The 56296-nt window shown below is 44.4% G+C and carries 62 protein-coding genes, 1 pseudogene and 1 riboswitch; of the genes and pseudogenes, 48 read left to right on the forward strand and 15 right to left on the reverse strand.

Annotated elements, in window-relative coordinates; all coding sequences use genetic code 11:
- Positions 1-23: 23 nt before the first annotated feature.
- Entirely contained in the window at positions 24-242 is a 219-nt protein-coding gene (locus tag BLT53_RS24610) for a hypothetical protein (protein ID WP_139168357.1), read from the reverse strand.
- A 192-nt stretch (positions 243-434) separates the two neighbouring features.
- On the opposite strand from BLT53_RS24610, the gene BLT53_RS01995 reads away from it, so the two are divergent.
- From BLT53_RS01995 to BLT53_RS02050, 12 genes are all read left to right on the forward strand, one after another.
- Positions 435-2249 carry a sigma 54-interacting transcriptional regulator gene (locus BLT53_RS01995; RefSeq protein ID WP_244520333.1) on the forward strand — a complete coding sequence of 605 codons (1815 nt, stop codon included), beginning with the start codon at positions 435-437 and terminating at the stop codon, positions 2247-2249.
- A 156-nt stretch (positions 2250-2405) separates the two neighbouring features.
- Positions 2406-3608, forward strand: a complete 1203-nt coding sequence (locus BLT53_RS02000) for an iron-containing alcohol dehydrogenase (protein WP_090232383.1) — start codon at positions 2406-2408, stop codon at positions 3606-3608.
- 24 nt (positions 3609-3632) lie between these two features.
- Entirely contained in the window at positions 3633-5093 is a 1461-nt protein-coding gene (locus tag BLT53_RS02005) for a CoA-acylating methylmalonate-semialdehyde dehydrogenase (protein WP_090232385.1), read from the forward strand.
- A gap of 93 nt (positions 5094-5186) precedes the next feature.
- Positions 5187-6635 (forward strand): GntP family permease, encoded by a 1449-nt coding sequence (locus tag BLT53_RS02010; RefSeq protein WP_090232387.1) that lies wholly within the window; start codon positions 5187-5189, stop codon positions 6633-6635.
- Positions 6636-6752: 117 nt separating this feature from the next.
- Positions 6753-7280 (forward strand): DinB family protein, encoded by a 528-nt coding sequence (locus BLT53_RS02015; protein ID WP_090232388.1) that lies wholly within the window; start codon positions 6753-6755, stop codon positions 7278-7280.
- A 312-nt stretch (positions 7281-7592) separates the two neighbouring features.
- Positions 7593-8735: a hypothetical protein gene (locus BLT53_RS02020; RefSeq protein WP_139168358.1), complete on the forward strand. Its 1143-nt coding sequence runs from the start codon at positions 7593-7595 to the stop codon at positions 8733-8735.
- Between the two features lie 23 nt (positions 8736-8758).
- Positions 8759-9547: a hypothetical protein gene (locus BLT53_RS02025; protein WP_090232392.1), complete on the forward strand. Its 789-nt coding sequence runs from the start codon at positions 8759-8761 to the stop codon at positions 9545-9547.
- Between the two features lie 287 nt (positions 9548-9834).
- Positions 9835-10296 carry a DUF5085 family protein gene (locus BLT53_RS02030; RefSeq protein ID WP_090232393.1) on the forward strand — a complete coding sequence of 154 codons (462 nt, stop codon included), beginning with the start codon at positions 9835-9837 and terminating at the stop codon, positions 10294-10296.
- The gene (locus BLT53_RS02035) at positions 10293-10736 is read left to right on the forward strand and encodes a DUF5085 family protein (RefSeq protein ID WP_090232395.1); all 444 of its coding nucleotides are present in this window, start codon (positions 10293-10295) and stop codon (positions 10734-10736) included. The genes BLT53_RS02030 and BLT53_RS02035 overlap by 4 nt, the downstream gene beginning before the upstream one ends.
- A gap of 101 nt (positions 10737-10837) precedes the next feature.
- On the forward strand, positions 10838-11257 hold the full coding sequence (locus tag BLT53_RS02040) for a VOC family protein (RefSeq protein WP_090232396.1): 420 nt from the start codon (positions 10838-10840) through the stop codon (positions 11255-11257).
- 14 nt (positions 11258-11271) lie between these two features.
- Positions 11272-11673, forward strand: coding sequence for a DUF1801 domain-containing protein (locus tag BLT53_RS02045; protein ID WP_090232398.1), 402 nt, complete (start codon positions 11272-11274; stop codon positions 11671-11673).
- A 128-nt stretch (positions 11674-11801) separates the two neighbouring features.
- Positions 11802-12491 carry an N-acetylmuramoyl-L-alanine amidase family protein gene (locus BLT53_RS02050; protein WP_090232399.1) on the forward strand — a complete coding sequence of 230 codons (690 nt, stop codon included), beginning with the start codon at positions 11802-11804 and terminating at the stop codon, positions 12489-12491.
- A 44-nt stretch (positions 12492-12535) separates the two neighbouring features.
- Here the strand turns inward: BLT53_RS02050 and BLT53_RS02055 are convergent, their stop codons facing one another.
- Positions 12536-13738 (reverse strand): aminotransferase-like domain-containing protein, encoded by a 1203-nt coding sequence (locus BLT53_RS02055; protein ID WP_090236637.1) that lies wholly within the window; start codon positions 13736-13738, stop codon positions 12536-12538.
- A gap of 199 nt (positions 13739-13937) precedes the next feature.
- On the opposite strand from BLT53_RS02055, the gene BLT53_RS02060 reads away from it, so the two are divergent.
- Positions 13938-14705 (forward strand): alpha/beta hydrolase, encoded by a 768-nt coding sequence (locus tag BLT53_RS02060; protein WP_090232401.1) that lies wholly within the window; start codon positions 13938-13940, stop codon positions 14703-14705.
- Here BLT53_RS02060 and BLT53_RS02065 read toward each other — a convergent pair.
- The gene (locus BLT53_RS02065) at positions 14683-16161 is read right to left on the reverse strand and encodes a flavin monoamine oxidase family protein (protein ID WP_090232404.1); all 1479 of its coding nucleotides are present in this window, start codon (positions 16159-16161) and stop codon (positions 14683-14685) included. The genes BLT53_RS02060 and BLT53_RS02065 overlap by 23 nt on opposite strands.
- A gap of 160 nt (positions 16162-16321) precedes the next feature.
- Between BLT53_RS02065 and BLT53_RS02070 the strand changes: the two genes are divergently transcribed.
- From BLT53_RS02070 to BLT53_RS02100, 8 genes are all read left to right on the forward strand, one after another.
- A complete protein-coding gene (locus tag BLT53_RS02070; protein ID WP_170834196.1) occupies positions 16322-17080 on the forward strand; it encodes a type II toxin-antitoxin system SpoIISA family toxin in 759 nt (252 codons plus the stop codon).
- On the forward strand, positions 17065-17253 hold the full coding sequence (locus BLT53_RS02075; RefSeq protein WP_090232407.1) for a hypothetical protein: 189 nt from the start codon (positions 17065-17067) through the stop codon (positions 17251-17253). Before BLT53_RS02070 ends, BLT53_RS02075 begins: the two co-directional genes overlap by 16 nt.
- Positions 17254-17348: 95 nt before the next feature.
- A complete protein-coding gene (locus BLT53_RS24900; RefSeq protein ID WP_170834197.1) occupies positions 17349-17498 on the forward strand; it encodes a hypothetical protein in 150 nt (49 codons plus the stop codon).
- Positions 17499-17615: 117 nt separating this feature from the next.
- On the forward strand, positions 17616-17819 hold the full coding sequence (locus BLT53_RS02080; protein WP_244520334.1) for a helix-hairpin-helix domain-containing protein: 204 nt from the start codon (positions 17616-17618) through the stop codon (positions 17817-17819).
- A 110-nt stretch (positions 17820-17929) separates the two neighbouring features.
- Positions 17930-18232, forward strand: a complete 303-nt coding sequence (locus tag BLT53_RS02085; RefSeq protein ID WP_090232409.1) for a hypothetical protein — start codon at positions 17930-17932, stop codon at positions 18230-18232.
- Positions 18233-18519: 287 nt separating this feature from the next.
- A complete protein-coding gene (locus tag BLT53_RS02090; RefSeq protein WP_090232410.1) occupies positions 18520-19668 on the forward strand; it encodes an iron-containing alcohol dehydrogenase in 1149 nt (382 codons plus the stop codon).
- 20 nt (positions 19669-19688) lie between these two features.
- Positions 19689-21320, forward strand: a complete 1632-nt coding sequence (locus BLT53_RS02095) for a GAF domain-containing sensor histidine kinase (protein ID WP_342027867.1) — start codon at positions 19689-19691, stop codon at positions 21318-21320.
- Positions 21321-21350: 30 nt separating this feature from the next.
- A complete protein-coding gene (locus tag BLT53_RS02100) occupies positions 21351-22802 on the forward strand; it encodes a sigma-54-dependent transcriptional regulator (RefSeq protein ID WP_090232414.1) in 1452 nt (483 codons plus the stop codon).
- A 40-nt stretch (positions 22803-22842) separates the two neighbouring features.
- On the opposite strand, the gene adhP is transcribed toward BLT53_RS02100, so the two are convergent.
- Positions 22843-23853, reverse strand: coding sequence for an alcohol dehydrogenase AdhP (gene adhP / locus BLT53_RS02105; protein WP_090232415.1), 1011 nt, complete (start codon positions 23851-23853; stop codon positions 22843-22845).
- 291 nt (positions 23854-24144) lie between these two features.
- Between adhP and BLT53_RS25315 the strand changes: the two genes are divergently transcribed.
- The 7 genes from BLT53_RS25315 to BLT53_RS02140 all read left to right on the forward strand — a co-directional run bounded on the left by BLT53_RS25315 (position 24145) and on the right by BLT53_RS02140 (position 28306).
- Positions 24145-24702, forward strand: a complete 558-nt coding sequence (locus BLT53_RS25315) for a peptidoglycan-binding domain-containing protein (protein ID WP_090232417.1) — start codon at positions 24145-24147, stop codon at positions 24700-24702.
- 123 nt (positions 24703-24825) lie between these two features.
- Entirely contained in the window at positions 24826-25296 is a 471-nt protein-coding gene (locus BLT53_RS02115; RefSeq protein WP_090232418.1) for a DinB family protein, read from the forward strand.
- A gap of 126 nt (positions 25297-25422) precedes the next feature.
- On the forward strand, positions 25423-25848 hold the full coding sequence (locus tag BLT53_RS02120) for a DMT family transporter (RefSeq protein WP_090232420.1): 426 nt from the start codon (positions 25423-25425) through the stop codon (positions 25846-25848).
- 27 nt (positions 25849-25875) lie between these two features.
- The gene (locus BLT53_RS02125; protein ID WP_090236644.1) at positions 25876-26574 is read left to right on the forward strand and encodes a Crp/Fnr family transcriptional regulator; all 699 of its coding nucleotides are present in this window, start codon (positions 25876-25878) and stop codon (positions 26572-26574) included.
- 15 nt (positions 26575-26589) lie between these two features.
- On the forward strand, positions 26590-27057 hold the full coding sequence (locus tag BLT53_RS02130; protein ID WP_090232422.1) for a DMT family transporter: 468 nt from the start codon (positions 26590-26592) through the stop codon (positions 27055-27057).
- The gene (locus BLT53_RS02135) at positions 27054-27761 is read left to right on the forward strand and encodes a YjjG family noncanonical pyrimidine nucleotidase (RefSeq protein WP_090232423.1); all 708 of its coding nucleotides are present in this window, start codon (positions 27054-27056) and stop codon (positions 27759-27761) included. The genes BLT53_RS02130 and BLT53_RS02135 overlap by 4 nt, the downstream gene beginning before the upstream one ends.
- Positions 27762-27862: 101 nt before the next feature.
- On the forward strand, positions 27863-28306 hold the full coding sequence (locus BLT53_RS02140; protein ID WP_090232425.1) for a DUF6376 family protein: 444 nt from the start codon (positions 27863-27865) through the stop codon (positions 28304-28306).
- Between the two features lie 55 nt (positions 28307-28361).
- On the opposite strand, the gene BLT53_RS02145 is transcribed toward BLT53_RS02140, so the two are convergent.
- Positions 28362-28589 carry a YozQ family protein gene (locus BLT53_RS02145; RefSeq protein ID WP_090232426.1) on the reverse strand — a complete coding sequence of 76 codons (228 nt, stop codon included), beginning with the start codon at positions 28587-28589 and terminating at the stop codon, positions 28362-28364.
- A gap of 164 nt (positions 28590-28753) precedes the next feature.
- Here BLT53_RS02145 and BLT53_RS02150 point away from each other — a divergent pair, with 164 nt between their 5' ends.
- A complete protein-coding gene (locus BLT53_RS02150) occupies positions 28754-29596 on the forward strand; it encodes a manganese catalase (protein WP_090232428.1) in 843 nt (280 codons plus the stop codon).
- Positions 29597-29704: 108 nt separating this feature from the next.
- Positions 29705-30140 (forward strand): annotated as a pseudogene (locus BLT53_RS25690) (NUDIX hydrolase).
- Positions 30141-30202: 62 nt separating this feature from the next.
- Here BLT53_RS25690 and BLT53_RS02160 read toward each other — a convergent pair.
- Together BLT53_RS02160 and BLT53_RS02165 are read right to left on the reverse strand one after the other, a co-directional pair.
- On the reverse strand, positions 30203-30958 hold the full coding sequence (locus BLT53_RS02160; protein ID WP_090232429.1) for a YqjF family protein: 756 nt from the start codon (positions 30956-30958) through the stop codon (positions 30203-30205).
- Between the two features lie 160 nt (positions 30959-31118).
- Positions 31119-32459, reverse strand: a complete 1341-nt coding sequence (locus tag BLT53_RS02165; protein WP_090232431.1) for an MFS transporter — start codon at positions 32457-32459, stop codon at positions 31119-31121.
- 207 nt (positions 32460-32666) lie between these two features.
- Here BLT53_RS02165 and BLT53_RS02170 point away from each other — a divergent pair, with 207 nt between their 5' ends.
- The 3 genes from BLT53_RS02170 to BLT53_RS02180 are packed head-to-tail and all read left to right on the forward strand — an operon-like array spanning position 32667 to position 36104.
- The gene (locus BLT53_RS02170; protein ID WP_090232433.1) at positions 32667-33374 is read left to right on the forward strand and encodes a FadR/GntR family transcriptional regulator; all 708 of its coding nucleotides are present in this window, start codon (positions 32667-32669) and stop codon (positions 33372-33374) included.
- A gap of 29 nt (positions 33375-33403) precedes the next feature.
- The gene (locus BLT53_RS02175) at positions 33404-34810 is read left to right on the forward strand and encodes an FAD-binding oxidoreductase (protein ID WP_090236645.1); all 1407 of its coding nucleotides are present in this window, start codon (positions 33404-33406) and stop codon (positions 34808-34810) included.
- Positions 34803-36104, forward strand: a complete 1302-nt coding sequence (locus tag BLT53_RS02180) for a (Fe-S)-binding protein (RefSeq protein WP_090232434.1) — start codon at positions 34803-34805, stop codon at positions 36102-36104. The genes BLT53_RS02175 and BLT53_RS02180 overlap by 8 nt, the downstream gene beginning before the upstream one ends.
- Positions 36105-36139: 35 nt before the next feature.
- On the opposite strand, the gene BLT53_RS02185 is transcribed toward BLT53_RS02180, so the two are convergent.
- Positions 36140-36973 (reverse strand): MetQ/NlpA family ABC transporter substrate-binding protein, encoded by an 834-nt coding sequence (locus BLT53_RS02185; RefSeq protein ID WP_090232436.1) that lies wholly within the window; start codon positions 36971-36973, stop codon positions 36140-36142.
- Positions 36974-37089: 116 nt separating this feature from the next.
- A riboswitch (SAM riboswitch) is annotated at positions 37090-37204 on the reverse strand.
- 320 nt (positions 37205-37524) lie between these two features.
- On the opposite strand from BLT53_RS02185, the gene BLT53_RS02190 reads away from it, so the two are divergent.
- The 7 genes from BLT53_RS02190 (at position 37525) to BLT53_RS02220 (ending at position 45213) form a co-directional block, all read left to right on the forward strand.
- Positions 37525-37989 (forward strand): DinB family protein, encoded by a 465-nt coding sequence (locus BLT53_RS02190; RefSeq protein ID WP_170834199.1) that lies wholly within the window; start codon positions 37525-37527, stop codon positions 37987-37989.
- A 139-nt stretch (positions 37990-38128) separates the two neighbouring features.
- Positions 38129-39766: a PhoX family protein gene (locus BLT53_RS02195; RefSeq protein ID WP_090232439.1), complete on the forward strand. Its 1638-nt coding sequence runs from the start codon at positions 38129-38131 to the stop codon at positions 39764-39766.
- A gap of 12 nt (positions 39767-39778) precedes the next feature.
- Complete coding sequence (locus BLT53_RS02200) at positions 39779-39961, forward strand: twin-arginine translocase TatA/TatE family subunit (protein ID WP_090232441.1); 183 nt, start codon at positions 39779-39781, stop codon at positions 39959-39961.
- Positions 39962-40021: 60 nt separating this feature from the next.
- On the forward strand, positions 40022-40768 hold the full coding sequence (gene tatC, locus BLT53_RS02205; protein ID WP_090232442.1) for a twin-arginine translocase subunit TatC: 747 nt from the start codon (positions 40022-40024) through the stop codon (positions 40766-40768).
- A 320-nt stretch (positions 40769-41088) separates the two neighbouring features.
- Positions 41089-42837, forward strand: a complete 1749-nt coding sequence (locus BLT53_RS02210; protein ID WP_090232444.1) for an alkaline phosphatase D family protein — start codon at positions 41089-41091, stop codon at positions 42835-42837.
- 121 nt (positions 42838-42958) lie between these two features.
- Positions 42959-44002, forward strand: coding sequence for an ArsR/SmtB family transcription factor (locus BLT53_RS02215; protein WP_090232446.1), 1044 nt, complete (start codon positions 42959-42961; stop codon positions 44000-44002).
- Complete coding sequence (locus BLT53_RS02220; RefSeq protein WP_090232447.1) at positions 43999-45213, forward strand: MFS transporter; 1215 nt, start codon at positions 43999-44001, stop codon at positions 45211-45213. The genes BLT53_RS02215 and BLT53_RS02220 overlap by 4 nt, the downstream gene beginning before the upstream one ends.
- Before the next feature lie 17 nt (positions 45214-45230).
- Here the strand turns inward: BLT53_RS02220 and BLT53_RS02225 are convergent, their stop codons facing one another.
- Positions 45231-46097, reverse strand: coding sequence for an MBL fold metallo-hydrolase (locus BLT53_RS02225; protein WP_170834200.1), 867 nt, complete (start codon positions 46095-46097; stop codon positions 45231-45233).
- Positions 46098-46259: 162 nt separating this feature from the next.
- On the opposite strand from BLT53_RS02225, the gene BLT53_RS02230 reads away from it, so the two are divergent.
- From BLT53_RS02230 to BLT53_RS02240, 3 genes are read left to right on the forward strand one after another with little or no spacing between them, the layout of a single operon-like run.
- Positions 46260-46913, forward strand: a complete 654-nt coding sequence (locus tag BLT53_RS02230) for a futalosine hydrolase (RefSeq protein ID WP_090232452.1) — start codon at positions 46260-46262, stop codon at positions 46911-46913.
- A gap of 10 nt (positions 46914-46923) precedes the next feature.
- On the forward strand, positions 46924-47772 hold the full coding sequence (locus BLT53_RS02235) for a 1,4-dihydroxy-6-naphtoate synthase (protein ID WP_090236646.1): 849 nt from the start codon (positions 46924-46926) through the stop codon (positions 47770-47772).
- A gap of 20 nt (positions 47773-47792) precedes the next feature.
- Positions 47793-48356, forward strand: coding sequence for an isochorismatase family protein (locus tag BLT53_RS02240; RefSeq protein ID WP_090232453.1), 564 nt, complete (start codon positions 47793-47795; stop codon positions 48354-48356).
- 300 nt (positions 48357-48656) lie between these two features.
- On the opposite strand, the gene BLT53_RS02245 is transcribed toward BLT53_RS02240, so the two are convergent.
- Positions 48657-49217 carry a hypothetical protein gene (locus BLT53_RS02245; RefSeq protein WP_090232454.1) on the reverse strand — a complete coding sequence of 187 codons (561 nt, stop codon included), beginning with the start codon at positions 49215-49217 and terminating at the stop codon, positions 48657-48659.
- A gap of 103 nt (positions 49218-49320) precedes the next feature.
- Positions 49321-50493 carry an MFS transporter gene (locus BLT53_RS02250; protein WP_090232455.1) on the reverse strand — a complete coding sequence of 391 codons (1173 nt, stop codon included), beginning with the start codon at positions 50491-50493 and terminating at the stop codon, positions 49321-49323.
- 140 nt (positions 50494-50633) lie between these two features.
- On the opposite strand from BLT53_RS02250, the gene BLT53_RS02255 reads away from it, so the two are divergent.
- Positions 50634-51392, forward strand: coding sequence for a TrmB family transcriptional regulator (locus BLT53_RS02255; protein WP_090232456.1), 759 nt, complete (start codon positions 50634-50636; stop codon positions 51390-51392).
- A gap of 129 nt (positions 51393-51521) precedes the next feature.
- Positions 51522-52277, forward strand: a complete 756-nt coding sequence (locus BLT53_RS02260) for a gamma-glutamyl-gamma-aminobutyrate hydrolase family protein (protein WP_090232457.1) — start codon at positions 51522-51524, stop codon at positions 52275-52277.
- Between the two features lie 45 nt (positions 52278-52322).
- Here BLT53_RS02260 and BLT53_RS02265 read toward each other — a convergent pair whose 3' ends face one another.
- The 4 genes from BLT53_RS02265 to BLT53_RS02280 all read right to left on the reverse strand — a co-directional run bounded on the left by BLT53_RS02265 (position 52323) and on the right by BLT53_RS02280 (position 54093).
- On the reverse strand, positions 52323-52595 hold the full coding sequence (locus BLT53_RS02265; protein WP_090232459.1) for a DUF2188 domain-containing protein: 273 nt from the start codon (positions 52593-52595) through the stop codon (positions 52323-52325).
- Between the two features lie 75 nt (positions 52596-52670).
- Positions 52671-52943 carry an OsmC family protein gene (locus tag BLT53_RS02270; RefSeq protein ID WP_090232460.1) on the reverse strand — a complete coding sequence of 91 codons (273 nt, stop codon included), beginning with the start codon at positions 52941-52943 and terminating at the stop codon, positions 52671-52673.
- A complete protein-coding gene (locus BLT53_RS02275; protein ID WP_090232462.1) occupies positions 52944-53144 on the reverse strand; it encodes a hypothetical protein in 201 nt (66 codons plus the stop codon).
- Positions 53145-53190: 46 nt separating this feature from the next.
- Positions 53191-54093 (reverse strand): diacylglycerol/lipid kinase family protein, encoded by a 903-nt coding sequence (locus BLT53_RS02280; RefSeq protein WP_090232463.1) that lies wholly within the window; start codon positions 54091-54093, stop codon positions 53191-53193.
- A gap of 284 nt (positions 54094-54377) precedes the next feature.
- On the opposite strand from BLT53_RS02280, the gene BLT53_RS02285 reads away from it, so the two are divergent.
- The 3 genes from BLT53_RS02285 to BLT53_RS02295 all read left to right on the forward strand — a co-directional run bounded on the left by BLT53_RS02285 (position 54378) and on the right by BLT53_RS02295 (position 56236).
- Positions 54378-54587 carry a hypothetical protein gene (locus BLT53_RS02285; RefSeq protein WP_090232465.1) on the forward strand — a complete coding sequence of 70 codons (210 nt, stop codon included), beginning with the start codon at positions 54378-54380 and terminating at the stop codon, positions 54585-54587.
- 193 nt (positions 54588-54780) lie between these two features.
- Positions 54781-55302, forward strand: a complete 522-nt coding sequence (locus BLT53_RS02290) for a competence protein ComK (RefSeq protein ID WP_090232466.1) — start codon at positions 54781-54783, stop codon at positions 55300-55302.
- Between the two features lie 136 nt (positions 55303-55438).
- Positions 55439-56236 carry a polysaccharide deacetylase family protein gene (locus tag BLT53_RS02295; protein ID WP_090232468.1) on the forward strand — a complete coding sequence of 266 codons (798 nt, stop codon included), beginning with the start codon at positions 55439-55441 and terminating at the stop codon, positions 56234-56236.
- Positions 56237-56296 lie beyond the last annotated feature (60 nt).

The raw sequence follows: 56296 nt of genomic DNA on the forward strand, positions 1-56296 counted from the left end.
TTTTTATTGGATTAATCTTCACGTTAATATTTGCGAATAAAGGCTTGGATAGCACGTTTTCCTTTGCTTTTGTTAGTGGCTTTTTGCTGCTTCTCTTTCTCTCCTGTATATATTTTATAATTAAAATCCTTTTGAACATCAAAAGTCTGACTCTGAACCAATGGGCAAGAAGAATGCTGAGGTTTCTCTTGCTTGCTTCTTCTTTCAGCATGGTGTGTTGTGGACTGAACCTGGTGCTGCATCGGCCGGATCCTTTTGACGTTTCTCGCTTGGGAGGGCCAATTGGTACGGCACTCACCATAACCTTTTGGGATTTAATGTTTTTGAAAAAAGCAGAAAAATAGAGGCAGAGCATCCATTCGGTGCTCTGCCTTTTTTCATACACCTTGCGCCAATCCTTTATAATAGTAACAGATAGAAAGGCGGTGACCTCTATGAACGACAGCATCAAAACGCTGGAGATGAATTTTGGCAGTGTGAAAAATACGGAGCCTGTATATAAATGGATGACAAAGAATCCGCTCTCTCTGAAGAAAACCTCTATGTTAAAAGAGGCGGTTCAAATCATGGATGATCATAAGATTGATGGATTGCCCGTTCTTGAGCAGCAGAAGTTAATCGGACTAATGACGAAAACCAGAATAGTTCGCTCTCTTCTTGAAGGATCAACAGGTGAAACAGCTGTGGAAAAGGTGATGAAAAGGGAAATCATTACGATTAGTCCTGAGGATACGATCTCGAAAGCCTGGCACATTAAGGTAGGACGGCTCCCTGTGGTGGACGATACCGGAGCGCTCATTGGAATCCTGACGAAAACTGATATTCTGCATTCTTATTTTTATCACCTGAGTCAGCTCCAGGAGACGGTTCATACGGCTGAAACGATGAACACCATTTTAGAAACCGCTTACGAAGGGATTGCGGTGATTGATAAGCACGGCATCGTTCTTGAGTTTAACGAGGCGTACTGCCGCTTTGTTGGAAAACAGCGTGATGAAGTTATGGGTAAACATGTGACAGATGTAATCGAAAATACAAGGCTGCATATCGTAGCAAAAACCGGCATTGAAGAAAGAGGATTTATTCAGCGGATACAGGGACAGGACATGGTCGTTCACCGGATTCCCATTGTGAAGGAAAATGAAGTCGTGGGCGCCATCGGGATGCTGATCTTCCATGGAGTGAGCGAGCTGTACAACATTCTGGGAAGAATGCAGGAGTTATCAAGAAAGGTAACGGAACAGACCTTGCCCGATACAGCAATAGATGCCGACGAGACTTCCTATACCGATATTATCGGAGTCAGTGAAGAAATTTCAGCAGTTAAAAAACTGGCGCAAAAAGCAGCCCGCACCCCGTCGACAGTGCTTATTACAGGGGAGAGCGGTACGGGAAAAGAGATGTTCGCCAAAGCGATTCATCAGACAAGTCCTTTTGCGGAAGGTCCGTTTGTCGGCGTGAACTGTGCTGCCATCCCCGACCACTTGTTGGAAGCGGAGCTCTTCGGTTATGAAGAAGGTGCGTTTACTGGTGCCAGAAAGGGAGGCAAGCCCGGAAAATTTGAACAAGCGCACAAAGGAACCCTTTTTCTTGATGAAATTGGGGACATGCCGGCACTCATGCAATCAAAAATCCTTCGTGCTCTTCAGGAGCGGACGGTTGAGCGAGTAGGAGGCTCAACAAGCCAACGCATGGATGTACGGATCATTGCCGCCACCAACCGGCCATTGGAACAAATGGTGCGGGAAGGAACCTTTCGGGAAGATCTGTATTACCGTCTGAACATTATCCGGCTGGAAATACCGCCGCTCCGGAAGAGAAGGCGCGACATTCCTGTCCTGCTTGAGCATCATCTGAAATCTTTCTGCCAGGCATTTAAATTAGAGCCTATGGAATTTTCAAATGCAGCAATGAAGCTGCTAATGAATTATGAGTGGCCGGGCAATGTGCGCGAGCTGGTCAATACGGTAGAGATGCTGGTCAGTCTGGGTGAAGACCGTGTCATAACAGAAACAGAGGTTCCAGCCCGGTTCCATCAGTCGTTTACGCAAACAGAAGTAGATCAAGAGCGACCGGAAACCTCTGAACAAAGGAATCTGCTGGATGAACTGAAACAGAATGTAAGACAGCAGGAACGGGAGAGAATTCTTCAGGTATTACAAGAGACAGCGGGAAATAAAGCAGCAGCGGCAAGAAGGCTCGGCATCCAGCGCTCAACATTATATGAGAAGCTTAAAAAATTACAGTAGCACGATCAGGGTGTCCGGAATGTCATACACATACCGGACGCTTTTTGTATGAATTATCCTACACTCATGAATTTTTTCGGCTTAATGAAAGGGTTCTCTAAATTGGCACGGTTCTTGCAAGGATAATAAAGTGTGAAAATTGAAAGGAGGAACAGCATGAAGAAATTTGCAGAATTTCGTATGCCTAATGCTTTGTATTACGGCAGGGATGCCCTGGGTAAATTGGGAGAGGAAGCGGCCGGGCTGGGCGAAAAGGTGTTATTGATCAGTGACCGTGTGATGGAGAAGATTGGCCATGTGAGAAAGTGCGAGGAACTGCTTGAACAGCATAATCTTCCCTTTGTTTCTTACCTGGATGTGAATACAGAACCGACCGATCTGCACGTAAAAGAGGCTCTTGAAATTTGTCTTGAAGAACAGTGTGATGTGATCGTTGCCATCGGCGGAGGCAGCTGTATGGATACCGGAAAAGCGGTCGCCGTTGTGGCGTCAAACGGTGGATATATCGGGGATTACAGAAGGGGAGCAAAGAAAATTTCAGAAAAACCGCTTCCGTTCATCGCTATTCCTACAACAGCCGGAACCGGTTCGGAAGTGACCGACGTGACTGTGATTACTAATACAAAAGATGACATTAAAATGATGATCAAGGATTCCAACTTTCTGCCGTGCACCGCAATTGTGGATCCGATTCTTACACTTTCTACACCCAAGAATGTAACCGCTGCCACAGGGGTTGATGCCCTATGCCATGCGATTGAAGCGCTCATTTCAAAAAAGAGCCAGCCGCTCACGGATGATTTTGCACGTTCGGCCATTGCATCCATTACAGGTAATCTTCGGACAGCGTATCATCAACCGGAAAATGTGGATGCAAAGGAGGAAATGGCACTTGCTTCCATGCAGGCAGGGCTTGCGTTTTCAAACGCATCCGTCACCCTTGTTCACGGCATGTCACGGCCGATTGGTGCTCTGTTTCATGTGCCTCATGGTGTCTCCAATGCCATGCTGTTACCGGCTGTACTGGAGTTTAGCAAGCGTGATGCGATGGATCAGCTCGCTGCCATTGCCCAAATCATTAAGCCGGGACTGGACAAGCAGGACAAGGAGGAGCTTGCGGATATCGCCATTAAGGAAATTAAGAAACTGTGCGCTGATCTTCAAATTCCTAACCTGAAGAGCTGGGGAGTGGATCAGGAAGCGTTCAAACAAGTCATCTCTAAAATGGCTGCTGATGCCCTTGACAGCGGAAGTCCGGGAAACAATCCGCGTGTACCGACACATGAAGAAATCATGGATTTATACCTGATCTGTTATGACTATGATTTCAGTATCTCATCAGCGATGATTCAATCTTAAATAACAACAAGGAGTGGAATAGACATGTCTTCTATTACTAAAGTGGAAACCTTAAAGAATTTTATCAACGGTGAATGGGTGGAGTCCCGTTCCAATCAAACCGAAACGGTGCCGAATCCGGCAACCGGAGAGGCGCTGGCTGAAGTACCGCTATCCAATCGTGAAGATCTTGAGCTTGCGGTGAAAGCGGCAGAACGTGCCTTTGAATCCTGGAGCCAGGTGGCGGTTCCAAAACGTGCACGCATCCTTTTCCGTTATCAGCAGCTGCTAGTGTACCATTGGGATGAACTGGCCCGCCTGATTACAGAGGAGAACGGTAAGAGTTACGGTGAAGCTTATGGAGAAGTTCAGCGTGGTATTGAATGCGTGGAGTTTGCGGCAGGTGCTCCATCCCTCATGATGGGCTCTCAACTTCCGGACATCGCATCAGGTATTGAATCCGGCATGTACCGTTATCCAATCGGGGTCGTTGGCGGCATCACACCGTTCAACTTTCCAATGATGGTCCCTTGCTGGATGTTCCCGCTCGCCATTGCTTGCGGAAATACCTTTATTTTAAAACCGTCTGAGCGTACGCCGCTGCTGGCTAACCGGTTGGCAGAGCTGTTTAAGGAAGCAGGTCTTCCTGATGGTGTGCTGAACATCGTTCACGGTGGCCGTGATATAGTAAACGGCATTCTCGAGCATGAACGCATTCCGGCCATCTCATTTGTCGGTTCACAGCCGGTTGCCGAGCATGTGTACAAAACAGGTGCTGGGAATGGCAAACGTGTGCAGGCACTTGCTGGTGCAAAGAATCATAGCATCGTGCTTCCGGATGCCGATATGGATCTTGCGGTAACAAACATCATCAACGCTGCGTTTGGTTCTGCCGGTGAACGTTGTATGGCATGCTCAGTTGTGGTGGCTGTCGGTGAGATTGCAGATCCCCTTGTGGAAAAGCTCGTCAAGGCGGCGGAAGAACTGACTATCGGAAATGGCATGGATGAAAATGTCTTCCTTGGACCGGTCATCCGCCAGTCTCATAAAGACAAGACGCTGCAGTATATTGATAGCGGTGTAAAGGAAGGAGCAGCACTAGCTCGCGATGGCCGTAATGATCAGGCATGCGATATGCCGGGGTACTTTGTAGGACCAACGATTTTTGACAACGTTAAAACCGAAATGAAGATCTGGAAGGATGAAATTTTCGCACCTGTGCTTTCAGTGGTCCGTGTCAACGACCTGACTGAAGCCATCAAGCTGACGAATCAATCTGATTTTGCCAATGGTGCCTGCCTGTTTACCGACAGTGCAAAAGCGGTCCGTCAATTCAGGGATACGATCGATGCCGGGATGCTTGGTGTGAACATGGGCGTTCCTGCACCGATGGCGTTCTTCCCATTCTCCGGATACAAGAAATCCTTCTATGGTGATCTGCATGCGAACGGCAAAGACGGCGTGGAGTTTTACACACGTAAAAAAATGCTGACAGCGCGCTACTAAGACTAAGACTGCAAGAGCATGAGTGATGGATGGGCATGCCTGTAGAAAGGCATGTTCATCCGTTTTTTTAATATTTAAAAAAGAGGTGAGGGTATGGATCTCCTTATTATCCTGTTAGCGCTTGGCTTACTGATGTTTGTGGCATATAGGGGTTTCTCGGTTATCCTGTTTGCGCCCATCTGTGCTTTGTTCGCTGTGGTGCTGACAGATCCATCGCAGGTTATGCCATTCTTCTCGAACATTTTTATGGAGAAAATGGTTGGCTTTATCAAACTATATTTCCCGGTGTTCCTGCTTGGAGCCATTTTTGGAAAGCTGGTAGAGATGTCCGGTGTGGCCGCATCGATCGCCAAAACCATCGTGCAGTTTGTTGGAGCGAAGAGAGCGATTTTAGCCATCGTTTTGATGTGTGCCATTCTTACCTACAGCGGAATAAGCTTATTTGTTGTTGCCTTTGCCGTATACCCTTTTGCCGTGCATCTTTTCCGTGAAGCGGATATCCCGAAGCGTCTGATCCCGGGTGCGATTGCTCTTGGTGCTTTATCTTTTACTATGGATGCGCTTCCAGGGACACCGCAGATTCAAAACGTAATACCGACGAGCTTTTTCGGGACAACCATTTATGCGGCACCGGTGCTTGGAGTTATAGGAGCTGTGTTTGTTTTCACGCTGGGGATCCTTTATTTGCAGTCTAGAAGCAAAAAAGCCCGAAAACAAGGTGAAGGCTACAGCGGACCGATCGGAGCTGAAAGTGAAATGGCAGCTGCTGCCCAGGCGGTACAGGATGAGCCCCAATACCACAGGGAAGAGATGCAGCAGCACGTATCACCCCTCCGGCAGGCGCTGGCGTTTGTTCCTTTAATTCTGGTTGGTGTGATGAATAAGGTGCTTACCATCTATATTCCCAAATGGTACCCGAATGGATTTGATTTCGCTTCCATTGGCTTAAAGGACTTTGGCAAGGTTGATCTTAGTCAGGTGGCGGGCATCTGGGCGGTAGAATTGGCCTTGTGCATGGGAATACTGGCGACCATTGCCTACAATTGGAAGGGAGTAACCACCAACTTCCAGAAGGGCATTAACGCCAGCATCGGAGGCGCTTTGCTCGCAGCGATGAATACCGGGTCTGAATATGGTTTTGGAGGCGTTATTTCTTCACTGCCGGGATTCGGTGTTGTGCGTGACACAATTTCCCATACCTTTACCAATCCGCTGGTCAACGGTGCGGTAACCACGAATGTGCTGGCCGGCATCACCGGGTCGGCTTCTGGCGGCATGGGGATCGCCCTTAGTGTCATGGGAGATCAGTATGTGAAGCTTGCCCAGCAGTTTGACATTCCGATGGAGGTCATGCACCGAATCGTGGCGATGGCGTCCGGCGGGATGGATTCATTGCCTCATAATGGTGCGGTTATCACGCTTCTAGCGGTTACCGGATTGACCCATAAGCAGGCCTATCGTGACATTTTTGCTGTCACAGTGATCAAAACCATCGCTGTCTTCTTTGTCATTGGTGTCTACAGCCTGACCGGCCTTGTATAAAGAAAAAAGAGCATCCGGGAGCTTCCGGGATGCTCTTTTTTATGAAAGGAATAGGGCAAGGTAATCCCGAATAGATAAAGGGTTAGAAGTGATCAAAGCAAGGGGAGGTTTGATAGGATGAAAAACCATGCACGTGAGATGTATGATTATCATGCTTGGGCGAATACCAGAATCTTTGAAAAGCTGCGGGAACTTCCGGAGGATTTATACAAAAAGGAAATGAGGCAAAGCATCTTTCCATCTCTTTCAACGGTTATGGTACATATGTATTTAACCGACCAGCTCTGGCTGAACATCCTGCGGGGGGAGGACATGAAGGAAGGGATGGAAGCGTCTGATGCGCTGAGAAGAGAGGCTGAAGCTGAAACATTGGCTGATATGCACAAGCGCTACACCAAGCTTGCCGAAGAATATAAGGATTATATCGATCACCATGACATGGAAAAGGTATTTACAGTGGATAATCCATACGCGGGACAGCTGGATACAACCCCAATGGAAACGATCTATCATATTTCAACTCATGGAAACTATCATCGCGGACATGTGGCGGCTATGATCCGGCAAACCGGAAATACATCCGTCATGCAGGATTATGGACTGTACCTTTATATGAAGAATGCCGACTTTGTGAGCCCGGTATAACATATGCAAGAAATTAAAATCTGCCTCCTGTGGAAAAAGGAGGCAGATTTTACTGTGTACACCAGGAAAGTACTTTTGTAAAATAGTTGGTAAGTTTAAAAGAAATATAGTTTTAATAAACAGGAACGCTGGTAATTAAGCTCCTCCAGGCAGAACCAGGACTATTTTCACCTGAATTATCTAAAATTTGGCACAAATTGGTTTCGCAGCAAAAAAGAAGGGTAAAAAGGAAGTGGGGTTTTTAGGAGGAAAGTCCAATATATGGAGTCCTACTTCTTTTTTAGAATAGAGAATAGAAAGGCAGGAGAAGGGATGAGTCGTGTAAACGTCGTACCAGACGAACTAAAAGCGCTCGCTTCGGATGTGAAAAAACTGGAAGCGAAGAGCAAAGCCATTAAGTCCAATCTGCAAATGAACTATTATTCCATGCAAAACCACGGAGGCGGAATCAATCTGTCTGCCATCAGTCCCCTCTATAACAGCCTGATCCAGGAGCTCGATCATTACGGGAGCCTGTTAAACGGAGCGGAAGAAGTCGTAAAGCGTACAGAAACACAATTTCGTGAAGCGGATCAGAAAGTGTTCAATGCCGATAGTTTTACCGCTTTCTTGAGCGGTACTGCATTTGCTGGAATTAGACAAGGGGTTGCAAGCGTAAGTAAAGGAATTAAATATGGCAGAATGACGACGGCTTTGTCCATTAGCCAATATCTCAAATGGAAATATGGTTTTACGGCCATTTTTGATCCCGCTGGCCGAAAAGGTCGTGGAGCATATACGCTATCCTCAAAGAATACCAAAGACATTGTAGCTATTTCTAAAATGCTAAAGTTGAATAAAGATGATGATGCTTTTATCAAATATATAAAGAATGGTTTCAAATTTGATGATTTGAAGACGACCAAATCACAAATAAAAAAGGCGAAGACAGCGATCTATAAGCTGCCAGATTTTGTCGCTCACCAAGAATATAAGAAAGACTTAAAGAACATTGGTTTTACAAAAGCTGTAGGGAAGCAAGCATGGACCGGATTTAAATCCTCCTATGCCGACAGTGTGAAAACTATTAACCCAATGAAATGGAAAGACACCTTTAAAGAAGTTGGCAAGGTGGGGAAAACTGTAAAAGGACTAGCAGTTGTAGGATCTGCTTTATCCATTGCCAATAATGTGGTTGAAGCACAAAAAGATGGATGGCAAGCCCATGATGCAGTTGATATTGTAACGGATTCAGCCGTCGATATGGGAGGCATTGCAGCAGCTGCTGCAACAGGTGCCGCTGTTGGGTCATTGATTGCCCCTCCGATCGGAACCGTTGTTGGAGCAGGGGTAAGTGTTATTGCCTCTTATGGCTTAAATACGAAGTTCGATGCGCTAGGTGGCGAAAGTGTAGTTAGCGCTGCTAAGAAAGGTGTCAAAAGTCTAACCCATAAAATAGGCTCTATTTTCTGGTAATATTTTTTAAGGTGGAGAAGTACATGTGGGACATTAAAGAGAAGAATTTGAAGGGGTTTAAAAAAATATGTCGTACCCGTCTATCTCCGGATGGGATTTCAGGTTTCATGATTGGAGCAACCGTTTTTTGCTCATTGATGATGTTTTTTATTTTTGCTGCTTTATATCGGTTTGGCTGGAAGTATTACTCACAACCGATAGAGAAAAATATTGTTGCTCTGGAGTTAACGCTTTACGGATTACAACTTGTTTTTCTCATTCTTTTTCTATCTCCAAAGGCAGCTTTTAAACTGCAGAAGTTTCAATCTCTGGTTTTACTGTTTTTTGCATTTCAAACGGGCACGATTACATTTACCATGTTTGTGCTTCCTGGAATGACGGATTATTCTACCAATCAAACAACATTAATGTACATTGGTCTTTTAATCGCAGGTGCTTTTGTAGCACATATCTTAACCACTCTGGACACTTTTAAGCAAGCGGGAGAGGGAGCTTTTAACGATGAGAATTCCTCATTTTTAACTAGCAAAATGAAGGTTTGGATTATAGTAGGATCTGCCGTCTACACTTTGATATTGGCAATCATGATTATCAGCCTTAATGATTATGGACTCAATATTTACTTTGGTTATGCGATAGCTACAATTGTTATGTACGCCATGGCTATGGGCGCGGCTGAATTTCAATTGTTGGCATATTGCAAATTTAAATTTCCTTCATTTCACGTTTCATGGGAAGAACATCGACGGAAAAGACAGAAATATTCAAAGAAAAATGTAAATCGTAAATCCAAAAATAAGCGGTTGAGTTAGAACAATTAACTATGTGGGATATAAATGAAAAAAATTTAGATGAGTTCAAAAGGACCGCAAAAAACAGGATAAGTCCTGATAGTTGTGTATCATTTATGTTTGGATCCATGATTTGGTGCAGTATGCCGATGTTCTTTATAGCTGTTGGTTTATTTAGGTTTGGATGGTCAGTTTTTCCTAATACTTTTGAAAAAGTAGTCGTCCTTTTGGAAATTGTATTTTATTGTTTACAGATTGGTTTGTAAAAAAGAAAAATGAACTAGTTTAAAAGGAGAGGAGAGATAAGATTGAAAGTACAATATAAATCTTTATCCATGCTAAACCTGGTTAGCATTACACAAGTGGTAAAAAAAGAAGACTGGCTTTTGCCTGCAATTGCCTTAAGAAGCCAGGTCGTAAATAATGGCATCTACCCAGTGGGACCGGTTCTTTTCCAATTCAGGCCGTTGGAAAATGACCCGACCTCCGGAGAGTTTACATACAGTGTTCCAGTTAATGATCGCGTTGAATTGGAAAAAAGTTCAGCATATGAATATATTGATGTTTTAGTGATCGAGGAAGCCTTATGTGTCCGTTTCACGGATGAAGATGGGGAAATTGAAGAAGCCTATCAGCTCATCCAAGAAACCGCTAAACAAAATCAAATTACTTTAGACTCGAGTTTTTACCATGTATGTCTGGATGTTTTCGGAGAAACGTGGCTTGATGTGTACGCGCCGATTGTAGAAGTGGGTGAACCTGTCCGATGATTGCTGTGGACCAGAGCATTGCCTATACCAATGTTGTCTCTAAAGAATATTTCTTCCACTACAGCGATATGGAACAGGTGATTGAGGACTTTATTTCTGAGATTGGAGAAGCAAATCTAGCGATAAAAGGACCCATGTTCTATTCTTTGAAGAACATTCCCAAAGATGAAAACATGTACATCGAATTGTTCATGCCTGTTCATGAGGATAAGATTCCATCTACTGACTCGCTTATGTTTCGTAGTTATTATTATGTGGATGAAATGCTTATGAAACGCTTTACAGGGAACTATGAAACCTTAACTGAAGTTGTTTACGCAGAACTGCTTCAGTATATCGTTGACAACAATTTAAATTTAGCATCCCCAATCTATCATGTTTTTGGTGGGGATGAATCCATTTCATATGTTGACGTTAAGGTTTCGGTGTTTAGTGAATAATAGAAAACACAAAAAATAATTTTTTCATCAACTCTGATCTTTTATCAAAAAAAAGGATCAGGGTTTCTTTTATTTAACAAGTATGTAAGGAGGGATTTTCCATGAAACCTAGAATTACGGTTATAACGTTAGGTGTGGATGATTTAGAAAGAGCGGTGACATTCTATCGTGATGGTTTGGGCTTTACGACAGAGGGCATCATAGGCACTGAATATGAGCATGGGGCTGTCGCTTTTTTTGATCTGGAGACCGGTTTGAAGCTTGCGTTATGGCACCGCAGGGATTTGGCCCACGAGGCAAAGGTTCCTATGTCTGTTTCAAGCCCGGGGGAATTTACACTCGGGCACAATGTCAGCAGCAAGGAGGAAGTGGATCAGGTGATGGAGAAAGCCGAACGGGCGGGAGCTGTCATTTCTGATCGAGCACATGAGGCGTTCTGGGGCGGGTATTCCGGCCACTTTCAAGACCCTGATGGCCATTTATGGGAAGTCGTTTACAATCCGGCCTGGGAGGGAGAATAAGGAGGAGAAGGACGATGGTAACCAAGAAGAAGTCTGGTCAGGAAGAAGTACAGGCATTTATGCAAGTATTGGATCATCCGCTCAAGCAGGAAATTCAACGTGTACGGGAAATTATACTGGATACTCATCCTGAGTTAAATGAACAAATCAAATGGAATGCTCCCAGCTATTGCTTTCGGGGGGAGGATTGCCTGACGTTTAATTTGCATGGAAAGGGATTCTTTCGACTAATCTTTCATTGCGGGGCTAATAGTAAAGAACCGAAATGCATGAGACTCCTTGTCAAGGATAAAACGGGAATGTTGGAGTGGCTCGCCGATGACCGTGCAATGGTTAAATTTTACGATATGAATGATGTAGAGGCTAAGGGCGAGAAACTTGGGGATGTCATCCAGACCTGGCTTCAGGAATCCTGACACGAATTTGAAATGCTGTTTACGTAAACTAAAAGATATAACCTCTACTAAATTACTGCATATAATGATAGAGAGAATAAGAGTATTCTCTTGTCTCAAGTTTTTTTACAACAAGGAGTGTTTGGTAGATGGTAAAAATATTTATCGATCCGGGGCATGGGGGCAGTGATTCAGGAGCCACAGGAAACGGCATACGGGAGAAGAACATTACCTTGCAGATTGCCACGAGAATCAAAAATATTCTGCTCACAGAGTACAACGGTGTTGAAGTCATGATGAGCAGGACGACGGATGAGTTTGTATCATTGAAGGACAGAACGGATGCAGCTAACCGATGGGGCGCTGATTATTTATTGTCCGTTCACATTAATGCTGGTGGCGGGACAGGCTTTGAGAGCTATATTTACCCTGATACCACAGCGCCCACAACAACCTACCGGAACAATATTCATGATGCTGTTCTTGAATTAGTGGACTTTAGGGACCGTGGAAAAAAAACTGCTAACTTTCATATGCTGAGAGAATCAAACATGCCGGCGGTTTTAACGGAAAACGGTTTTATAGATACAGCTGCAGATGCGGACAAGTTAAAATCTGCTTCATTTCTTACCAGCATTGCACGCGGCCATGTAGATGGGCTGGTAAAAAATTTTAACCTGAAAAGGAAGCCCACAGCGGTTTATCATACTGTTGCTCCGGGGGATACGGTGTATTCTCTTAGTAAAACGTTCAAATCGACGATTAATCAAATGAAGAAGTGGAACGATCTGGATAAGAAGTATACGATCTATGTTGGACAAAGCCTGCGGGTGAAATAATAGAAAAGGAACCTCCTTTTAAAAAAGAGAGGTTCCTTCTTTTTTTATGATAAAACTGCGTTTTTCTCTAGTGATTCCTTAAACAAATCAGTCAGAATAGTGATGCCGCTCTCGATTTGCTCAATGGTTGGATGGCTGAAATTTAAGCGCATCGCGTTTGTTTTTGGCAAGGAAGCGAAGAACGGTTCGCCTGGTACATACGCGACACCGCGGGAAACAGCTTCTGACAATAGTTCAGTCGTGTTAATATGCTCATCTAGCTCCAGCCAAAAGAACATGCCTCCTTTTGGTTTGTTCAGTTTGAGTCCAGGAAGGTTGGCATTCTTCAAACAGTCGTACATGGCATTCATCCGTTTTTCGTATTCTGCGATCAACCGATTGATGTGCCCATCCATATCATATCCTGTACAGAAATGGTACAGCGCCTGCTGAGACAATGAATTGGAATGAAGGTCATTTGCCTGTTTGGCTTGAGACATCATACGGACAATCTGGAACGGTCCGGCAACCCACCCAGTGCGGAGGGCTGGAACAGCCGTCTTGGAAAACGTGCTTGTATACAGAACACTGCTTCCGTCATCAAGTGCAGCCAGAGGAGTGTATGTTTCCTCACGGTTAAATTGAAGATCACCATACGGATCGTCTTCAAGAACAACAATGTTATGTCGGTGCGCTTCCTGAAGCAGCATTTTTCGGCGTTCCAGTGACCAAACCTTTCCGGCCGGATTGGAGAAGGTCGGAACCACGTAAATACATTTTGGTTTGTATTCCTTAATTTTGGCTTGCAGGTCATCCGGAATCATGCCATCTTCATCAGAGGCAACACCAATTACTCGCGCTTCATAAGATTTGAACACCTGAAGGGCAGCAAGATAGGTTGGGTCTTCTGTTAAAATGACATCCCCGGGATTCAGCATCACGCGGGAAAAAAGATCGATAACCTGCTGGGAGCCGGTTGTCAGCATGATGTCTTTGGTTGTGTAATTGGTAATACCTTTTCGGGACATACGTTCAAGAATCACTTCACGAAGGGGCAAATATCCCTCAGTTTCACTATATTGTAAAGCATGTTTTCCAGATGCAAATACTTTGGAAAATGCTTCTTCGATGGCTTCTGCAGGAAACAACTGATCATCAGGCAAACCACCTGCGAACGAAATGACGCCTTCCTGATTGACAACTTTTAAAATATCTCTGACAGCAGAAGATTGTAATGAATAAATTCGATGGGCAAATGCGTACTTCAAAACGGACACCTCGGTTAAAGTTTTAATGAACATTTTACTCCTTCTATAGCGAATGTCAATGACAATTCTGAAAATAGTTCTAAATTTTGTGTGAATTTTCTAATAAAATACATTTACGGAAGGTTTTTATGCTGTTTCTTTTTCCGGTTTATTGTCTTGTGATACAGTAATTAAAGATAAAAGGATCGGAGGCATCAGGATGAAAATGGTACCATCAAAGCCGTTTTTCTTTGAGGGAGGGAAATGTGCAGTCCTGCTTTTGCACGGATTTACCGGGAATACGGTCGATGTTCGGGATCTGGGACGCTATTTGAATGATAACGGTTATACATGTCTTGGACCGTTGTATGAAGGTCATGGCGATACTCCTGAACGACTGGTGACTACAACAGCTGAACAGTGGTGGAAAAGCGTTGAAGAAGGTTATCAATCGTTACTAGAAAAGGGGTTTAAAGAAATTGCCGTGATTGGACTTTCCCTGGGTGGTGTGTTCGCCATAAAAACAGCCTTTACTTATCCGGTAAAAGGGCTCGTGTCCATGTGTGCTCCTGTCAAACCTAAGAGTGCAGAGGATCTTGGCCGGCATGTCAGTTCTTTTACCAAACGCTATAAAACGATTTTACGAATACCACCCGAGCAAATAGAAGCGGAATGGGAGGAGCTGAAGCCGCAGTCGAAAGAGGCGGTCAAGTCTTTACAAGCCGTGATTGAAGAGGTCGGCCCGCGCCTTGGCGGGGTTTCTTGTCCGGTCCTGGTGGTGCAATCTGGAAAAGACCACCCTACAAACAAAGAGAGCGCGAAAGTGATTTACGACGAAGTTTCCACACAACATAAATCCCTCGTCTGGTATGAAAATTCTCCACACCTTGTGACAAGAGGCCCTGACAGAAGAAAGCTTAAAGAGGATGTACTGCGGTTCCTGGAAGGGTTGGAATGGAACGAAATCAGTAAGACCTTGGAAGATTAGTTACCTCGTATGCAACGCGTATCCCTGATTGAATCGCTCCTTCAATCCATGCAGGTGCCGTTGAAGTATGCTCACCAGCGAAATGCACTCTCCCTTCCGGGGTAGGAATGAAGGGGAATAATTCAGTCTCTTGTGAAGGCTTGAACATTGAAAAGGCTCCTCCTGAAAACTGATATTGAGACCAACTGTGCGAAGCCCCGGTTAAAAAATCGTCATAAATGGATTTTCCATGTACTGTGGCCAGATTATCCAGAGCATTTCTTATCCGATCACCTTCAGGAAGGTTATCCCAGGACAGGGTATCATCCTCCCATGTGTAGCTGGCGAGTATAATTCCAGATCCGGAAGTTCCAATAAGATGACTTGGATAGTATGCAAATCGAATGGGAAGGTCTGTCATCAATTTTCCCCCCGCGATACCTTCTTTTTCCCAAAAACGCCTTTTGAATTGGAGACCAATCTTTGTGGAAGCCACATAGTGCAGTTCCCTTATGGCTTTCCACTTGTTATGGGAAATGGAATTTCTAGGTTCGATTTCCACAAAACTAAGTAACGAGAAGGGAATTGTAATAATGGCAAGATCGCCTGTTACGGTGAGGGGCCGTTGACTTTTTGTGTGTCTGGAGTGAATGGTTACCTGCCCGTTGTGCTGAACAATTTTTGTCATTTGGTGTCCAAAGTGCAGGTTCTCTTTTAAGAAGGGCAAAAATGATTTGGGAAGACGGTCATTTCCTCCTTCAACTTCATAAAACTGGATATCCGGGCTAAAAAGCGGAAGAAGCTCTCTTAAAATGGCCGGGAACGATAACTCCGGAAAGCCCTCCAGTCCAACCAAGACTTTTATACTTTCAATTGCACCGGGAGAAAGACTTGGACCAACAGGGTTAAAGCGGAGAAAAAAAGACATCGGGTATTTATCAAAGTCTCTTACGACTTTGGGCCAATTCTCAAGAGGGTTTTTCCTGATGAACTCGGCGACTGGTTTGATCGCCATCATTAAAAGCTGTTCAGCGGATTTTCCTCGTTCATGAGGTTCTACTGGGTAATGGAGAATATCGGGATTCCGCTGATACTCATTTTGATTGGTTTTTATTCCATTAGCGTAAATAAGGTCATTTGACGTAGCATTCAGAAATTTGTTCGCTTTTAAATTGAACTTCTTTAAATACTCCAGTACTAAGTAATGGTTTTGGGGGATACGCATAGCTCCAACATCCAAATACAAATCGTCCATAAAAGGGCTTCTCATGGTATAGACACGGCCGCCTACTCTTTCAGTTGCTTCCAGTACGGTTACATCATGTCCCGCCTGCTTTAATAACGAGGCTGAGACAAGACCGGACATGCCGGCACCTACGATAATTATTTTCTTTTGGACCTGTGATAAACCAAGGCCATTCCGAATAATGGAAAGCATTTGCTCCGTAGGCAATTGGAGCAATCGGCTTGAAGGCATAGGAGTCCTCCTCGTTCTTGTTTTTACACGAGAGAGTCAAATTCCATTACTAATATATTTCATTATCCACTCAATATGAGGAATTCGTCATTTTAGCAGGATTCTTCCCTTTTGTAATGGAATTTAGGTGGTAGACAGCAGGTGACAGGAGGGAGACGTGTTGATCTGGTTTTTTCGGGTGGTCGTTTGGGTTGTATTTGTGGGAATTGGAGCTTATCTTATTTTTTATTGGCGGGATGAGGAACGGGCCGAGCAGAAGTTGGATGCAATCCGGAAATTATGGTATGTGCTTTACATATTTGGCGCCCTGATCTACTGGACGGGGAATCCGCACAGCATCTTTAACAATTGGGATCACTATCTGGTGGTACTGATGGTGTTTGTGCTGATTGATGCCTTCATTTTCCTGAGTTTGTACTTAAAGAAAATCGGGAATAATGAACTAGCAAGAATCACAAAATCCGTGGAAAACAACCAAATGCTGCTCGATGATTTGCGGGCCAAAGTAAATAATGCGCTGTATATCTTGAAAACGGAAGGAATCACGGCGTATTATGGAAGTAAGGAAAATTATTTATACGGACTGAAACTTGTTCTTGAGGCGTATGTTGAGAAAGAAGGCCATAGTTTTACGATCCTGCCGTTCACGACACCTCAGGAAAAAAATGAAGCTCTGGCGATGTATTCGAACGCCAGCTTGATTCAATCGACATTGTCCCGGGCGGAAGCCTACTACAATAAAGAAGATAACTTTGCATTTTATCCATTTAACATTGAAGATGAAACCTACGTGATTCGTATTTCTTCAACTGCAAAAGTCAGCGATGTAGATTGTTCCTTGATGGGCATCCTGCTCGCCACATATGATATTTTAGTACAGGCACTGGAAAGGAGTGAGGAGGCATGGCAAGAGGATTAGATGTGTTGGGAAGCCAGCCGGTTTCGCTGAAAAGCGATCGTAAGGGAGTCACACTGAAACCGAGAATTGAGTTCCCGAAAGTAGGGATCAGCCATCACACTTTGCAGGTGATGGAGGAGAATGAACGGATTATACAAAAAGGGCAGCGGCGCAGTACATTTAAGCATAGATAGGCAGGGCAGCGGACATTTCCGCTGCTTTTTTTGTATGAATCTTCAGCTGGATTGCATATACTAAAGCAAACATCCATGGAGCTGGAGGGAAGTTTGTGAAAAGCAAACGGTTTGTGTCCCGGATTCAAGGTCCCAAACCGACCTTGTCCCATTTCGAAAAAGCGTTAAAGGAAGAGAATCATTCTATCTTAACGTATTTAAATGAACTTCGAAAAAAGCGGTGGACATTTTTCACCGGTAAATAATAAGGCAAAAAGAAAGGGGCTCCCTTTCTTTTTTTGTGTTTTTGCAGATACTGCAGGAATTGTAGAAAAATTAGCGAAAAGTGAACGAAAGCATACATTTTGGAGAGGGTGAGGAAGTTGGCGCAGACAACTGAGGAGCATTTTCCGCCAAAAATGGCCAAACCGGCACAGCGCGCTTTAGCCAGTGCCGGCATTACCAGTTATCAAGAACTTTCGAAGCATAGCGAAGAAAAAGTATCCAAGCTTCATGGGATGGGTCCAAAAGCAATGAACCAGTTAAAGGAAGCACTCAAAAAACAGGGGCTCAACTTTTCCGAATAGGTGATGACAGCTATTGATGCTACTTATCCTTACAATTCCTCTTGAAAATTCAACGTTTATTATGCCTTCACAATTGTTTACTCAATGAGGGCACTTCAGAGGAAAAGGTAGTGGAAGTATTGAAGAAGAAAGCCATAGCTGCAGCAACACTTTCATTGGCACTTATCCCATCATTTGGCGCCAATCAAATGGCAGATGCAAAAGAGAAGAAATCTGCAGATTCTGATAAAGCAAAGAATGTCATCATGTTTGTCGGGGTCGGAATGGGGGCTTCCCACAGAAAAGCTATTCGTTTGGCCGCTCAAAGCCTGGATGGCGAGCTTGCTATGAACAACAAGCCAGTTACCGGAAATGTTGATAAAAAAAAGCACTGCTGGCAGGTTCAGCTGTGCTTTTATGTTTTCGGAAAATGAAAATGACTTGATATGCAACCATTCCTTGTCAACCGCAACGAAATCGTGTTGAACCCCAAGTAACGCCCAAGCCAAGAGACCATAACAGCTCAAGACGCTGATCAAACCATCGAATATCCTTTAACCAGCCCTCTTTATTCTCAATACCATGAGACGTAATACATGTTTTTCGTGAGAAAGGTGTTGAGGAAGCCGATTTTCTATGGTATGTCTAATTAAAAGATAATTCTGTCATTTATTGAAATATCCATTATCAGCATAATACTGCCATGGAAAAGGAGCGCCGAATGAACATCAATAAATTTGTTATGCCTGAAGTTATTTTTGGTCATGGTTCAAGGGATCAGGTTGGAGAAAGCTGTCTTCGGCTGGGAGCTAAAAAAGTGCTGATCGTAAGCGATCGGGGTGTCATGAATGAGGGGTGGCTCGAGAATGTGATTGAAAACTGTAAAAAGGCAGGGCTGCTCTTTGCTACCTTTTATGATATTACGACCAATCCAAAAGACTTCGAGGTTGAAAAGGGGAAAGAACAATATATCGCCCATGAGTGTGATGCTGTGATTGGCGTAGGAGGAGGGAGCGCGATTGATACAGCAAAAGCAATCGCCATCCTGGTGACAAATGGCGGAAGTATTCATGATTATGAAGGTGTAGATAAAATCAATGAACCATTGCCGCCAATGGTTATGATCGCCACCACCGCTGGTTCGGGCTCTGAAGTCTCCCAGTTCTCAGTTATCGTTGACTCAAAAAATAAAAAGAAAATGACTATTGTATCGAAATCATTAGTTCCGGATATTGCGATTGTTGATCCTCAAACTCTGACGACCAAAAGTCCTCAATTGACCGCTTCAACCGGATTGGATGTATTAACCCATGCGATAGAAGCCTATGTAAGTATAGCAGCCACACCTTTGACAGATGTTCAGGCCAAAAATGCGATTCAGCTTGTGGCAGACCATCTCCGTCCATCCGTCGCTTCGAAAATTAATATGGAATCCAAGTATCATATGGCGATGGCTTCTTTACAGGCAGGATTGGCTTTCTCGAACGCTATATTGGGAGCCGTGCATGCCATGTCACATGCCATTGGAGGCCGGTTTCCATTGCTTCATGGTGAGGTAAATGCCGTATTGCTACCGCATGTCATGGAGTTCAACTTTCTTGCTGTACCGAAAAAATTCAGCACGATTGCTGAATTGTGCGGAGAAAGCGTTCAGAACCTGTCAAATATAGAGGCAGGAAAAAAAGCTATTGATTATATTAAACAATTATCTCTGGATATCGGAGCGCCACAGCGCCTATCGGAAATGGGACTTACGGATGAGGGGATTTCTGAAATGAGCCAGGTCGCATTGGAAGATGCATGCATGATAACCAATCCTCGTGATATTAAAATAGAAGATGTCATTCAGCTTTACCGACAAGCCTTGTAAGGGGGATGGGAAAATTGTCCATGCGGCACCAATTAATTGAACAGCTTACGGGTGTTCAATCCTCAAAGCGTAATTATTACACCGAATTGAAAAAAACAGTCATGAAGATGCAGAAGAAAAATCTTCAGCTAGAAATCATTAATGATATGATGAAAAGCTTGAATGTGGAAATGTCGATGGATGAGATGTTAAAAAACATACTGGATAAATTGAAAACCATGTATGAATTTGATTCGATCAGCTTATCCATTTGTCAGGGTGAAACACTTGAATTAACAAATTTTTATCCAAACGAATATGACGCAATGAATCATCAGCTTCATGATCGATCGATTTATGGAAGAGCATTGGATAGCGGTAAAATGCTGTACCATACCTTTGAGGAAGAGACTGAAACCGTTTCAGCTTCGGGTCAGTCATTAAAAAGTATGTTGGTTTTCCCATTGTACAGCAAAGGGACGGTGATTGGAGTCCTTGGCATTGGAAGCAAGGGCATCATCGAATATGATAAGTCAGATGGTTCTTTTCTTCAGCAGCTTTCCGATCATTTTTCGGTCTGTCTGGAAAACGCCAGACTGTACAACGAGGTGTTAAACGCCAAAAAAGAATGGGAAGATACATTTTCAGCAGTGACTGATTTGATTTTCGTGCTCAACTTAAAGGGTGAAATTTTGAAGGTCAATGCATCTGCCAAAGACTATTTACAATTAAAAGATGCAGAGGAAACGGGGAGAAACATTCGATTTTTTCTCAATCATAATGAAATAAAAGTCCTTATGGAGGATTGTCTTCAAAAGAAAAAGGCTGCACTGCAAGAAATTCGACGAAAAGACGGACAAATATTTGAAAGTACTGTTTCTCCGGTGCTAAATGAAAAAAAACAAATGTATGGGTTGATCTTATATTTACGAAATGTTTCTGCAAAACGGAAAATGGAAGCACAGCTTGTACAATCCGGCAAGCTTGCAGCAATCGGGGAGTTAGCGGCAGGTGTGGCCCACGAACTGAACAATCCGCTAACCGCTATCCTGGGGAATTCACAATTGTTGTTAAGAACAGCGAATAAAGATGAACCTTCATACCGGCTGTTAACCGACATCGTGAACTGTGGAAAAAGGAGCAAGAGTATTATTCAAAATTTGTTAACATTCTCGAGACAGGATGAATATTTTTTTGAGGAATGTTCCCTTAACGAGGTGATTGATCAATATTTAAGCTTAATTGTGTACCAGATGGAGAAGCAAAATGTAAGAGTGGAGGTAGTAAAACAATCACCGCTTCCCAAAGTCAATGGAAATCAGCAGCAAATCGGCCAGATAATGATCAACTTATTACTCAATGCAAAGGATGCGCTAGAAAACAGAAACGAAAAAAATAAAAAGGTTACCATATCTACAGCCTCCTGTCTGGTAAAGGGAAAAGAGTGGATTTGCCTGTCGGTTACTGACAACGGGATAGGAATCAGTGATAAACAGATCCAGCAGATTTTCCATCCCTTTATCACCACAAAAAAGGCAGGGAAAGGCACAGGCCTGGGTTTATCTGTGAGCCTGGGAATTGCCCAGGCTCACGGGGGAACGATTGAGGTCAAAAGCGAAATGGGGCTGGGGAGTACATTTACCCTTTTCTTGCCTGCAATAACGGATGAATAGATCTGAATTGAGAGCTAAGGCGGGGATAGCATGATTAATATTTTAATCATTGATGATGAACCGGAAGTAGGACATTTTTTATCGTATTTGTTATCCAGTAAAGGGTACACCGTTTCCCTTGGAGGGAGCGGTAAAGATTTTTATCAGTTAATCAGGGAGCGGGTCTATCATTTGGTTCTGCTGGATATTCGACTGCCTGATGCCAATGGTCTCGATATTCTTAAAGAGCTCAAGAAAACATGTCCCGGGTGCAAGTCCATTGTAATGACTGGTTATAGTACCATCAAAACAGCAGTGGATGCTATTAAATTGGGGGCAAATGATTATATTGAAAAGCCGTTTGAAGATATTGATGAATTGGAGTCTTTAATTGATCGCCTGCTTCATCATAACCAGAGCGTCAATGACAGTGAAATACATAGAATTGCAAAACAAACAGGGTTGGTTATTGGCTCCGGCAAGGAAATGCAGCATTTGATTATGCTTGCTTATAAAATTGCAAAGAAAAACATCAATGTGCTGATTGAGGGAGAGACAGGGACCGGTAAAGAGGTGCTTGCTCATTTTGTTCATCAAGCCAGTTTAAGATCCGACTATCCCTTTCTTGCCGTGAATTGCGGTTCGCTTTCAGAATCTCTTTTGGAGAGTGAGCTTTTTGGCCATGAGAAAGGGGCATTTACCGGAGCTATAAAAGAACGAAAGGGAATATTTGAAATTGCCAATAAAGGAACAATATTTTTGGATGAGATTGCAGAAGCCTCTTTATCTACCCAAGTAAAGCTGCTGCGAGTGCTTGAAACAGGAGAGTATATGAGAGTTGGTGATGAAGCTGTCAGGAGAACGAACACACGAATAGTAGCTGCATCTCACGTGGATCTTGCTGGTGCCGTGGAACAAAAGATGTTCAGAGAAGACCTGCTCTACCGGCTGGAGGTTGTAAAACTGACTATTCCTCCTCTTCGTGACCGTAAACAAGACATTCCAGAACTATTAGCCTATTTTCTTAAAAAACAGCAATCCCAGCTCCATTTTTCAGAAGAGGCGGAAAATCTATTACAGCACTATCAATGGCCAGGAAATATACGAGAACTTGTGAACGTTGTAAAACGTGCAACCGCTTTGGCGGAAGGAGAAACCCGGATGATTACATCCGAATATCTACCGGATAAACTAAGAGCTGCCAGCTATGATAGGACGAGTTCCCGCGCCTCCATTATTCCTGCCTTAAGGAAATCAGAAAAGGATCTGCAATTTTACCTCGAGGACTGGGTCAAACATATTCATCAATTATGGGCGGCTGAACAGGACGTAGGGCTTGATGAAATTATTCAACAAGTGAAAGAGTTGGAAGTTCGTATCGGCAGGGCATTTGTTACAAAGATGCTGAAAGAAACGATGGGAAATCGAAAGGAAGCGGCGGAACGGTTACAAATCACGACTCGTCAGCTCCGTTATTTTTTAAACGAAAAAAAGGGAGGCTAGCTCTCTTTGAGCTCAGCCCCCTTTTGGCTTTTCGGCCGTTCTACATGGTCAGTACATATCGTCCGTTGATTTCTCCTTTTTCCATCTTGTCAAAAATTTCATTAATCTGGTTGATCGATGCTGTTTCAATATTCGTTTTAACTTTTCCTTGGGCAGCAAATGCAAGAGCTTCCTGCATGTCTTTTCGGGTTCCAACTATGGAGCCTTTGACTGAGACTCCGTTTAAAACAGTATCAAAAATCGGGATGGGCAGTTCATCGGCAGGTAGTCCAACAACAACCACCGTGCCGCCGCGTTTTACAGAATGATAGGCTTGTTCGAAAGCTATTCTTGAAACAGCCACACTGATGGCGGCTTGAACACCGCTGGTTTTCTCTTTAATGACTTGGACAGGGTCGTTATTTCTACCATTAACTGTTAGATCAGCGCCTAGTCTTTTAGCAAGTTCCAGCTTTTCGTCCTGGATATCCACTGCTATCACATTGAATCCCATTGCCTTTGCATATTGCAAAGCAACATGGCCGAGTCCTCCGATTCCATAAATGGCTACCCAGTCACCAGGTCTTGCTTCGGAAACTTTTAATGCTTTGTACGTAGTCACACCTGCACAAAGAATCGGGGCGATTTGCACAGGGTCAACGTTTGGAGGGATTTTTGCGACATAGCCGGCAGGTGCTTTGCAGTACTCGGCATATCCGCCATCCACCGAATATCCGCCGTTCAGTTGGTCGGGACAGAGTGTCTCCCTGCCGGTTAAACAATATTCACACTCTCCGCAAGCAGAATACAACCATGGAATCCCTACACGGTCACCAACTTTTACAGAAGTAACTCCTTCTGCAATTTCTTCTACAATTCCGACCCCTTCGTGTCCGGGAATGAGGGGGAGCTTTGGCTTGACCGGCCAATCGCCATGGGCGGCATGGAGATCGGTATGGCAGACGCCGCAAGCTTCAATTCTGACAAGCACTTCCCCAAATTCCAACTTCGGTTTTGGAACATCCTTAATTTCCAACTTGTTTTTAAAGTCATTAACAACAGCTGCTTTCACACGAGTTCCTCCTTTTATGAATAGACTTCATTTCTTACTAGTGCAAGATTTGTGCCAACTCTATTTATCGTAAAACCGCTTACAAAAACGTCAATGGCCTTCAGGGTGTGCCGATTTTTTGGCATATTCACACAAAAAAACGGAAAAGAAGGCCGAGTGGTCGTCCGTAGCATTATATAAATATGGGTAATTTTACCTGTTTAGGTAATGTGAGGTTGTAAGGGACAAACGGCAGGGTATAGATTAACATTGTGTGTTTTTTACAAAAACATGTAAGGGGGCCATCGTTTTATGAGTTTGAAGAAGTCTGTTATCTGCTTGACCGCTGCAGGGTTTCTGGCCGTTACACCTTTGTTTCCAACTCAATCGCATGCTGGATCACAAGTGAAATCACAACAATCTAGCACACCTGAACCGTATCCGGGACATGTCATTAAGTATGGGGATCGGGGTTCGGATGTGAAGAAGGTCCAACAACAGTTAACAAGAAATTTGATTCCGACCACAGCCGATGGAATCTTTGGAAAAAAAACGCTCGAAAATGTCAAGCTGTTTCAGCACTATCGTTTCTTGACTGAGGATGGAATCGTCGGGCCGACCACCTGGAATACCTTGTATCAAACGAGTTTGCCGTATCCTGGGCATGTCACCAAAATAGGTGACAAAGGCGAGAATGTGGTCAACATTCAAAAACGATTAAAAGCCGTCGTAGGCAATGTTACTGTGGACGGGGATTTTGGTCCGAAAACCGAAGCCAAAGTCAAAGAATTTCAAAAGAAAATGCATCTTCAGGTTGATGGCATCGTTGGCCGGGAAACGTGGGAAGTGCTTTTTAACTATCAGGAATAGGAATGTCAAACAGGGAAAGCAGCCTTCTGTTTCCCCTGTTTTTTATGCTTTTTTTACGGAGGATATTCTGTTGTTCTGTAGAAAGATGTTTTTTGAGAGTGATAAAACGAGAAGGGGGAGCACATGAAAATTTTATTTCAATATAACTGGCAGGTCCGGGAAGATTGGTATTCGTGGTGTGAAGACGTACCACTTGAAGAGCTTCTGAAGGAACGGACAGGAGGTGTAGGAGGGATTCTTCATACTCTGTTCCATATTGCGGATGTGGAATGGAGCTGGATAAGGGGCATGCAGGGGAAACCTGACTTTCAGGAAAGCTTTGATGGGTATCGCTCCCTGGAAAAGGTCAGGATGCTCGACGCCAAGTTTAAACCGGAAGTTCAGACCTTTGTGAACGCATGGAACGATAGCATGGAGCACCAAATTATGGAGGAGCATGGAAGCGTCCGGTTTACACATGGTGAGATTATGAGGCATATGATTGCCCATGAAATTCATCATATCGGTCAACTGTCTGTTTGGGCGAGGGAAATAGGAAGAGAACCGGTCACAGCCAATTTAATTCGCCGGGGGCTGGGAGTCAATGTTGGTTAATAAAAAAGCTGGGAAACCAGCTTTTTTATTTTTTAGTAATTTACTATAATGAGGACATATGTCCTTTCCTTTGCTTATGCTTTTCCTTGATAATGAGTAATGGAAATGAAAAAAGGGAGAGATAGGATGAAAGGGTTTTTATTTGCACTCTTGGGCGGATTTTTTATCACCCTGCAGGGGGTGGCGAACTCCAGAATCAGCCAGGATATCGGCACCTGGCAGGCCACGACATTGACGCAGGGTACAGGTTTTGTGGCAGCTTTTCTCTTGATGCTGGCGTTCCGGGATGATACATGGAAGCAGTTTCGCCGGGTAAAGCCCCTTTATCTGGCAGGAGGATCATTTGCAGCGATCGTTATTTTCAGTAATGTGACGGCGATCCATTTGATCGGCGTGACCGTATCGATCTCAGCACTCCTCATTGCCCAATTGAGTATTGCATTTTTGACGGACAGCTTTGGATGGTTCGGTGTAACCAAACAACGGATGAAGCTGCCTCAGTTTATCGGCATCAGCATGATGATTGCCGGTGTACTTATTCTGAGTTTTTAGGGGAATCAGCAAATGGAGGGTGAGAATATGGAGACGGCGAAGGACTCGGCAAGGATTACAGCCTATTTGCGCTCTAACGGAATCGAATCGCTATTCAATACCAGCCTGCAGGCGCATTTGACGCTCTGCATGTTTGAACAGGGTGAAAAGATTTGTGTCCAGGGCGAACCCTTAGCCTACCTGTATGTTCTGGTTGAGGGAAAAGTAAAAGTATATACAACTTCGCCGGAAGGGAAGACGTTGATCCTTTCGTTTAAAAACCCGTTGGAACTGATTGGTGATATTGAATATGTACGAGGAACAGAGACGGTCAATACGGTAGAGGCCGTATCGCAGGTGACCATGATTGGTGTTCGTCACGGCTGGCTGAAAAAATATGGAAGCGACGACCCGGCGTTTTTAAATTTTTTACTGAAAATTATCACCAATAAATTCTATATTAAATCCAATACTTTGCGGTTTAACCTGCTGTATCCAGTGGAAGTCCGGCTGGCAAGCTATCTGCTGTCTGTTTCGTTTGATGCATCGGATGGATTATTAAACGGAAGGCACAGTACAGCGAGTCTGAAGGATGCCGCCAATCTGATTGGAACGAGCTATCGCCACCTGAACCGGGTGATTCAGCAGCTGTGTGCAGAAGGGCTGATTGAACGGTATAGCGGGGGAATTCTTGTGAAGGACCATGAAGGATTGAAGAAACTGGCGAATGATAATATTTACGAGTAGAGGAGTAGGTGTTTTATGCTTTTGGGAATTCTTTTGGCACTGATTGCGGGTTCGCTGGTTGGGATGCAGAATATATTTAACAGCAAAGTGAACGAGCATGCGAACTCCTGGGCAACAACAACATTGGTGCTGTTCCTTGGCTTTCTTGCTTCCCTGTCACTTGGATTTGTGTTTGAGGGCAGTAGAATCCTTGCTTTTCATCCGATGCAAACGTGGTATTGGTTCAGCGGCCTGATCGGTGTAGGGGTGGTAACGTGTGTGGTCCAGAGCATGAAGAGGCTTCGGCCAACTGTCGCCATTTCGATAGTTATGGCCTCTCAGCTGGGATTTGCTCTTCTGATGGATACGTACGGGTTTTTAGGTCTGAAACCTGTGCCTTTTACATTTAAACAGTTGATAGGTGTGCTGATCATCATTGGAGGAATCGTTTTATTTAAATCGAACAGCAGAGAAGAAAACCAGCAAAAGGAGATGGCCTCATGAAAACCTACAAATCGCTGTTATTTGATGCAGATGATACCCTTTTGGACTTTAAAGCAACAGAAAGAGCGGCATTGCGCATGCTGTTCGAACAAGAAAAGCTTCCTTTTTCGGATGAAATGGAAACTCATTACAGTGAGCTTAACAGAAGTTTATGGAAGGCCTATGAAGAAGGAAAAATCGAGCGGTCTGAACTTCTGAACACCCGCTTTGCGCTTTTTATGAAAGAGTACGGCCATGAAGCCGACGGCGTTTCCATGGAAAAAAGCTACCGTGCCTTCCTGGATGAAGGATTTCACCTTATAGACGGGGCGATTGAATTAATCACCGAGCTAAAGGATCACTTTCATGTTTACATCGTAACGAACGGTGTTTCGAAAACGCAGGATAAACGGCTGCGCGGATCAGGCTTGCACGGATTGTTCAAAGGGGTTTTTGTTTCGGAAGACACCGGGTATCAAAAGCCAATGAAGGAGTACTTTGATTATGTGTTTAAACGAGTTCCGGGACTATTACCCAAAGAAACCCTGATCATTGGGGATTCTCTGTATTCCGATATTAAAGGCGGCCAGCTGGCGGGTTTGGACACATGCTGGTTTAATCCTGAAGGCAAACCGAACGATTCGGGAATCGTGCCCACATATGAAATTAGAAAGTTGGACGAGTTGTATTCCATCTTGAAAAGGGAACAGGAAGAGAAACTTTAAATAAAGTTTCTTTTTTTGTACCAAATTTCTATAAATGAAACTTATCCTTGAGCGATTACGTAAGGATACTGTAAGGATGAAACCAGCCAAGGAGGAAGAGTATGCTTTTAAAAAGGATCGTTCTGCTTGCAGGATTACTTGCCCTTACTGGGTGTTCAGCCGTTACAGATACAGCCAACACGGTTAATTATGTAAAAGAAGCCAAAGAATTTGCAGGGGAAGTCTCCACCTTCAGCAGTGAGACGACAGATCTTGTCAAGCAGGCAGTGAATGATGAAAGTAAACAAAAAGAATTGGAAAGCAAGTTGAAACAGATGAAATCTGACGTTCAGGAATTTACCGGTTTGACACCTCCAGATAACCTGCAGGAGCTGCATGGACAGATGGAGTCTAAAGCCCAGTCACTGGAAGATGGGATTGATTTGTACGTGAAAAACATCAGAGAAGGAAAGCTGGATACTTCGTTTATCGAAGACCATCCCCTCATGAAACAGGTGAGCGACATCAACCAAATTTATCAGGACATCAAGAGTTTGGGAAATTAAATGAAAAAGGAAAAGCCTGCAGGCATCGTTAATGCTTGCAGGCTTATGTCGTTTCTTATTTCTTTTTATAAATATCATGTCCTCTGCGTTGGAGGGGAATGTCTTTCCCTTCGGCGTTTTCGATCAGGCCATCAATGGTTCCTTCCATATAATCATCACTAACTTGCTCATGGGTAAGGGCAAGGCCTTGATCGGTTTCCGATTGGCTGCTGTAATCGGATGGTTCATAGTTTTTTTCCGCAACTTCTTCGCTTTTGCTCTTTGGGTTCTTTTTTTGTTCCATTTACTAAACTTCCTTCCTTCGTAAACTATTGATAGTGTTTATTGGAAACCGGGGAATTATTCGAAAAACTGACTAAAAACAGGTGCATGCTTAGTTTTGCCTCTTGACGTTAAGGGAAACTGAAGAATGGAACCAAAAAAAACCATTCTAAAGGAGGACGAACAGTGTTTAGACATCAAAAAGAACTGCAATTTGAAGTAAAGGTTGAACGTCCAGATCCAATGCTGGCCAAAAGGGTCCAAGAGGTGCTTGGCGGACAATTCGGAGAAATGACCGTCATGATGCAATATCTCTTTCAAGGCTTTAACTGCAGAGGGAATGAGAAATACAAAGATATGCTGATGGATATCGGTACAGAGGAAATCGGACATGTCGAAATGCTCTGCGCTCTGATCAGCCAGCTGCTGGATGGAGCTGCACCTGAGGATCAGGCAGAAGCTGCAAAAGATCCGCAATTGGCTGCTATTATGGGTGGCGTTGATCCGCAGCATCTTCTTGTCAGCGGTCTTGGCGGAATGCCGACCAATTCAAATGGTGTTCCTTGGAGTGGGGCATATATTGTATCGAGCGGAAATTTACTTGCAGACATGCGGTCCAACCTGCATGCAGAAACGCAGGGCCGATTGCAGGTCGCCCGCCTTTACCATATGACAACCGATGAAGGTGTAAGAGCCACGTTCCGCAAAATGCTGGCACGTGACCGTTATCACCAGTATCAGTGGATGGCGGCGGTAGCTGAACTTGAGGAACAGAATGGTGTCGTTGTTCCGGCTTCATTCCCTCCTGAAGCGGAGATGGAAGCTCAGGAGCATGGCCTTGAATTCTGGAACTTATCCGACGGGCAAGAATCTTCTGAAGGCCTTTGGGCAACAGGCAGTGCACCGGATGGCACAGGCGATTTCAAATATTTAGAGAATCCTGAACCGCTTGGCAATATTCCAAGACCAGAAATACCTGCGACACAGGTTCACCATGACCTGGATCGTGACTACGTGAATAAAAAATAAAATTTTAAAAACCCACGTTACGCGAGTGGGTTTTTAAAATGGAGAGAAGGGCTTCCTTTCCATTTGAAGAATAATAAAATGGACCAACATTTGATAAGGAGCCCAACGATGAAACGAGTAGATGTGGTGTATGTTTTACTGTTTGATGAAATGAGCGAAACGATATTGATGGTTAAAAACTATGGCGATAAATCCTCTTATTACACGCTTCCTGGAGGAGCAGCAGAGGATGGGGAAACGCTGAAAGAAGCAGCGATTCGTGAGGTAAAAGAAGAAACAGGACTGGAAATTGACGTGCAAAACGCTTTTTGGGATTAGTGAGCAATTCTTTGAAGCAAGAGGACACCATGTGGTTTTCTTTGTGTTTACCGGGAAAATAACAGGGGGCAAAATTGAAATTCAGTTTCCTGACGAGATTGAAGAAGTAACATGGATGCCGGCAGAGATGGCTGAAACATTTATACCATTACCCCCGGGTGTGAAAGATCGCATAATGAAAAACACAACGGTTACTTATCTTCCGCCGGAGAAACTGGTTCACTGAACAGGACAATTTAAGAGCCGTCAGAAGATCGATTGCCATGCGATTGATCTGGCGGTCTTTTCTTATAGGTCAATCTGGCGCAACGGCCAAAATAAAACCTTTTGGGTTTTGGAGTAATGGAGTACAGGCTGAGTATTCGGCAGCTCAATGCCGGAACTTGCGGACACTACCGAGTTAACCTGAATTTCAGCCTCTGTCTGCTGAAGAGCCCATGGCTGATGATGGATATCAAGAAAATACAGTTTGTTGGTGTGCTCGGTATAAAAGCGATATCTCTCGGTCAGCCAATAGTCCAAAGACTCTTTGTTACTGTAAAAAGGGGCAGATACCGGCTTGTAGTGGGCAAGGAAATCTGCTTTTGTACCTTCGATTTCTTGCCGTCTGCTCAGGTAGTGAACACGTTCATCAGCGACCTCAATGTTCATTTTGGCGTAGCGGTACGGCAAATGAAAAAAGGAACGGGCACCTTTTACAGCCAAGTGGCTGCCGGCATCCAAACTAAAAAAGTAGATGCCAGATATTCCTTTGTATTTCACATATGTTCGCACATTCAGTTCGGGAAACGCATGTGCAAAGGGAAAAGGGGGCAGGTATCTTGGACGGAATTCATTAAGGTAAAAAGGGATTACGCCAATCCATGCGTGGTTGTCATATGTATCAATCTCCAGGCAGGAGGGGATTTTTTCACGAAGTACGGTAACGGGAACGGGCCAATGAGCGTATAGAAGATGATTCCATCTCTGAGTTCCGATCCATGGTCCTAGGGGAAGCGGGAATGCCCGGTGATCGGTTTGATTTAAGATGTGGTTGAAGTCCATGTCTCAAGCCTCCAATTTCGGGATATAGTAGGGTTATTCCCATTTAGCGATTTCAAAACACGTGTGAAAAATGGCCATTAATGAAAAGTTTCCTAAAGCCGGGTGAATTGGATAAAAAAGAAAAAGCCATCCCAAGTAGCGGGGAAGCTTTTTCAACCGTTTACGCACCAAAGATATCTTCCTGCTCAGAAGAAATTTGGTCTTTGGCTGCTTTATTCATCTTGCTTCTCATGACGATAAGCATGAGAAAGGCAACAATCATCATGATGCTTAAAAAGACGAGACCGCTAAAGGTGCTCCCGGTAGCATCCTTCAATGCACCAATGGCATAGGGTCCTAAAAACCCGCCTAGATTTCCGATCGAGTTAATAACAGCAATGCCTACTGCCGCCATCGCTGGAGTTAATAGTTTCGGAGGCAGAGCCCAGAAAGGTCCTTTAAAGCAATACATTGTTGTAAGAGAAGCCGTAATCAATACCATGGCGACTACTGGATTGGAAGTCATTCCTGCACCTACGAGTGATACTGCAGCGATAAGAAGAGGTCCCGCCGCATGGATATACCGTTCTTGCTTGCGGTCAGACCGATGGGACCAATAGTTCATTACCACTGATGCAACAATGTAAGGTACCGTGGATATTAAACCAATTTGTGTATTGCTTAATGAAGAAGAAAATCCCTTAATTATTTGCGGCATCCAATAAGCGATACCGAGTGTTCCCGTGATGTAAACGAAATAAATAATGGCAAGTGACCAAACTCGTGGATCGGCAAGTGCCTTTCTGCGAGCTTGTTTTTCTGATTCATTTTCCTCATGAGGTTCTTTGTTCTTCTGTAAATCATCAATCAGCCACTTTCTTTCTTGAGCAGTAAGCCATTTTGCATCCGCCGGCCGCTCAGTAAGGTAAAAGAAAGAAACCACTCCTAGAATAATAGCGGGTGCTCCTTCTAATACAAACATCCATCTCCACCCTGACATGCCAAACCATTGGACATGATCCATGATCCAGGTTGATAATGGCCCGCCAATAATGTAAGAAACAGGAATGGCAGTCATGAACATAGCAATGGTCTTTGCTAATTCCTTAGAGCGAAACCAGAAAGTCAGGTACAAAATAATTCCCGGAAAAAAACCGGCTTCTGCTACTCCAAGCAAAAAACGAATAAGATATAAATGCCATGCATCTTGGGCGAAGATTGTAGCCACTGAAATAATTCCCCATGTGATTAATATTCTTGCAATCCATACCTTTGCTCCAAAACGCTCCATTAATACATTACTCGGTACTTCAAAAAGGAAATATCCTATAAAAAAAATCCCCGAAGCAATTCCAAACATTTCACTGGTCAGTCCTAGTGCCTTATTCATCTCCAATGAAGCATATCCAATATTGGCACGATCTAGATACGAAACAATATACATCAGGAAAATAAAAGGGATGATGCGTCTGGATACCTTTTTCATGGTTTGCTTTTCTAAAGCAGACACATTTTGATTCACAAGTAACTCCTCCTTAGTTAGTACTTTCAAATTCAGAACCGGAAAATTTGTAATACAAATTTGTTGAAAAACCTTGAAAATTATGTATGTTTAGATTAGTATATAAGCTAAATAAAGCTTTGTAAACCCTTTCATGGGCTGTTTTATATTTTTGGAACCAAAAAAACATCATAGATTTGTATTACAAATAATTAACCAGGAGTCGACATGTCTAAAAAAGAAAAAATATCTCAGATTATCTCTCGGGAACTTCTGCAACTGATAGAGTCGGGACATTATTTGCCCGGTGACAAACTTCCAACTGAAATGGAACTATCTAAACAGTTTGGAGTAAGCCGTATTTCTGTCCGGGAGGCGCTTAGTGTATTGAGGGCATCAGGGCTTATTACCTCAAGGCAGGGCGGAGGAAGTTATATTGAAGAGAATACGCAGTCCCAAATCTTGCGCAGTATTCATATGAAAAGTGATGATGTGGAAAGCATTAGGCACTTATTTGAAATGAGAAAGATTTTGGAGCCGGAAGCGGCTTATTTAGCTGCTACAAGACGGACAACGGAACAGCTTTCTTCTATGAAGCATGTTTTGGATAAACTTGAATACGGGTCATTGAATGCGGAACAAAATCATTATACAAATGATATTGCGTTTCACCGGGCCGTCATTTTGGCAACTCATAATCCTGTTATGATTCATATGATGGAGAATTTAGCAGACTTATATGAAAGAACGCTAAAAGTTACGCTTGAACCGAATAAAGAACTCAAACAAAAAAGGGAATCCGTTTACCAAGAGCATTGCAGAATCTATGAAGCTATTGAGTTGGAAGAGCCAGAACTCGCAAAAGTTCAAAGTACCATCCATTTAAGAAATGCTGAGAAAAAATTAAGCCTATTCTTGCAAAATTATGAAATATGAAAGCATGAGGAGATAAGAAGATGAAGGTGATGACATCTGCACATGAACAAGAGCTCCAGGCCATCTTTGGCGAAAACAGAGTTTTGCTTGAAGAAAGTGACCGCCTGAGTTATTCGTTTGATGCATCGTTTGGCACGTATATGCCGGATGCCGTTGTACAGCCACGCTCAACGGAAGAAGTGGCTAAAGTAATGAAACTTGCCAATCGTGAGGGCATCCCTGTCTACCCTCGTGGCCAGTCGACCTCTTTAAGTGGCGGGCCACTGCCAGTGAATGGAGGAATTGTCCTCGACTGTTCTCAGTGGAACGATAAGCTTGAGATTCGACCCGATGATATGATCGCAGTGGTCTCGCCAGGTATATTAACAGCCAGAATTGATGAAGAAGCGGAAAAATGGGGGCTGATGTACCCGCCTGATCCAAGCAGTTCACATGTCTCCACTATTGGCGGTAACCTGGCGGAAAACTCAGGTGGTCCGAGAGGATTGAAATATGGAGTAACGAAAGATTATTGCATTGGCTTGGAAATTGTGACGCCTGAAGGCCACGTGATGAGGACGGGAGGACGAACCATCAAGAATGTGACCGGCTATGACCTTACGAAACTCATTATCGGCTCTGAAGGAACCCTTTGTGTGATAACAGAGGCTACGCTGAAACTTGTTCCAAGACCTCAGGCCACCAGGACGGCCATGATTATTTTCGATGATTTGGTAACATCGGGACAAGCCATCACAAAGGTGCTCACGTCCGGAATTCTGCCCTCCAAATTGGAACTGATGGATCAGGCATGCATCATGGCGGTGGAAGACTATAAGCCTTTAGGGCTTCCCGTAACGGCGGAAGCAATCGTGCTCATTGAGCTGGACGGGCATCCAAAGGCAATTGAGGAAGAAATCGAAAAGGTGGCTTCCATCTGCAAGGAGGCGGGGGCACACTCTGTCAATGTTGCGGGCAGCGGTGAGGAGGCTGCAAAGCTGTGGCAGGCGAGAAAGCTTGTCTCGCCGGCAATAGTAAGAAAGAAACCGACGAAAGTTTCGGAGGATGCGACGGTTCCAAGAAGTAAAATTCCCGCGATGTTTCAGCGGCTTAAAGAAATCAGGGACCGGTTTTGCGTTGATCTTGTCGTTTTTGGGCACGCAGGAGACGGCAATCTTCATCCGAACATCATCTGTGATAAAAGGGATATGGAAGAAATGGAACGCGTGGAGCAGGCCGTGGAGGAAATTTTTAAAGCAGCGATTGAAATGGGGGGCACGCTTTCAGGCGAGCATGGGATTGGAACAATGAAAGCTCCATTCATGGAAATGGAGGTTGGTTCCATTGGCCTTGATATGATGAAGCGTATGAAGGATGCATGGGATCCCAATCAGATCATGAACCCGGGCAAGATTTTTCCTGAACCGGGTAAAAAGCTGGTGTTGCGAGATGAGTAAATCTATGGATACGTTAAAAACCCAACTCCATTATGATAAGACCTTCGATTGTGTCCAGTGCGGCTATTGTCTGCCAGCATGCCCCACCTATGAGACGATGGGCAAAGAAACGCATTCACCAAGGGGCAGGATCAATTTAGTTAAAATGGTTGCTGAAGGAAAAAGCGGTGTGGAAACATTAAGGGAACCGATTGAAAAGTGTCTTGGATGCCGGGCATGCCAGACCGTTTGCCCGACAAATGTCAAATATGGCGAAATTCTTGAAGGAGCCAAATCAGTACTGGAGGATCAGGAAAAGAAAACAAAAAAACAGCAGGTAACAGAAGAATTTATATTTAACGGGCTCTTCACCTCAAGAAAATGGATGAATGCGATAGGAAATGCGACCTGGTTCTATCAAAAGACAGGACTGCAGGCAATTGCTCGCAAAACGGGAATGACCGCTATGGCGCCGCTTCATCTCGACAAGTTCGAAGCGGTGTTGCCTGAGGTGGGATCGCCAATTGAAAGAAGAAACTCGCCTCGCCATGTAAAGGCGAAAGGGAAAACCAAAATGAGAGTAGGCTTTGTCAGTGGCTGTGTTATGGATAGTATGTTTCATCAGACCAATAAAAACACAATTGAATTGCTTTCAAGAGCCGGAGCAGAAGTGGTGATTCCAAAAGCTCAGACATGCTGCGGTGCACTTCACGCACATACGGGCAAGCTTGATGCTGCACGCCGACTGGCCAAACAAAATATTGAAGTGTTTGAGAACGAAAATGTCGATTATATCGTAAATAATGCGGGCGGCTGCGGAGCTATGCTTTTTGAATATGGCCATTTACTAAAAGATGAGCCGGACTGGTATATGCGGGCTGAACGATTTTCTAAAAAGTCTCGGGATGTGACTGTCGTTTTGACGGAGCTTGATGGTCTGGAATTTCGTCATTCAATGAATGAGAGGGTGACCTACCAATCCTCGTGTCATATGACAAACGTTCAGAAAGTAACATCCGAGCCTTTGTTACTTTTAGAGGGAATACCAGGTATTACCTACAAAGAAATGGCCGGTTATGATCGCTGCTGCGGCTCTGCGGGGGTATATAACATTGTGAACTACGAGGATTCTATGGAGATTCTTGATGTAAAAATGGAAAAGACCAGAGGAACAAAAGCAGACACGATTGTGACGACAAATCCCGGATGTCTTTTGCAAATGAAACTTGGCATTAAAAGAGAGGGTCTTGAAAACGAGATGAGAGCCCTGCATCTGGTAGATTTGTTAATGGAAGCCGATCCCCAGCCAAAATAAAAGATCCCGGAGTTGATCTCCGGGATCTTTTATGGTTACTTCGATACTGGGAAAACCGCGCCTTTGTATTTTTTCTCGATAAACGTTTTAATCTCTTTGGAGTGAAGCACTTCAACCAGCGTTTTGATGGACTTCTTATCTTTGTCACCCTCGCGCACGGTGATGATGTTGGCAAAAGGTGAGTTTGATCCCTCAAGAGCAATGGCATCTTTTTTCGGATTAAGTCCGGCGTCGATCGCATAATTCGTGTTAATTACGACCGCATCACCTTCATTGTATTTATATGCTTTTGGAAGAAGAGCCGGTTCAATATCCGCTTTAAACCTGAGATGCTTCGGATTCTCGGTAATATCCTTCACTTGTGCGTTATAGCCAGCGCCCTTCTTTAATTTGATCAATCCTTCTTTTTCAAAGATGGAAAGGATCCGTCCATGTTCTGCTACTGAATTGCTCATGATGACCTTTGCGCCGTCCGGCAGGTCTTTCAGTGATTTGTATTTCTGTGAATACACTCCCATTGGTTCAATATGGATGGCACCTGCATTCTCAAACTTATACTTTGGATTTTCCTTCATTTGCTGTTCAAGGTATGGAATGTGCTGAAAATAATTGGCATCTATTTCTTTATTGGCCAAGGCTTTATTGGGCAGCACGTAGTCTTGGAATTTAACAATTTTAAGATCGATTCCTTTATCTTTGAGCAAAGGAACGGCTTCCTCCAATATTTCGGCATGAGGCACGTTTGATGCCCCGACGGTCAATTTCTCCAGTTTCTTATCTCCGCTGCCTGAACTTGTTGATCCGCATGCCGTCAAAACTCCCGCCATTAAAACGCCAAGCAGTAATAATCCCCATTTTTTAAACTTCATGATTTTTCAGCCCCCATTTCGATTTTGATAGCAATCCACTGTTATAGAGAGGGTAACAAAGAAAAGCCCCCAGTCTCAGGCAAGTGAGACTGGGGGCGACGAATTCATCCGTTGACCTCTCATCTCTCAGCTTACGCTGTCAGATTTAGCACCGTTTCCATGCTGGTCATTCAGCATGAAGGGTTGCCGGGCTTCATAGGGCTAATTCCCTCCGCCTGCTCTTAATAAGAGTGTATTCTTATCAAATTACTATGTATTATGTCAGGGATTCAAATCACTGTCAATGACTTTTTTCCTAGTTGCCGATTATCTATAAATTTAATTTTGGGTCATCTATTATTTGTAATTTGTTTTCTCTACGTTATGTGCTTAGAATGGAAAGTATGTTTTTCTTCTATTTTGCGGAAGGGGACCTTTAGATGAATCTCACAGAAGTGTTTAAAGCTTTATCCAATGAAACAAGAAGATGCATCCTGGAATGGTTCGTGAGCCACAACCGCATTTTAAGCCTGGTTAGCGTTATAATGGGTATGAAAAGGGAGGGATCAAGCATGAATTTGATTACGCCGATTCTTCACCAACTGGAGGTGGCCAATCATACTATTCTAAATCTTATAGACTCGATGGAAGCGAGTGATTTGGATATCTCTTTAGGAGAAAATAAACGAAATGTAAAAGATTTGTTAACTCACATAAGCCTGATTTATAAAGCAGACATTTTAATCATGAATGAGGCTGGACAGAAGGAGATGGAGAAGTTTTATTCGGAGCATAATCCCCAAACACCAAGTGAGATCAAGGAATTGTTCATTTCACACTTTGACTATTTGAAGGACAGCATTCGCTGTTTTCGGGAGGAAGACTGGTTAAAGGTGACGACTTCCTGGTGGGGTGTTTCATATTCCCGTTATGAATGGATGCTCGAAATTTTGGCACATACATATCATCATAGAGCCCAGCTTCACACGGCCCTGAGCATAAATGGCAAGGATTTTGCTATGCTGCTTTTTGAGTAACCGCTGTTTGATCAGCGGTTCTTTTTTTATGTAAACTCGTTTCTTCCGGTTTTTATAATTTGTTAAATTTTTCTTCATATGGCCTCAACAATCATTGTTTAAGGTGAAGTAGAAACATAATTCAAATGGGAGGGGTTAAATGGAAAATCAACGACTGGATCGAAGAACATTTTTGACGTATTTAGGCACAGGGGCCACCGCGCTCGCTGCTGCGTCCACAGGTTTGGGTGTTTTGACCGAAACAGCGAATGCACAGAGCAACAACTTGCTTGGTACAAAGCCGCGCAAGCATGGATATGAATTTCAGCCGATTAAACCTTCGACCAAAGATGATCTCGTGCTCCCCAAGGGCTATAAGTATGACGTAGTAGCTTCCTATGGAGATATAATCAACAAGAAAGGGGATACATTCGGTTTTAACAATGATTTTACGCTTTATTTTCCCATTGAAAATTCCGTGAACCATGGACTATTGTGGGTCAATCATGAATATACGAACCCGTTATATGTAGAAGGAGAAAAAATAAACGGTACATACAGTGCAGCTCAAGTTGAGAAACTTTTATACAACCAGGGAGGCTCCATCATTGAAGTGGTTCGTGACAAGAGAACGAGATCCTGGAAAATGGTGAAAGACTCCGAACAGGCGAGAAGGATTACAGGATTGACTCCTTTTGCGTTAACTGGACCAGCCAAGGGAAGCAAGGCGGTGAATGGGGCAAGCATGGCTCAAGGCACCTTTGCCAATTGTTCAGGGGGACGTACGCTGTGGAGCACGGTTCTTTCGTGTGAGGAAAACTATGAGACTACTTCGGCAGATGCCAAGCTTGACCCCACACATTACGGCTGGGTAATTGAAGTGGATCCTTTCAATCCTGACTTTCAAGTGCGCAAGCATACGGCTCTAGGTCGATTTAATCATGAAAATGCCTCCATGGGAATTTCACAGGATGGCAGGGTTGTGGTTTACATGGGCGATGACAAAAAGGATGCCTGCGTTTACAAGTTTGTGAGTGATGGCAGGTTCAAGGAAAGTCTTGGCAATAAAAACTCCAGGTTGCTGGAGGAAGGGACGCTGTATGCTGCAGATCTGAAAAACGGAAAATGGCTGCCTCTTGCGCTTGAGGACGTGCGAAAAGCTGCCAGAGGGAAGAGTGAGCTGCTGGAAAAATTCCAAACGCAGGGGGATGTTCTGACCAACTGTCACGAAGCTGCGATTTTGCTTGGCGCTACGCCGACCGACCGTCCGGAAGATGTGGAGATTTCTCCCCTCGATCAAACCATTTTTATCGCCCATACCAATAATGACAAACACGGGAATATTCATGGCCACATTACCCGGTTTTTTGAAAAAGACAACGACCATGGGGCAACAGAATTTGAATTTGAGATTTTTGCGGCTGGCGGAAGACAAAGCGGATTCAGTGCGCCTGATAACTTGACGTTTGACAGCAATGCCAACCTTTGGACCGTAACCGATATTTCATCGGACAAACTGAACTCTGCGGCATGGACGAGTTTTAAAAACAATGGAATGTTTATGATTCCAACGGTTGGACGCAATCAGGGCGTAGCTTTTCAGTTTGCATCTGCCCCGGTACAGGCAGAATTAACCGGCCCATGCTTTACTCCGGATGAACGTACGCTGTTTCTGTCGGTACAACATCCCGGTGAAGAAACAAAAGACAAATTGAACCCGACCAGCACATGGCCGCAGGTGCGTGGCGGCAATATGCCGCGGCCTTCTGTGGTCGCCATTACAGGATTTAAATTCTAAGGAGGGCTTTCTATGTTCCAAAATATCGGTATCCCTGGTTTAATTATTCTTCTGGTTATTGCGTTAATCATTTTTGGACCTGCTAAACTGCCAGAAATCGGACGGGCGTTTGGAAGCACGCTGCGAGAGTTTAAAAACTCTGCCAAGGATTTAATGAACAATGATGAAAAGGAAGAAAAAGCAGAGCAAAAATAATAGAGAGGGGGATGGCGTAAACCAGTCATCTCCTTTCTCTTATGTGACGAGGTGAAATTCATGAGAGATGCAGAAATGCTTCTTATTGATCATCTAGGTGAACTGCGAAAGCGGCTGATTATTACACTGCTTACGTTTGCCGTATTTTTCATTGTTTCGTTTCTCTATGTTCAGGACATCTATCACTGGCTGATCCGTGATCTAGATGCCAAGCTGGCGGTTTTGGGGCCAAGTGATATTCTTTGGGTCTATTTTATGATATCGGGGGTCATATCCATTGCACTGACGATTCCGGTGGCCGCCCATCAGACATGGCGGTTCGTCAGACCGGCGTTATCCAGGAAAGAATCCAAAATCGCACTCTCGTATATCCCGGCCCTTTTTCTTTTATTTATTGCCGGGCTCTCCTTCGGATACTTTGTGGTTTACCCGATGGTGCTGGATTTTTTAATGAAGCTGTCTGACGGTCAGTTCCAAACGTTTTTTACATCGGAAAAGTACTTTAAATTCATGATCAACCTTACTTTGCCGTTTGGCTTTTTATTTGAAATTCCGCTCGTTGTCATGTTTCTTACATCGATTGGACTGGTGAATCCAAAGCTCCTGTCCAAGGCAAGGAAGATCGCTTACTTTGGTCTTGTCGTGGTGGCTGTTCTCATCACACCACCTGATTTTATGTCGGATTTTTTGGTAACGATCCCGCTGTTGATTCTATATGAATTCAGCATTACGCTTTCTAAAATCGTATACAGGAAGAAACAGAAAGAACAGGAAGGCAACGTGATAGAATTAAAAAAACCTTCATAAACAGCAGGTTTGACCCAGAACCACCAGGTTGTTTAGACTTCCTGGTGGTTTTTTTATTACCATTTGTTCGATTACTTTGAAGGATATGTTAATAAATCACCGACTTAAGTCCTGAACCTTGATGAAAGATTTTACGTTTTTTATTTGGAAACGCTACCTGTTTGTAAGAAAAGAGCCTGGAAGGAAAATAGTCCTGCGATTATTGTCCTTTTTTGTTTTTTTGTCGTTTCATGCAGGTTTACACATCTTAACAGCAGATTCATATTCACGTTTTATACTGACTTTCGTACGCTACTTTTCATTAAGAGAGGGGAATTGTTATGGCAGACGAAAGGAACATGGAGGATTTGATCAAAAAATTGACTGAGGAACATGAAAACAAAAAATTTGACCGCCGCAGCTTTCTTAGAGGAACCGGTAAAATTGCAGGTTTGTCTCTTGGGGCAGTTCTTGCACAGTCTATCGGTGGATTTGAAGTAAATGCCGCTCCAATGTTCGAAAGCTATCCCTTTACACTCGGTGTAGCATCAGGCGACCCGCTTTCCGATGGTGTGGTGCTCTGGACACGCCTTGCGCCAGATCCCTTGAATGGCGGAGGAATGAAAGGCCAGGCGGTACCGGTACGATGGGAGATTGCAAAAGACGAGCGTTTCAGAAATATTGTGCAGAAAGGAACGGAACTGGCCAGACCTGACCTTGGGCACTCTGTTCATGTTGAAGTGAGCGGGCTGAAGCCGAACCATATCTATTATTACCGGTTTAAGAGCGGCTATGAACTTAGCCCTGTCGGCCGCACGAAGACTTTGCCGGCTCCCGGATCCTCTGTAAAAGAACTTAAATTTGCGTTCGCTTCCTGCCAGCAATATGAACATGGGTTTTATACCGCCTATAAACATATGGCAGAAGAGGATCTTGACCTGGTATTCCACCTTGGGGACTATATTTACGAATATGGTCCAAATGAATATGTAGCGGCAACAGGAAATGTTCGAACCCATAGCAGTGCTGAAATCATGACTTTGAACGATTACCGCAACCGTCATGCCCAATACCGTTCGGACGCCAACTTGAAAGCCGCTCATGCTGCATTCCCTTGGGTAGTGACCTGGGATGATCATGAAGTAGAAAACAACTATGCCAATAATATTCCTGAAAAAGGCCAATCTCCGGAAGCCTTCATCATTCGCCGGGCTGCAGCGTACCAGGCCTATTACGAGCACATGCCACTTCGGAAGTCCTCTTTACCAAACGGTCCGGACATGCAGCTTTACCGCCATTTTGATTATGGTAACCTGGCTTCCTTTAATGTGCTTGATACACGACAGTTCCGATCAGACCAAGCAAACGGCGACGGCAACAAACCGCCTTCCCAGGAATCGATGGATCCAGGCCGTACATTGATGGGGAATAAACAGGAGCAGTGGCTGTTTAATAATTTGAGCTCCTCCAAAGCATACTGGAATGTGATGGCTCAGCAAATCTTTTTTGCTCAGTGGAACTTCGGAACGAAAGCTGCGCCGGTTTACAGCATGGATTCCTGGGACGGATATCCTGCCCAGCGCCAGCGTGTCCTGGATTTCGTGAAGTCCAGGAACTTGAACAATCTGATTGTGTTGACCGGAGATGTTCATGCCAGCTGGGCAAACAATCTGCTTACAAATTTTGATGATCCAAAATCCAAGGTGTTTGGTGTTGAGTTTGTGGGAACGTCCATTACATCAGGCGGCAACGGGGCAGACAAGCGTCAGGATACCAATCATATTTTAGAACAAAATCCGCACATTAAATTCTTTAATGATTACAGAGGGTATGTCCGCTGCCGAGTAACGCCTGCACAATGGCAGGCTGATTACCGTGTGGTCCCTTATGTGACAGAGCCAGGCGCTGCTGTTTCTACAAGAGCTTCCTTCGTTTATCAAAAAGATCAAATGGGCTTGAAAAAGGTAGCTTCGGCAATGGTTGCCCAGGGTGTGAAAATGTCAGATCAGGTTGAGGAAGATCGCTTTACCGCTCACACGCATGCGCACAATAAGCAAATTCAGCAAAAAAGAGAAAAGGTCGAGCAGTAATCGCACGAAAAGCACAAACGCCACCCCGGTGTTTGTGCTTTTTTGAATCTATTATTCGAAATATATTGAATAAACAATTCTGTTTATATAGAATAGTAATCAACGAGAGGAGCTGTTGAACATGAACTATTTTTTAGCTTCCCAGCCGGCGGAGACTGTGAATGTAACGGTAGAATCGTCACAGGTTTGGGAGGTCCTTCTTGGCATCTCAGGTTATACACACGCACAACTCAGACATACCTTTGGGCTCGATGAACAATGGAAAACATGGAAGAACACCATGAGTCTGGAGCTTCTTCAGGCACTAAAAGAGATAGAGGAAACTAATTTATGGTACGGCATGCTGCTGCTTCAAAATCATTGGGGTGCCAAGTTCATTCAGGATTTTTTAAATGCAATGGATCAGGAATCACACCAAACTTTATATGAAGTTCTGCTTCCTTATCATAGCCAGAAAACAGAGGCCAATCGTAAAGACACGGTGTTAAACTATTCCGATAAAATACGATTTGTTCAATATGCAAAATCTTTTCAAGGTCACGACTACCTCGAGGGCTATGTCAGGTTGCTCGGGGAGCGGGCCATTGAAGATATCCTTTCCTTAATGAAAACGGTGACGAAGGAATGGCATGATTTTATCCGCATCCAGCTGGTATGGGATAAATGGATGCAGGCCCTTAGGTTTGAGGAAAAAGAAAACCAGAGATTGAACCGGGATCAGCCGGTGAATGAAATTCAGCGGGTCACCGGGGGAGCTGAGTATGTACCTGAGCCATCCGTATGGCATGTGAAGCTGGTGCCTCATGTCTCCTACCGCCCATGGGTTCTTTCGCTGCGCACTGTGGATACAAAGCTTTTATTCTACCCGGTGAACGAAGAATATTTAACCGAACCCGGCCAGCCTTCTTCCGTACTTATCAGCGGACATAAAGCACTGGGGGATGAACTGCGTTTACAGCTGTTGCACACTCTTATGAAAGGGCAGCAATCTCTTCAGGAATTGAGCGGTCAGTTTCAAATTTCCAAAACCACGCTTCATCATCAGCTTTCCATCTTGAAGTCATCAGGATTTATTTCTGCTGAAAAAGGTGTTTACCGTGCCAACACCGATACCATCCAACAATTTTCCGGCAAACTGAATGAGTACTTGGGTTTGAAGGAATGAAAAAGTTTTCCCGCTCTTTTCATGCGCTATGGACAGGAGAGATGATCTCGGAATTTGGAGGGGCTGCAGGCGGAATCATTAATGGTCTCCTGTTGTTCGAATTGACGGGGTCAAAAGAATGGATGGGAGCACTGTGGCTCGTATATTTTATTCCTTCTCTTGTGCTGCAGGGGATCAGTGCTCCCTACTTGAACCAGGTCAATAAGGAAAGGGCATTGAAAATTATTCAGCTGATCCGGATGGGAGGCTACCTGCTTCCCTTGGCGGGCTGGCTTTTTCAATCCCATACTGGCATGATCTGTGGACTGGTGATCCTTCAGTGCTGCCTCGGGTTGCTGCAGCCGGTGTATGCCAGTCTGTCATTTTCCATTTTGCCCGAGCTGTGCGAAGAAAGAGAGCTCGCGGAAGCCAACGGTTTGCTTGATGGAACCATGAAAATCATGAGTTTTCTTGCGCCAGGAGCTGTTTCGTTGTTATTGCTTGTATTTCCCCTTCCTGTGCTCTATGCGTTTTCCTCTGCCTTGTTTTTTCTCAGCTTTGTCGCTTTGTATGCGATACAAACACATTCAGTAACAAAGACAGCAATCTGGACGAAAAAGTTTTGGTGGTCTGAAATGCAGGCAGGTTACCGTTCATTTTTCCAGCAGCCCCAATTGCTAAAGCTGACCTTGCTGTCATCTAGTGTGCAGTTTGCGGTGGGAGCTTCACTTGTGCTCAGCGTTCCTTTTATTCGTGGAGAACTGGGAGGAGAACGATGGGAGTATGCCGTATTTTCCGGGGCTTTTCCAGTTGGCTATACGATTGGAAGTCTTTTTCTGTCCAGGCTGCCTAAGAACCCCGTTGTCATGTATTCAGGATTGGCAGGAGGAGGGCTCTCTTTTTTACTTCTGTATATTGTGGATCACATATGGCTTGCCTGGGGATGCGAGCTCTTCGGCGGTTTTGTTATTCCTCTCTTTAATGCCCAAAGTTCAGCTCTGTTCCAGCAGGAAGCGAAGCGTGAACGACTTGCCCAGCTGAGTGCTGTACGCTTGCTGATGATGCGTGCCGCGATGCCTCTTGGTATATTATTTGCTTCTTCCGGATATTTGCACTTTACCACACGCCAGAGTTTTGCGGCGGCCGGAACGGTTATTTTAGTTCCGGGCCTCTATTTTCTTTTAACTTCAATTAGGGCAGGACAAGAGATGGCAAAAAGGAAAACAGGCTGAAAAACAGCCTGTTTCCTCTATTGCTCGAGCTGGTTGCGTCCCACGTACTTTCCATAGTCAGGGATTGCAATCCGGTCAAACTCCCGGGCCAATTTCGAAAGGTTTTCGTCCAGCCATTCCCCGGAGACCGGCCGTCCATGTCCTGTTACGGCGGTATGGGGTTTAAGAGAGTGCAGTTTTTTTACCGATTTCCAGGCTTCCATCCAGTCGGGGGTAAAGTAGCGCGGCGGGCCGCTGATTTCGAGATGCTGGGTGATTACACTGTACAGATCTTCCTGCTTGACCGTAATAAAGGCATCTCCCGCAATCAATGCCCGGTCAGCTTCACGGAAAAGAGAGATATGGCCTTCTGTGTGACCTGGCGTGTGCACCCAGCGCCATTCCGGAAGTTCGGGAACAGAGCCATCTTCTGGCAGGGCATGAACCTGTTTATCAAGATTGATCGCTTCATTGGGAAATAAAAAAGACATTCTTGCTACCATGCCGCCTTCTACTGAAGGGTCCGGTTTAGGATAATCCTTTTTTCCTGTAACATACGGCAGTTCAAGTGAATGTGCATAAACCGGGACGTTCCAACGGTTCAACAAACCGATGATTCCTCCAATATGGTCGAAGTGGGCGTGTGTGAGGATAATGGCCTTTGGAACGGTCTCCTTGCCAAAACGCACTTCCGCTTCTGCGATAATCTTTTCTGCACAATCGGGCATGCCGGCATCCACCAGCACCCAGCCATTTTTATTTTTCTGATCTTCAACAAAACACAAATTCACGATTTGATTGGTGTAACAGTAAAGGCCTGGTGCCACTTCTTTTCCTTCCCCGGATGTAACCGAGCTTACGGGTATGTATTTATTGGTAGAAGCGCTTCCTTCCAAATGATCCATGATCAATACCTCCGTATCCATTATTTTCTATACGTCATTATCGTCTTCCAAACGGTATAATTTATGCAGATGCACAGGGTCCAAAAAGCATCAAAGTGGAAAGAAAACACGATTAAGTGCTACCTTTGAATAGGAAAGCATTTAAAGACAGGAGGCGAATACATGAATAAATTAAATGGGCGTATTCTTGTGATGACTTCTGTACAACAGGAAAAAGAAGCCATAGAGCGAGGGTGTCAGGACAACAGGGTGGATGTGGTCTTAGCTGGAGTCGGACCTGTCGCAGCAGCGATCAGTACCATGAAGGCATTGCATGCCAATACATATGATCTGGTAATCAATGCGGGTATTGCGGGCGGATTTCCGGATCGCGCAGAGGTGGGTTCCCTCGTCATTGCCGAGGAAATTGTCTGTGCCGATTTAGGTGCCGAATCCCCGGAAGGATTTCTTAGTTTAGATGAACTGGGATTCGGCTCATCAACACGAATTCCGACTGAGAGCAGCCTGGTGCTCGCATTGTCTTCCGCCTTGGCAGATACGGGTTTGCCTGTACATACTGCTCCAATTCTCACGCTTTCTACAGTAACCGGCACGCAAGTTACGGCTGACCGGCTGGCGGAGTTTGAACCCCATGCTGCTGCTGAAGCAATGGAAGGCTATGGTGTCGCATTGGCTGCCAGAGAAAATAATTTGCCTGTACTGGAAATTAGGGCGATTTCCAATGCAGTGGGCCCTCGTGACCGCGGAGCATGGAAACTGAAAGAAGCCCTCGAGGCATTAACATCAGCAAGTAAAGTTATGATGGAGGTACTTTAAATTGAGTAAAATGAATATTGCTTTTTCACCGTGTCCAAATGATACGTTTGTCTTTCATGCCTTGGTGCATGGCCTGGTGCCGGGATCACCTGAATTTGATGTCACCTATGCGGACATTGACATCACGAATGGATTGGCCGCTCGCCAGGAGGGACCTGAAATTTTAAAAATCTCTTATGCTGCCCTCCCTTGGGTACTGGACCATTATGATCTGATACCATGTGGCGGGGCGCTGGGACGCGGCTGCGGTCCGCTTGTTCTCGTAAAGGAAGAGGGACAGGTAAGCCCCGAAATGCTTGCGGGAAAAAAGGTAGCTGTTCCAAGTGAACGTTCAACTGCCTATTTGCTGTTCCGTTTATGGGCGGCGCAAAATGTACCTGGTGGGATCGGTGAGATCGTGATTATGCCGTTTGATCAGATTATGCCGGCGGTAAAGGCGGGAGATATCGATGCGGGCCTTGTTATCCATGAAGCACGTTTTACGTATCAAAATTACGGACTGAACCTGCTGGCAGATATGGGGAACTGGTGGGAGGAAGACACCGGATTGCCGATTCCGCTTGGGGCCATCATCGCTAAGAAATCCATGGACATTGAATCCATTACAAACTGGATTCGTTCATCTGTCGCCTATGCGTGGGAATTTCCGGAGGCATCAAGAGAGTACGTCATGCAGCATGCAAGTGAACTTTCCCCCGATGTTGCTCAGCAGCACATCAACTTGTATGTAAATGAATTTACGGCTGACCTCGGGAAAGCAGGATACGAAGCGGTTGTTTCACTTCTGACCCGGGCGGCAAAGGAAGGGCTCGTACCGGATCGGGATTATGCGGGTCTTCTTTATACATCCGTAAAATAAGAAGTCATGAAGGAGGAATAGTGATGAGTGCTTTACAACTTGATTTTAAAAAAACAGCGTTGGTGATCATTGATTTACAGAAAGGCATCGTCCAGATGCCTGGGGGGAAAGAGGTTGTTGAAAAAACAATTCCCCTTGTAAAATTGTTCCGAGAGAATGAAGGATTCATCTCTTTTGTCAATGTGGCTTTTCACGATGGAAAAGACGCGTTGCAGCCTGTAACCGATGAACCTGCTCCTTCTGGTAAACGGCCGGCAGACTGGGCCGAATTTGTTCCTGAACTTGGTGTTCAGCCGGAAGACTACACTGTTACTAAACGGCAGTGGGGTGCTTTCTTTGGCACTGATCTGGACCTTCAATTGAGGCGCCGGGGCATTGATACGATTGTACTTTGCGGTATCGCGACCAATATTGGCGTGGAGAGCACGGCAAGAGAAGCCTTCCAATTGGGATACAACCAGATTTTTGTCACGGATGCGATGACAACATTCAGCCAGGAAGCACATGACGCTTCTTGTTCCTTTATCTTTCCAAGAATTGGAAAGGTACGAACTCTCGAACAATTTCTTTCAGACGTCCGTTGATAAATAATCGTTCAAAACGGTTATTTTACATTCATACTACCTTTGTATTGATTGTCTAATATGCAGCGGTGAAATAAGTAAAAGGGAGTTCCGAAACCGGCACTTCCTTTTTAAAATTGATAATCCCCTTATATTCCATTTCAACATCCACTTTTGGATGGATGGAAAGTGTTCTATAGTCCTTTTCCCCCTAAGACCCGAAAGGTTGATTCGGTTAGCAATAGTATGAAGCACCAAGTGGAAAATGATTATACAGATTATGAAACAGTTAAAGGCACCCCTGTCAGGGTGCCTTTCCTTTCATTTGATGTTCCATCGCTTTTTCAAAATAAGCAAGGTAAGCTCTGTCCATCCAAAGCTATAAGCCAAGGAAAACAAAAAGAGGCCTGGTAGCAGAATACTGTTTCGAGAATAAGGGAAGTCAGCGCCGAAAAGAGGAAAGGACAATCCATAAAGCATTATACACATGCCAAAAAATAGAAAGATACAGCCTGAGAGAGCAATGAAAAGGCGCCGTTTCAGTTTGTTAAACCCCAAGCCCAGGCCAATACCCAGCATGCCGGTTGTAAATGTGAATATTAATACTTCTGCGGGCTGGATGATGACGAGAAGAATAATCGTTAATGTGTAGGTATAGAGTCCATATAAAAGGGATATTAAAGTCATTACAATGACCGGCAGCGTGGAAAAAGGGCTGATACACATGCCTGCGACAGGGATGGTTCCTCCTGCAGATTGCAGGAGGGCAGCAATGGCGGAGACCAGGGAAACAAAAACGATCCAGGACGTAGCAGGAAAGTGCATACGAATGTCAGTCGCTTTCTCCTGTAACGATACAATTGGTTTATTAAATAAATTCATTGGATCCTCCAAATATACTTTTATCCGTGACTATACCAATATAGTCTTAATCTTCGGGAGAAGACCTAAAAAAGACACCTCGTTTAACGAAGTGTCTTTTGATTTACATATTATGTTTAATTGGAGAAAAATGTTGATTTCGTTTTGCCATGGAAATAAGCGCCGCAGCGAGGGCAATAATAATGAAACAGCCGCCGACGGTTGCATTGGATTCAACAGAGGACTGTTCAATGACAAAGCCGCCAATGGCAGATCCAAATGCAATCCCAAAGTGCAGGGCAGTGTTATTCAGGCTTTGCTGAATATCCGATGTTTCGGCTGTAGAGGATTCAATAAGATAACTTTGCATGGCCGGTGTGATGGCCCAGCTCAGCATGCTCCAAATCACCATAACACCCAAAAAGAGGGGCAGTGAAAACGTCGTATAGGGGATGACGAACATGGTCAGGCCAAAAACGATAATAAAACCAATGATGGATTTCCGAGTGCCGATTCGGTCCGCAAGGGTTCCGCCAACGCCGCCTCCGGCTACTGCCGCACAGCCGAAAATGAGGTAGACGATGCTCACCCAGTTACCGTTCAGGCCCAGAACTGTTTTTAAAAACGGTGTTAAATATCCATACAGCGTTAAATGTCCGGCCAAAAAGAGAAACGAAGTTAATTGAGCGAACAGCAGCCTGCGGTTTTTTAGCGTTCTTAATTGTTTTATAAGGGAAACGGCTGGCTTTGAAAACATGGAATCCATAAAGAAATAAACACCTGCCATGGAGAAGAGCGTTAATCCTGCAATCAGGATGAAAGGAGCTCTCCATCCAAAGGCATTCCCAAGCATAAGTCCGATCGGAACGCCGAGAACAAGGGAAGCGCTGATTCCCATGAATACCACACCGATAGCTCTGGCCCGATAGTCTTCAGAGACGATCGATGAGGCGATAGTAATACATAAAACGACCAGCAGCGATCCGCTTGCCGCCGAAACAATACGGGCGATCAACAACATACTGTAGGAAGGGCTGAAGACCGCAATAGCATTCCCAATAAAAAAAATCAGGAGAGAGATCAGCGTCAGTTTCTTTCTCTCAACCTTTGACGTCATCATCAACAGTACAGGTGAAGCGACGGCAAATACAAGGGAAAAAACCGTAATCAGAAAGCCGGCTTTCCCGATGCTGACCTGTAAATCCTGTGCAACCAAATCTAAAATCCCGCCTATGATCAGTTCGACCATCCCTACAACAAAGGAAACGATCGTCAATAAGTAAACACGTTTATTCATAGTACTCACCCTTTATAAAAAGTTACCACTGTAATAGTAACATTATTTATAAGAAAAACAAGACAAAAATGCTGGTGTGTAGAAAATGGAAGGCACTATGGTATGATGAGCTTACGAAATTGAGGCAAGGAGCTACGAACATGCTGCAGCAATTTGGATTTACACAATATGAAAGCCAGGTGTATCAATCGCTGGTCACCTCTGAACAGCCCCTTGATGCCACCGGAGTCGTCAAGGGTTCCGGTGTTCCCCGCGCAAAGGTGTATGAGGTGCTCCACCGTCTGGCGGAAAAGGGTATGATTTTGGAGTCAACGGTTGAAAAAAAACGCCTTTATTCTGCATTGCCGGTTGAGTCTGCCATTGAAAAACTTAAAGCAGATTTTGAGGCGAATGTTCAGCAGCTAAGAGAGGCCAAGAGGAAACAAACCATTACAGACGACAGGGTCTGGACGCTGAAGGATAATCAATCGATACAATCGTTGATGAAAGGCTTGTTGGAGAAAGCTGAACAGTCTGTCATTCTTTCCGGCTGGTCCGACGATCTGAGTTCTTATTTGCCGCTCTTGGAGAATAAGTATAACGATGGTATCGATGTGAAAATCCACGTGATCGGAGAGCTTTTCACAGTCATTCCCGACGTCTCCACGTTATTGCCCGATACCCAGCATGGAACGCTTGAACGAAGCCGGATCCTTATTATTGATCAGCGGGAAATGCTCTTTGCGGGCATCGAAGATACCGTATGGCAGGCGATTCGCACGCAATCCAAGCCGCTTGTGAAGTTTTTTACAGAGTTCTTCTATCATGATGTGGCATTAACAGAAATCACGAGAAAGTATAAAGATATTGTGATGGAAGATAAAGCTGTACGGGAAGTGCTGTTGAATTTGAGGTATTAGAAGCAACATAGGCATCCAAGGAAAACCCGCTGTCCAAGCGGGTTTTTAAATGGATAAAATTTCCGTGTTCACAATACAACGATTTAGGGTAAAGGTCTGTAGGACAACAACAGAACGGGAGTTGCTAGAATGAAAAATAAAAAACCGGTGATAGGTATTACTTGTTCCACGAAGGATATTGGAGGGCTTGAAACGGCCTATCTTCATTACAGTTATACGACATCAGTGATGAGGGCCGGCGGGGTGCCCGTTATCTTACCCATGGCAGATAAAGAGATAGCGAGAGAATGGGCGGCTCTGTGCGATGGTATTCTGCTCAGTGGTGGCGAGGATATGGATCCCCAGCAAATCGGTGCCGAACCTCATCCAAATCTCGGCAAGGTCATTCCGGAAAGAGACAAGACAGAAATGGATCTCATTGAGTTTGCCAAGGAGCAGGATATGCCGGTTTTCGCCATTTGCCGGGGAATCCAGGTGCTTAATGGTGCGCTCGGTGGTACTCTGTACCAGGACATATATGATGAAAGGGAAAAGGTCATTAAGCATTATCAGGATGGTGCAAGGGACGCTGCCACCCACTCCATCTCGATCGAGGAAGGCTCGGTGCTGGCTGAAATTATCGGAAGCAACGAAACTTCCGTCAACAGCTTTCATCATGGAGCTGTCCAAGAAGTGGCACCCGGCATGAAAGTCACGGCCAAGGCACCGGATGGTATCATTGAAGCGATTGAAAGTGAAGACTTTAATAAAAATTGGATCCTTGCTGTTCAGTGGCATCCCGAGGATATGACCGAGGTGAGCGAAGAAATGTACCGATTGTTTACCTATTTTGTTAAAGCGGCAGAGGAACGTGCAGGGAAGAAAGAAACCGTATCCTCTTCATAAAAACCATCAAAAAAGCGGCGGATTGCTGAAATCCGCCGCTTTTTTCTAATTTTCATAGTTATGCTGTTCTTCAATCCGTCCGTGTTCGTTATGGATGATGGCCATGGTGCCGGCTTTTTCTGCCATGCGGTTGGCCTCTTTTACCGCTTCGGATTTGGAGCCGGTTGTGTGTTGTGGCTCGTCTTCTCCTTCTTTCTTTACAGCCCAGCCTTCTTGTTCATGAGGAACCACATGGAAGTGGGCTTTATCGGTTCCTGCCCGGTCCTCGAAATATTGGTCGCGCTCCTCATTTCCAGAACGATTGTTGTTTTGTGCCATGATATACCCTCCTGTGTGATGAATTAATCAATGTACTATACTCTACCCGCATCTGTAGGTTTCAACACGGGTTGTTTAGCTTATTTCTTCAATGTTCCAGGTGTTTTCAATAGCTACACCCCCCTTAAGAGTTTGGGCCACGGGGCAGTTCCGTTCAAAAACGTTGAGAGCCCGAATAGCGGCTTCTTTTTTGCCCAGGGGAACTTTCAGGTTAAAGTGGCATGATATTCTGGTGATTTTCAAAACGCCCTCCGGTGCCTCAATTTCGCCTTGAACGTTAGCGGATAATGTGTCGGGTGATGTTGGTATGTGACGCGCATCCAGCGCGCCTGCTAATGTGCCAGTCAGTCAGCCACCGGCAGCGGCAACAATATGGTCGAGGGTGGATGGGTACTCCACCTCGGGTTCCACTCCGTAAAATTGTTTAACCCCGCCATGTACACCATATAAAACGGGATCAGGAAATTCTCCGATATACGCTCTGCGGACCTTGTTTTTTGTGTCATCCTGAAAGATGATAATGCTTGTTAACGCAATAGGATCACTCATTATTCACCGCCTCCTTATCTTCCTTAATATCCCTGCGGACCTTGTTTCAAACCTTTTCGTTTTCGTTGGGCGGAACAAAAACAGAAAGATGGCGGGAGAGGACAGATGCGGTAAAAGGCAAGGGTTCTCCTTCATCTCCGTCAATATTGACAGCCATTGTTTCAGAAGAAGAAACAGCAAGGGATGAAGACTGTATGTATGTCACATCGGAATGCTCTTGCAGTTCCCCTTTGAATAGTTTCGGAAAAAGATTCAGGGTGCCTGGTAATGAAATATTTTTAAATATATATACATGAAGTCTGCCATCGTCGACCTCAGCCTGGGGAGCAAGCTTCTCGAAGCCGCCAACAGAGTTGGTCATCGCCGCCACCAAAAGGTAGGCATTTCCTTCCCAAGTTCCCCCGTTGTGGGAAATCTTTAATGAAAACGGCGTTTTAGTGGCCAGTGCTTTTATGCCTTCCACAAAATAAGCAAGCGGACCAAGTTTTGTTTTTTGGTCAGTGCTCACATTATAGGAGGCTTCAGCAATCGCGCCTACAGCAAGGACGTTCATAAAGTATTGATTGTTAACTTTGCCGATGTCGGCTTTTCTGAGGTTTTTATAAGGAAGAATTTTTAAGGCTTCCTGGGCATCAAGCGGAATTTGAAGAGCTCTCGCAAAGTCATTGACCGTTCCAAGGGGAATGATGCCAAAATGGGGGCGATGCTCTTGCTCAGCAAGGCCATTTACTGCTTCATTCACCGTTCCATCGCCGCCCATTGATAGAACAGTATCATAATGTTGCTCACATGCATTCTTGGCGAATGCAGCGGCGTCGCCTTCCTTTTTAGTTTCACAGACCAGAACTTCATCATGAAATGTTTGAAGAACCCTTTCAGCTTCCGGAAGGAGCTCCATGGCTTGTTCTTTTCCTGAAGAAGGATTTATGATGATCATGGCTTTTTTCAATAGAATTGATACCCCCTTTTAGTGATTTCTCTTCTGAAAAATACCCGTTTCAGGGAAGATTCTAACCATATGGATGAAATGCCCGCGGAAGTCAACAAAAACATACACTTATAATCCAGTATTTGCCTGATATTCCGCGATTATGGTAACCTGCAGCAAAAGGAGACTCACTTAGAGCCGGTACCCTTTCATAATGATTGTTCTTTGAGCAAATGCATATTGTAATCTTCATCCGGCCAACATAAAATAGGAACATAGGTTTGTTTTTAGGGAGGGAAAAATAGTTGCAAGAGGAATTGCGGTATTTTTTTATGTACAAAGAACGCATGGCAGTGACCAATGATGTTATCATCCAATTCATGGATTTTAAGGGGAAGCGCCTTGTACGTGCGACCGTACAGGATCTGAATACAACCACCAACCAAAAGTTAAAAGAGGATGCCCGAACCCAATGGGAACAGATTAAAAAAGCAGATACACTTGAGCAAAAATAAAAACGGGACTATCGAAACATGTCTTTTATCACAGAAATTTGTAAAATAATGTAGAAATATTCCGAATTTTTGTTATACTAAAGAAAGTGGATGAACAAATCCGCAGAGAAGGAGGGAAAAGATTGTCTTAACCTGCATTCAAGGGTAACCAACGGGGGCTGGATTACTTCCAAATGTGAGAGGGGAACGGTTTATGGACAAAAAGGCCGAGGATCAGGGAAATCAGTACGAAATCCATGGGGACACCATGGCATTGCTTCCTTTTTATCAGCAGTATGGGGAATTATATACGAAGGTTCTTGAAAAACATCAAACACTGGTAACACGTGAAAAGCCTAAAGGTGTCATTCAGTATAATTGCCGATATTATGGCTCAAGTTACCGGGGCAGAAAGGATGGGGCTACCGCCATTCTGGGTTACAGGAAACGGGCACCAATTGTGATCAGTGAGCAGCTGGGCATTTTCTTCATACCTCTGGAATCACCAGATAATGAATCATGCATCTGGATTGCCCAGGCTCATGTAAAACAGGTCAAACCCACCTCGCCAGACACCTCAGACATCATTTTTTCAAATGATACCTTCATTTCAGTCAACCAGGGGAAAAGCGCCCTTGAAACAAAAATCCATCGTGCCGCACATTATCGTTTTGTATTGGAATTGCGGATCAAAGAGAAAAAAACACCCTATTCCCATAGTTTTATTTCACCATAAACATATAACCGTAATGCCCTGGGAGCTGAGATGGCAACCAGGGTTTATTTAGTATTTTTCTTTCCCTGGGTTGTGTTTTCGCAGAATGATATTGCTGCTTTGGCTTCATACTAATAGCAGGATGGAGGATGCGGCAATGAAAAAACGGACACTATACTGCCTGTTCATGCTGGTTGTTTCGGCAAGTAGCCTTATGCTTCAGTTTCCGGATACTGCACAGGCTTACAAAATTGAACGGAAATATTATGAAGAAAAGGGGCAGGTGATCTGGGATGTCCCCTCTCCACAAAAGGAAGTAGCCATAACGTTTGATGATGGCCCAAACCCTCTCTATACACCAGCGATTCTGGATGTTTTAAAAAAATATCATGCAAAAGCAACCTTTTTTGTTGTTGGCAAGCACATCAAACGGAATCCGGAGATCGTTAAACGCGAAATAAGAGAAGGCCATGAGCTCGGGGATCATACGTACACCCATCCCCACAATTTTTCCTATGCTTCCAAACAGCTGTTCACAAAAGAAGTGACAAAAACTGAAAAACTGATTGAAAAAGTACAAAAAAACAAAGTGAAACTATTTCGTCCTCCAGGTGGAAACCTGAATAAGCAAATCATCAAATATTCAAATAAAAAAGGATACAAAATCATATTGTGGTCCTGGCATCAAGATCCAAAAGATTGGCGAAATCCGGGATCGGGCTACATTTCCCGCCATATCCTTTCCAATGTGAAAAATGGGGATATCATTTTGCTGCACGACTCCGGAGGGAACCGCAGGCAAACGATCGAAGCATTGGAGATTGTATTGCCCGAACTGCAGAAACGGGGTTTTAAATGCGTAACAGTATCCGAATTATTGAAAAATGATCCGAAGTTCACGCCGCTATTTCCCGCGGAATTGGAACCCTTTAAACAATTAGATGCACCTTCCTGATGGGCTTTCTTAATTGAGGGCCCGTTTTCTTTTATTTCCGTACCTGACCATTGCTTAAGG

The organism is Fictibacillus solisalsi (assembly GCF_900103485.1).
In the GTDB taxonomy this organism is placed as follows: domain Bacteria; phylum Bacillota; class Bacilli; order Bacillales; family Fictibacillaceae; genus Fictibacillus_C; species Fictibacillus_C solisalsi.

What these genes read in the sequence shown, in the direction of transcription:
- BLT53_RS24610 (WP_139168357.1), bottom strand. Translation starts at nt 242, where the DNA reads ATGCAGCACCAGGTTCAGTCCACAACACACCATGCTGAAAGAAGAAGC.
- BLT53_RS01995 (WP_244520333.1), top strand. Translation starts at nt 435, where the DNA reads ATGAACGACAGCATCAAAACGCTGGAGATGAATTTTGGCAGTGTGAAA.
- BLT53_RS02000 (WP_090232383.1), top strand. Translation starts at nt 2,406, where the DNA reads ATGAAGAAATTTGCAGAATTTCGTATGCCTAATGCTTTGTATTACGGC.
- BLT53_RS02005 (WP_090232385.1), top strand. Translation starts at nt 3,633, where the DNA reads ATGTCTTCTATTACTAAAGTGGAAACCTTAAAGAATTTTATCAACGGT.
- BLT53_RS02010 (WP_090232387.1), top strand. Translation starts at nt 5,187, where the DNA reads ATGGATCTCCTTATTATCCTGTTAGCGCTTGGCTTACTGATGTTTGTG.
- BLT53_RS02015 (WP_090232388.1), top strand. Translation starts at nt 6,753, where the DNA reads ATGAAAAACCATGCACGTGAGATGTATGATTATCATGCTTGGGCGAAT.
- BLT53_RS02020 (WP_139168358.1), top strand. Translation starts at nt 7,593, where the DNA reads ATGAGTCGTGTAAACGTCGTACCAGACGAACTAAAAGCGCTCGCTTCG.
- BLT53_RS02025 (WP_090232392.1), top strand. Translation starts at nt 8,759, where the DNA reads ATGTGGGACATTAAAGAGAAGAATTTGAAGGGGTTTAAAAAAATATGT.
- BLT53_RS02035 (WP_090232395.1), top strand. Translation starts at nt 10,293, where the DNA reads ATGATTGCTGTGGACCAGAGCATTGCCTATACCAATGTTGTCTCTAAA.
- BLT53_RS02040 (WP_090232396.1), top strand. Translation starts at nt 10,838, where the DNA reads ATGAAACCTAGAATTACGGTTATAACGTTAGGTGTGGATGATTTAGAA.
- BLT53_RS02045 (WP_090232398.1), top strand. Translation starts at nt 11,272, where the DNA reads ATGGTAACCAAGAAGAAGTCTGGTCAGGAAGAAGTACAGGCATTTATG.
- BLT53_RS02050 (WP_090232399.1), top strand. Translation starts at nt 11,802, where the DNA reads ATGGTAAAAATATTTATCGATCCGGGGCATGGGGGCAGTGATTCAGGA.
- BLT53_RS02060 (WP_090232401.1), top strand. Translation starts at nt 13,938, where the DNA reads ATGAAAATGGTACCATCAAAGCCGTTTTTCTTTGAGGGAGGGAAATGT.
- BLT53_RS02065 (WP_090232404.1), bottom strand. Translation starts at nt 16,161, where the DNA reads ATGCCTTCAAGCCGATTGCTCCAATTGCCTACGGAGCAAATGCTTTCC.
- BLT53_RS02075 (WP_090232407.1), top strand. Translation starts at nt 17,065, where the DNA reads ATGGCAAGAGGATTAGATGTGTTGGGAAGCCAGCCGGTTTCGCTGAAA.
- BLT53_RS02090 (WP_090232410.1), top strand. Translation starts at nt 18,520, where the DNA reads ATGAACATCAATAAATTTGTTATGCCTGAAGTTATTTTTGGTCATGGT.
- BLT53_RS02095 (WP_342027867.1), top strand. Translation starts at nt 19,689, where the DNA reads ATGCGGCACCAATTAATTGAACAGCTTACGGGTGTTCAATCCTCAAAG.
- BLT53_RS02100 (WP_090232414.1), top strand. Translation starts at nt 21,351, where the DNA reads ATGATTAATATTTTAATCATTGATGATGAACCGGAAGTAGGACATTTT.
- BLT53_RS25315 (WP_090232417.1), top strand. Translation starts at nt 24,145, where the DNA reads ATGAGTTTGAAGAAGTCTGTTATCTGCTTGACCGCTGCAGGGTTTCTG.
- BLT53_RS02115 (WP_090232418.1), top strand. Translation starts at nt 24,826, where the DNA reads ATGAAAATTTTATTTCAATATAACTGGCAGGTCCGGGAAGATTGGTAT.
- BLT53_RS02120 (WP_090232420.1), top strand. Translation starts at nt 25,423, where the DNA reads ATGAAAGGGTTTTTATTTGCACTCTTGGGCGGATTTTTTATCACCCTG.
- BLT53_RS02125 (WP_090236644.1), top strand. Translation starts at nt 25,876, where the DNA reads ATGGAGACGGCGAAGGACTCGGCAAGGATTACAGCCTATTTGCGCTCT.
- BLT53_RS02130 (WP_090232422.1), top strand. Translation starts at nt 26,590, where the DNA reads ATGCTTTTGGGAATTCTTTTGGCACTGATTGCGGGTTCGCTGGTTGGG.
- BLT53_RS02135 (WP_090232423.1), top strand. Translation starts at nt 27,054, where the DNA reads ATGAAAACCTACAAATCGCTGTTATTTGATGCAGATGATACCCTTTTG.
- BLT53_RS02140 (WP_090232425.1), top strand. Translation starts at nt 27,863, where the DNA reads ATGCTTTTAAAAAGGATCGTTCTGCTTGCAGGATTACTTGCCCTTACT.
- BLT53_RS02145 (WP_090232426.1), bottom strand. Translation starts at nt 28,589, where the DNA reads ATGGAACAAAAAAAGAACCCAAAGAGCAAAAGCGAAGAAGTTGCGGAA.
- BLT53_RS02160 (WP_090232429.1), bottom strand. Translation starts at nt 30,958, where the DNA reads ATGGACTTCAACCACATCTTAAATCAAACCGATCACCGGGCATTCCCG.
- BLT53_RS02170 (WP_090232433.1), top strand. Translation starts at nt 32,667, where the DNA reads ATGTCTAAAAAAGAAAAAATATCTCAGATTATCTCTCGGGAACTTCTG.
- BLT53_RS02175 (WP_090236645.1), top strand. Translation starts at nt 33,404, where the DNA reads ATGACATCTGCACATGAACAAGAGCTCCAGGCCATCTTTGGCGAAAAC.
- BLT53_RS02180 (WP_090232434.1), top strand. Translation starts at nt 34,803, where the DNA reads ATGAGTAAATCTATGGATACGTTAAAAACCCAACTCCATTATGATAAG.
- BLT53_RS02185 (WP_090232436.1), bottom strand. Translation starts at nt 36,973, where the DNA reads ATGAAGTTTAAAAAATGGGGATTATTACTGCTTGGCGTTTTAATGGCG.
- BLT53_RS02190 (WP_170834199.1), top strand. Translation starts at nt 37,525, where the DNA reads ATGAATTTGATTACGCCGATTCTTCACCAACTGGAGGTGGCCAATCAT.
- BLT53_RS02195 (WP_090232439.1), top strand. Translation starts at nt 38,129, where the DNA reads ATGGAAAATCAACGACTGGATCGAAGAACATTTTTGACGTATTTAGGC.
- BLT53_RS02200 (WP_090232441.1), top strand. Translation starts at nt 39,779, where the DNA reads ATGTTCCAAAATATCGGTATCCCTGGTTTAATTATTCTTCTGGTTATT.
- tatC (WP_090232442.1), top strand. Translation starts at nt 40,022, where the DNA reads ATGAGAGATGCAGAAATGCTTCTTATTGATCATCTAGGTGAACTGCGA.
- BLT53_RS02210 (WP_090232444.1), top strand. Translation starts at nt 41,089, where the DNA reads ATGGCAGACGAAAGGAACATGGAGGATTTGATCAAAAAATTGACTGAG.
- BLT53_RS02215 (WP_090232446.1), top strand. Translation starts at nt 42,959, where the DNA reads ATGAACTATTTTTTAGCTTCCCAGCCGGCGGAGACTGTGAATGTAACG.
- BLT53_RS02220 (WP_090232447.1), top strand. Translation starts at nt 43,999, where the DNA reads ATGAAAAAGTTTTCCCGCTCTTTTCATGCGCTATGGACAGGAGAGATG.
- BLT53_RS02225 (WP_170834200.1), bottom strand. Translation starts at nt 46,097, where the DNA reads ATGGATCATTTGGAAGGAAGCGCTTCTACCAATAAATACATACCCGTA.
- BLT53_RS02230 (WP_090232452.1), top strand. Translation starts at nt 46,260, where the DNA reads ATGAATAAATTAAATGGGCGTATTCTTGTGATGACTTCTGTACAACAG.
- BLT53_RS02235 (WP_090236646.1), top strand. Translation starts at nt 46,924, where the DNA reads ATGAATATTGCTTTTTCACCGTGTCCAAATGATACGTTTGTCTTTCAT.
- BLT53_RS02245 (WP_090232454.1), bottom strand. Translation starts at nt 49,217, where the DNA reads ATGAATTTATTTAATAAACCAATTGTATCGTTACAGGAGAAAGCGACT.
- BLT53_RS02250 (WP_090232455.1), bottom strand. Translation starts at nt 50,493, where the DNA reads ATGAATAAACGTGTTTACTTATTGACGATCGTTTCCTTTGTTGTAGGG.
- BLT53_RS02255 (WP_090232456.1), top strand. Translation starts at nt 50,634, where the DNA reads ATGCTGCAGCAATTTGGATTTACACAATATGAAAGCCAGGTGTATCAA.
- BLT53_RS02260 (WP_090232457.1), top strand. Translation starts at nt 51,522, where the DNA reads ATGAAAAATAAAAAACCGGTGATAGGTATTACTTGTTCCACGAAGGAT.
- BLT53_RS02265 (WP_090232459.1), bottom strand. Translation starts at nt 52,595, where the DNA reads ATGGCACAAAACAACAATCGTTCTGGAAATGAGGAGCGCGACCAATAT.
- BLT53_RS02275 (WP_090232462.1), bottom strand. Translation starts at nt 53,144, where the DNA reads ATGAGTGATCCTATTGCGTTAACAAGCATTATCATCTTTCAGGATGAC.
- BLT53_RS02290 (WP_090232466.1), top strand. Translation starts at nt 54,781, where the DNA reads ATGGACAAAAAGGCCGAGGATCAGGGAAATCAGTACGAAATCCATGGG.
- BLT53_RS02295 (WP_090232468.1), top strand. Translation starts at nt 55,439, where the DNA reads ATGAAAAAACGGACACTATACTGCCTGTTCATGCTGGTTGTTTCGGCA.